The sequence below is a fragment of the Roseivivax sediminis genome, assembly GCF_900112685.1.
Lineage (GTDB): Bacteria > Pseudomonadota > Alphaproteobacteria > Rhodobacterales > Rhodobacteraceae > Roseivivax > Roseivivax sediminis.
Map to the genome: position 1 here is coordinate 1 of NZ_FOMS01000015.1, position 57,671 is coordinate 57,671.

Annotated in this window: 42 protein-coding genes (1 of these 42 running past the window's edge); 26 read left to right on the plus strand and 16 right to left on the minus strand. The window is 67.5% G+C overall.

What is annotated here, in order from left to right:
- The 7 genes from F3H57_RS18955 to F3H57_RS18985 form a co-directional block, all read left to right on the plus strand.
- Positions 1-318: AMP-binding enzyme (locus tag F3H57_RS18955; RefSeq protein ID WP_449421243.1), on the plus strand; the 318-nt coding region annotated here is incomplete at its 5' end.
- Between the two features lie 4 nt (positions 319-322).
- A complete protein-coding gene (locus tag F3H57_RS18960) occupies positions 323-1,009 on the plus strand; it encodes an adenylate kinase (protein ID WP_149757982.1) in 687 nt (228 codons plus the stop codon).
- A 94-nt stretch (positions 1,010-1,103) separates the two neighbouring features.
- A complete protein-coding gene (locus F3H57_RS18965; protein ID WP_149757984.1) occupies positions 1,104-1,388 on the plus strand; it encodes a DUF4212 domain-containing protein in 285 nt (94 codons plus the stop codon).
- Between the two features lie 6 nt (positions 1,389-1,394).
- Positions 1,395-3,179, plus strand: coding sequence for a sodium:solute symporter family protein (locus F3H57_RS18970; protein ID WP_149757986.1), 1,785 nt, complete (start codon positions 1,395-1,397; stop codon positions 3,177-3,179).
- 99 nt (positions 3,180-3,278) lie between these two features.
- Positions 3,279-5,102 carry a DUF294 nucleotidyltransferase-like domain-containing protein gene (locus tag F3H57_RS18975; RefSeq protein ID WP_149757988.1) on the plus strand — a complete coding sequence of 608 codons (1,824 nt, stop codon included), beginning with the start codon at positions 3,279-3,281 and terminating at the stop codon, positions 5,100-5,102.
- Between the two features lie 28 nt (positions 5,103-5,130).
- Complete coding sequence (locus tag F3H57_RS18980; protein WP_149757990.1) at positions 5,131-5,631, plus strand: hypothetical protein; 501 nt, start codon at positions 5,131-5,133, stop codon at positions 5,629-5,631.
- Between the two features lie 5 nt (positions 5,632-5,636).
- The gene (locus tag F3H57_RS18985; protein ID WP_149757992.1) at positions 5,637-7,028 is read left to right on the plus strand and encodes a 3'-5' exonuclease; all 1,392 of its coding nucleotides are present in this window, start codon (positions 5,637-5,639) and stop codon (positions 7,026-7,028) included.
- On the opposite strand, the gene F3H57_RS18990 is transcribed toward F3H57_RS18985, so the two are convergent.
- From F3H57_RS18990 to F3H57_RS22345, 3 genes are read right to left on the minus strand one after another with little or no spacing between them, the layout of a single operon-like run.
- Positions 7,025-7,963, minus strand: coding sequence for a LacI family DNA-binding transcriptional regulator (locus F3H57_RS18990; protein WP_223163151.1), 939 nt, complete (start codon positions 7,961-7,963; stop codon positions 7,025-7,027). The two genes, F3H57_RS18985 and F3H57_RS18990, sit on opposite strands and share 4 nt — an antisense overlap.
- A gap of 55 nt (positions 7,964-8,018) precedes the next feature.
- Positions 8,019-10,883 (minus strand): excinuclease ABC subunit UvrA, encoded by a 2,865-nt coding sequence (gene uvrA / locus F3H57_RS18995; RefSeq protein WP_149757994.1) that lies wholly within the window; start codon positions 10,881-10,883, stop codon positions 8,019-8,021.
- A gap of 8 nt (positions 10,884-10,891) precedes the next feature.
- On the minus strand, positions 10,892-11,161 hold the full coding sequence (locus tag F3H57_RS22345) for a hypothetical protein (protein WP_188129750.1): 270 nt from the start codon (positions 11,159-11,161) through the stop codon (positions 10,892-10,894).
- On the opposite strand from F3H57_RS22345, the gene F3H57_RS19000 reads away from it, so the two are divergent.
- The gene (locus F3H57_RS19000; RefSeq protein ID WP_188129751.1) at positions 11,160-13,343 is read left to right on the plus strand and encodes a vWA domain-containing protein; all 2,184 of its coding nucleotides are present in this window, start codon (positions 11,160-11,162) and stop codon (positions 13,341-13,343) included. The two genes, F3H57_RS22345 and F3H57_RS19000, sit on opposite strands and share 2 nt — an antisense overlap.
- A gap of 10 nt (positions 13,344-13,353) precedes the next feature.
- Here F3H57_RS19000 and F3H57_RS19005 read toward each other — a convergent pair whose 3' ends face one another.
- The 5 genes from F3H57_RS19005 to F3H57_RS19025 all read right to left on the minus strand — a co-directional run bounded on the left by F3H57_RS19005 (position 13,354) and on the right by F3H57_RS19025 (position 19,924).
- Positions 13,354-14,439 (minus strand): ABC transporter ATP-binding protein, encoded by a 1,086-nt coding sequence (locus F3H57_RS19005; RefSeq protein WP_149757998.1) that lies wholly within the window; start codon positions 14,437-14,439, stop codon positions 13,354-13,356.
- Positions 14,440-14,464: 25 nt separating this feature from the next.
- On the minus strand, positions 14,465-16,117 hold the full coding sequence (locus tag F3H57_RS19010) for an alpha-glucosidase (protein ID WP_149758000.1): 1,653 nt from the start codon (positions 16,115-16,117) through the stop codon (positions 14,465-14,467).
- Between the two features lie 112 nt (positions 16,118-16,229).
- A complete protein-coding gene (locus tag F3H57_RS19015; protein WP_149758002.1) occupies positions 16,230-17,492 on the minus strand; it encodes a carbohydrate ABC transporter permease in 1,263 nt (420 codons plus the stop codon).
- 13 nt (positions 17,493-17,505) lie between these two features.
- On the minus strand, positions 17,506-18,483 hold the full coding sequence (locus F3H57_RS19020) for a carbohydrate ABC transporter permease (protein WP_149758004.1): 978 nt from the start codon (positions 18,481-18,483) through the stop codon (positions 17,506-17,508).
- 88 nt (positions 18,484-18,571) lie between these two features.
- Positions 18,572-19,924: an ABC transporter substrate-binding protein gene (locus F3H57_RS19025; RefSeq protein ID WP_149758006.1), complete on the minus strand. Its 1,353-nt coding sequence runs from the start codon at positions 19,922-19,924 to the stop codon at positions 18,572-18,574.
- A gap of 247 nt (positions 19,925-20,171) precedes the next feature.
- On the opposite strand from F3H57_RS19025, the gene F3H57_RS19030 reads away from it, so the two are divergent.
- The 5 genes from F3H57_RS19030 to glgB all read left to right on the plus strand — a co-directional run bounded on the left by F3H57_RS19030 (position 20,172) and on the right by glgB (position 28,389).
- Positions 20,172-21,197 carry a LacI family DNA-binding transcriptional regulator gene (locus tag F3H57_RS19030; protein ID WP_149758008.1) on the plus strand — a complete coding sequence of 342 codons (1,026 nt, stop codon included), beginning with the start codon at positions 20,172-20,174 and terminating at the stop codon, positions 21,195-21,197.
- 15 nt (positions 21,198-21,212) lie between these two features.
- Positions 21,213-22,544, plus strand: coding sequence for a GH1 family beta-glucosidase (locus F3H57_RS19035; RefSeq protein ID WP_149758010.1), 1,332 nt, complete (start codon positions 21,213-21,215; stop codon positions 22,542-22,544).
- The gene (locus F3H57_RS19040; protein ID WP_149758012.1) at positions 22,537-23,484 is read left to right on the plus strand and encodes a glucokinase; all 948 of its coding nucleotides are present in this window, start codon (positions 22,537-22,539) and stop codon (positions 23,482-23,484) included. Before F3H57_RS19035 ends, F3H57_RS19040 begins: the two co-directional genes overlap by 8 nt.
- A 150-nt stretch (positions 23,485-23,634) precedes the next feature.
- Positions 23,635-26,028: a glycogen/starch/alpha-glucan phosphorylase gene (locus F3H57_RS19045; RefSeq protein ID WP_149758014.1), complete on the plus strand. Its 2,394-nt coding sequence runs from the start codon at positions 23,635-23,637 to the stop codon at positions 26,026-26,028.
- A gap of 177 nt (positions 26,029-26,205) precedes the next feature.
- Positions 26,206-28,389 carry a 1,4-alpha-glucan branching protein GlgB gene (gene glgB / locus F3H57_RS19050; RefSeq protein ID WP_149758016.1) on the plus strand — a complete coding sequence of 728 codons (2,184 nt, stop codon included), beginning with the start codon at positions 26,206-26,208 and terminating at the stop codon, positions 28,387-28,389.
- A gap of 98 nt (positions 28,390-28,487) precedes the next feature.
- Here the strand turns inward: glgB and F3H57_RS19055 are convergent, their stop codons facing one another.
- Positions 28,488-30,554, minus strand: coding sequence for a methyl-accepting chemotaxis protein (locus F3H57_RS19055; protein ID WP_149758017.1), 2,067 nt, complete (start codon positions 30,552-30,554; stop codon positions 28,488-28,490).
- Between the two features lie 173 nt (positions 30,555-30,727).
- On the opposite strand from F3H57_RS19055, the gene glgC reads away from it, so the two are divergent.
- The 6 genes from glgC to gghA all read left to right on the plus strand — a co-directional run bounded on the left by glgC (position 30,728) and on the right by gghA (position 41,951).
- Complete coding sequence (gene glgC / locus F3H57_RS19060) at positions 30,728-31,987, plus strand: glucose-1-phosphate adenylyltransferase (protein ID WP_149758019.1); 1,260 nt, start codon at positions 30,728-30,730, stop codon at positions 31,985-31,987.
- Entirely contained in the window at positions 31,984-33,390 is a 1,407-nt protein-coding gene (glgA, locus tag F3H57_RS19065) for a glycogen synthase GlgA (RefSeq protein ID WP_149758111.1), read from the plus strand. Before glgC ends, glgA begins: the two co-directional genes overlap by 4 nt.
- Entirely contained in the window at positions 33,387-35,480 is a 2,094-nt protein-coding gene (gene glgX, locus F3H57_RS19070; protein ID WP_149758021.1) for a glycogen debranching protein GlgX, read from the plus strand. Before glgA ends, glgX begins: the two co-directional genes overlap by 4 nt.
- Positions 35,473-37,356, plus strand: a complete 1,884-nt coding sequence (gene malQ, locus F3H57_RS19075) for a 4-alpha-glucanotransferase (protein ID WP_149758023.1) — start codon at positions 35,473-35,475, stop codon at positions 37,354-37,356. Before glgX ends, malQ begins: the two co-directional genes overlap by 8 nt.
- Positions 37,357-37,365: 9 nt before the next feature.
- Positions 37,366-38,997: an alpha-D-glucose phosphate-specific phosphoglucomutase gene (locus F3H57_RS19080; RefSeq protein WP_149758025.1), complete on the plus strand. Its 1,632-nt coding sequence runs from the start codon at positions 37,366-37,368 to the stop codon at positions 38,995-38,997.
- A gap of 584 nt (positions 38,998-39,581) precedes the next feature.
- Positions 39,582-41,951: a glucosylglycerol hydrolase gene (gene gghA, locus F3H57_RS19085; protein WP_149758028.1), complete on the plus strand. Its 2,370-nt coding sequence runs from the start codon at positions 39,582-39,584 to the stop codon at positions 41,949-41,951.
- A 292-nt stretch (positions 41,952-42,243) separates the two neighbouring features.
- Here the strand turns inward: gghA and F3H57_RS19090 are convergent, their stop codons facing one another.
- From F3H57_RS19090 to F3H57_RS19120, 7 genes are all read right to left on the minus strand, one after another.
- Positions 42,244-43,506 (minus strand): NAD(P)/FAD-dependent oxidoreductase, encoded by a 1,263-nt coding sequence (locus tag F3H57_RS19090; RefSeq protein WP_149758030.1) that lies wholly within the window; start codon positions 43,504-43,506, stop codon positions 42,244-42,246.
- Positions 43,507-43,553: 47 nt separating this feature from the next.
- Positions 43,554-43,883, minus strand: coding sequence for a thiosulfate oxidation carrier complex protein SoxZ (soxZ, locus tag F3H57_RS19095; protein ID WP_149758032.1), 330 nt, complete (start codon positions 43,881-43,883; stop codon positions 43,554-43,556).
- A gap of 16 nt (positions 43,884-43,899) precedes the next feature.
- Positions 43,900-44,325: a thiosulfate oxidation carrier protein SoxY gene (locus F3H57_RS19100; protein WP_149758034.1), complete on the minus strand. Its 426-nt coding sequence runs from the start codon at positions 44,323-44,325 to the stop codon at positions 43,900-43,902.
- A gap of 346 nt (positions 44,326-44,671) precedes the next feature.
- Positions 44,672-45,454, minus strand: a complete 783-nt coding sequence (locus tag F3H57_RS19105) for a heme ABC transporter ATP-binding protein (protein ID WP_149758036.1) — start codon at positions 45,452-45,454, stop codon at positions 44,672-44,674.
- Positions 45,454-46,488 (minus strand): FecCD family ABC transporter permease, encoded by a 1,035-nt coding sequence (locus tag F3H57_RS19110; protein ID WP_149758113.1) that lies wholly within the window; start codon positions 46,486-46,488, stop codon positions 45,454-45,456. Before F3H57_RS19110 ends, F3H57_RS19105 begins: the two co-directional genes overlap by 1 nt.
- 35 nt (positions 46,489-46,523) lie before the next feature.
- Positions 46,524-47,432 carry a heme/hemin ABC transporter substrate-binding protein gene (locus F3H57_RS19115; protein WP_223163152.1) on the minus strand — a complete coding sequence of 303 codons (909 nt, stop codon included), beginning with the start codon at positions 47,430-47,432 and terminating at the stop codon, positions 46,524-46,526.
- A gap of 35 nt (positions 47,433-47,467) precedes the next feature.
- Positions 47,468-48,520, minus strand: a complete 1,053-nt coding sequence (locus tag F3H57_RS19120; protein ID WP_149758037.1) for a hemin-degrading factor — start codon at positions 48,518-48,520, stop codon at positions 47,468-47,470.
- A gap of 197 nt (positions 48,521-48,717) precedes the next feature.
- On the opposite strand from F3H57_RS19120, the gene F3H57_RS19125 reads away from it, so the two are divergent.
- The 7 genes from F3H57_RS19125 to F3H57_RS19155 form a co-directional block, all read left to right on the plus strand.
- Positions 48,718-50,763 carry a TonB-dependent receptor domain-containing protein gene (locus F3H57_RS19125; RefSeq protein WP_149758039.1) on the plus strand — a complete coding sequence of 682 codons (2,046 nt, stop codon included), beginning with the start codon at positions 48,718-48,720 and terminating at the stop codon, positions 50,761-50,763.
- 167 nt (positions 50,764-50,930) lie between these two features.
- The gene (locus F3H57_RS19130; protein WP_149758041.1) at positions 50,931-51,959 is read left to right on the plus strand and encodes a LacI family DNA-binding transcriptional regulator; all 1,029 of its coding nucleotides are present in this window, start codon (positions 50,931-50,933) and stop codon (positions 51,957-51,959) included.
- Positions 51,960-52,073: 114 nt separating this feature from the next.
- Positions 52,074-53,333 carry an ABC transporter substrate-binding protein gene (locus tag F3H57_RS19135; RefSeq protein ID WP_149758042.1) on the plus strand — a complete coding sequence of 420 codons (1,260 nt, stop codon included), beginning with the start codon at positions 52,074-52,076 and terminating at the stop codon, positions 53,331-53,333.
- A 70-nt stretch (positions 53,334-53,403) separates the two neighbouring features.
- The gene (locus tag F3H57_RS19140) at positions 53,404-54,327 is read left to right on the plus strand and encodes a carbohydrate ABC transporter permease (protein WP_149758044.1); all 924 of its coding nucleotides are present in this window, start codon (positions 53,404-53,406) and stop codon (positions 54,325-54,327) included.
- On the plus strand, positions 54,324-55,154 hold the full coding sequence (locus F3H57_RS19145) for a carbohydrate ABC transporter permease (protein ID WP_149758046.1): 831 nt from the start codon (positions 54,324-54,326) through the stop codon (positions 55,152-55,154). Before F3H57_RS19140 ends, F3H57_RS19145 begins: the two co-directional genes overlap by 4 nt.
- 2 nt (positions 55,155-55,156) lie before the next feature.
- Positions 55,157-56,794, plus strand: coding sequence for a glycoside hydrolase family 43 protein (locus F3H57_RS19150; RefSeq protein ID WP_149758048.1), 1,638 nt, complete (start codon positions 55,157-55,159; stop codon positions 56,792-56,794).
- A 21-nt stretch (positions 56,795-56,815) separates the two neighbouring features.
- Positions 56,816-57,671 carry the 5' portion of an ABC transporter ATP-binding protein gene (locus F3H57_RS19155; protein WP_149758049.1) on the plus strand. The gene runs 152 nt beyond the window's last position, so 856 of the gene's 1,008 nt are visible here — the first part of the coding sequence; it begins with the start codon at positions 56,816-56,818; its stop codon lies beyond the right edge, outside the window.

A 57,671-nucleotide genomic window follows, 5' to 3' on the forward strand; every position in this document is an offset into this window, starting at 1 on the left:
GCCGCCGTCGTCGGCTACCCGCACGAGGTCAAGGGCCAGGGCATCTACTGCTACGTGACGCTGATGAACGGGGTCGAGCCCTCCGACGAGCTCAAGGCCGAATTGCAGGCCTGGGTGCGCCAGGAAATCGGCCCGATCGCCAAGCCCGACCTCATCCAGTGGGCCCCCGGCCTGCCCAAGACCCGCTCGGGCAAGATCATGCGCCGCATCCTGCGCAAGATCGCCGAGAACGACCACGGATCCCTCGGCGACACATCCACCCTCGCCGACCCCTCCGTCGTCGACAACCTCATCGAACACCGCGAAAACAGGGGCTGAGGGGATGCACGGCGACACCACCGTGACCACCGCGCCCGTGTTCATCCTGCTCGGCCCACCGGGGGCCGGCAAGGGCACGCAGGCGCGGCTCCTGCAGGACCGCTTCGGCCTTCTGCAGCTTTCCACCGGCGACCTTCTGCGCAAGGCGGTCAAGGACGGCACTCCGGCTGGCCGCACCGCGAAGGAGGTCATGGACCGCGGCGATCTCGTTTCCGACGATATCGTGGTGGCCATCCTGCGCGAGCGTCTGGCCGAGCCCGACACCCGGACGGGTGTCATCCTCGACGGTTTCCCACGCACCGCGGCGCAGGCCGAGGCGCTCGACGGGCTGCTCTCCGAGGGCGGGCAGAAGATCGACGCCGCGATCAGCCTCGAGGTCGACGACGCGGAGATGGTCGAGCGCATCTCGGGCCGCTTCACCTGCGCGAAATGCGGCGAGGGCTACCACGACACGTTCAAGCCCACCGCCAAGCCCGACACCTGCGACAAGTGCGGCGGCACGGAGATGACCCGCCGCGCCGACGACAAGGCGGAAACCGTGGCCACACGGCTCGAGGCCTACCACGCCCAGACCGCCCCCCTCATCGCCCATTACGAGGCGCAGGGGGCGCTCGTCCGCGTCGGCGCGATGGGAGAGATCGGCGATATCGCCGACCGGATCGGCGCGGTGATCCGCGCCGCGCGCCACTGAAACGACCGGCAGAGCGCGCCCCGCGCGCCCTGCCCCAGCCGGGCCCGCGCCAGACGCGGACCCGATCATTGACCAGGAGGAGGACCCGCACACAATGTCGGATCAATCGCACGGCACGCCCCGCAGGGCGTCCGACGGAGTGGCCTACTGGAAGGCCAACATCCGTCTCATCATCGGCTCCCTCATCGTCTGGGCGCTGGTATCCTTCGGCTTCGGCATCCTGCTGCGGCCGCTGCTCTCGGGCATTTCCGTCGGCGGGACGGATCTGGGCTTCTGGTTCGCCCAGCAGGGATCGATCATCGTCTTTCTCTGCCTGATCTTCTTCTACGCCTGGCGGATGAACAAGCTCGACCGTGATTTCGGCGTGGACGAGGAGTAACGCGTCATGGATCAGACGATCATCAACATCATCTTCGTGGGGCTCAGCTTCGCGATCTATATCGGCATCGCCATCTGGGCGCGTGCGGGCACCACGAGCGAATTCTACGCCGCGGGGCGCGGCGTGCATCCCGTCACCAACGGCATGGCCACGGCGGCGGACTGGATGTCGGCGGCCTCGTTCATCTCCATGGCCGGGCTGATCGCCTTCACCGGCTACGACAACTCCACCTACCTCATGGGCTGGACCGGCGGCTACGTGCTCTTGGCGCTGCTGCTCGCGCCCTACCTGCGGAAGTTCGGTAAGTACACGGTCAGCGAGTTCATCGGCGACCGGTTCTACAGCCCGACGGCGCGGCTCGTCGCGGTGATCTGCCTCATCGTCGCCTCGGTGACCTACGTGATCGGGCAGATGACCGGCGTCGGCGTGGCCTTCGGCCGCTTCCTCGAGGTCGACGCGACCACCGGCCTTCTTCTCGGCGCGGTGATCGTGTTCGCCTACGCGGTGTTCGGCGGCATGAAGGGCGTGACCTACACGCAGGTGGCGCAATACGTCGTGCTGATCTTCGCCTACACGATCCCGGCGATCTTCATCTCGCTGCAGCTCACCGGCAACCCGATCCCCGCGCTCGGCCTCTTCGGCGAACACCAGGCATCGGGCGAACCGCTGCTGGCGCGTCTGGACCAGGTGGTGACGGATCTCGGCTTCAGCGAATACACCGCGCACAATGGCGACACGTTCAACATGGTGCTGTTCACGCTGTCGCTGATGATCGGCACGGCGGGTCTGCCGCACGTCATCATGCGCTTCTTCACCGTCCCGAAGGTGAGCGACGCGCGCTGGTCGGCCGGCTGGGCACTCGTCTTCATCGCACTGCTGTATTTCACCGCCCCCGCGGTGGGCGCGATGGCGCGGCTGAACATCACGGAGCTCTTCTGGCCCAACGGCACGGACGGCGAAGCGGTGGCGATCGAGACCATCGAGACCGATCCGGCCTATGACTGGATGCCGACCTGGCAGCAGACCGGCCTTCTGGGCTGGGAAGACAAGAACGGCGACGGCCGGATCCAGTATTACAACGACGGCGACGCAGACATGCAGGCGCGGGCCGAGGAGGCCGGCTGGGAAGGCAACGAGCTGACCAACTTCAACAACGACATCCTCGTTCTCGCCAACCCCGAGATCGCCAACCTGCCCGGCTGGGTCATCGGCCTCGTCGCAGCAGGCGGTATCGCGGCGGCTCTGTCGACGGCGGCGGGCCTTCTGCTCGCCATCTCCTCGGCGGTTAGCCACGATCTCGTGAAAGGCGCGATCAACCCGAGCATCTCGGAGAAGGGCGAGCTTCTGACCGCCCGGATCGCGATGGCGGTGTCGATCGCGATCGCAACGTGGCTGGGGCTCAATCCGCCGGGCTTCGCGGCGCAGACGGTGGCACTGGCCTTCGGCCTCGCGGCATCTTCGATCTTCCCGGCGCTGATGATGGGCATCTTCTCGACCCGCATCAACAATACCGGCGCCGTGGCGGGGATGCTCGCAGGGCTCGGCACGACCCTGCTCTACATCTTCCTGCACAAGGGCTGGTTCTTCATCCCCGATACCAACATGTTTACCGACGCGGAGCCGATGATCGGCACGATCAAGTCGACCTCCTTCGGCGCGGTCGGGGCGGCGATCAACTTCACGGTGGCCTTCATCGTGGCGTCGATGACCAAGCCGGTGCCGGACGACATCAAGGAACTGGTCGAGAGCGTCCGCGTACCGCGCGGCGCGGGCACGGCCCAGTCGCATTGATGCGACCGGGGGGCGGCAGCACCCCGCTGCCCCCTTTGCAACGGTCCCGTCCGCGCGGCATAACGCGGGCGGGACCACCTGTTTCTGATGGAGCGCGCGATGCCGCTCGATGACGACGCCCTGCTCGATTTTCTGTCCACTTTCGACCCGTACGCGGCGCTGCCGCTGCCGGCGCGGCGAGACCTCGTGCAGCAGTTCCGGCAGCAGCAGGTGCCGGCCGGGGCGACCGTCTACACCTTCGGAGACCGGCTCGACGGGCTCTACGTCGTGGCCTCCGGCGAGATCGAGGTGCGCGACCAACATGGCGCGCAGATCTCGCAACTCGGACCGCGAAATTCCTTTGGCGAACGCGGACTTGGCCGCGACGGCGTTGCCGCGACGACCGCGACGGCCCGCACGGATGCCACGCTGCTGTTGCTGCCCGCCGAGTCCTACCACGCCCTCCGCGCGGCGCATGACAACGTTCGCCGCTTCTTCGACCGGCGCCGGCGCGACCGACCCGAGCGCAACGACCTTGCCACCAGCCGGGTCGAGACGCTGATGAACCGCACCCTCCTGACCCGCTCCCCCGACGCTACCGCACAGGAGGCGGCGGAGGCGATGCGGGCGGCGCGCGTCTCCTCGCTTTGCGTGACCACGAAGGAGCGGCTTGAGGGGATCGTCACGCTGCGCGACATCTCGGGCAAGATCGTCGCGGCGGCGCGTCCCATAGACACGCCGCTCCGCGAGATCATGACACCCGATCCGATCACGCTGCCGCCCTCGGCGCTCGGTTCCGATGTGCTGCACGCGATGATGGAGCACCGCATCGGCCACCTGCCGATCTGCGACGGTGTGCGGCTTGTCGGGATGGTCACGCAAACCGACCTGACGCGATACCAGGCGGTCACCTCGGCCGACCTCGTCGGGCAGATCGCGGACGCCGAGAGCGCCGGGGCGATGGCAGCCGTTACCGCACGCATCCCGCAGCTCCTGGCGCAGCTCGTGGCCTCGGGCAACCGCCACGAGGTCACGACGCGGCTCATCACGGATATCGCCGACGCCGCGACGCGCCGGCTGCTGGCGCTGGCGGAGGCCGAACTCGGCCCGCCGCCGGTCCCGTATCTCTGGCTCGCCTGCGGTAGTCAGGGCCGGCAGGAACAGACCGGCGTGTCCGATCAGGACAATTGCCTGATCCTCGACGACTCGGTGACCGACGGCGACAAGCCCTATTTCGAACGGCTCGCACGCCGGGTGAGCGACGGCCTGCACGCCTGCGGCTACGTCTACTGCCCGGGCGACATGATGGCGACGAACCCGCGCTGGCGGCAACCGCTGCGTGTCTGGCGCGACTATTTCCAGCGCTGGATCGACCGGCCCGACCCCGAGGCGCAGATGCTCGCCTCGGTCATGTTCGACCTGCGCGCCATCGGCGGAACGCGGTCGCTGTTCGACAGCCTTCGTGAAGACACGCTCGCAAGCGCACAGAAAAACTCGATTTTCGTGTCGCACATGGTGTCGAATTCGCTCAAGCACACGCCACCGCTCGGGCTTATCCGCGGCTTCGCCCTGATCCGTTCAGGCGAGCACAAGAACACGCTCGATCTCAAGCATTCCGGTGTGGTGCCGGTCACCGATCTCGCCCGCATTTACGCGCTGCAGGGGCGGCTTTTGCCGGTGAACACCCGCGCTCGGCTCTCCGCGGCGCGGGCCGCCGGAGTGATATCCGAGCGCGGCGGCCAGGACCTGATCGACGCCTACGACCATATAGCGGAGACGCGCCTTGCCCACCAGGCGCGGCAGGTCCGGCGCGGCGCGGCGCCGGACAATTTCCTTGCGCCGGCGGAGTTGTCGGATTTTGATCGGGCGCATCTGCGTGACGCTTTCGTGGTGGTCAAGGGGATGCAATCGGCGGCAGGCCACGGGCGCGGCATGCTGAGCTGACGACGCGGCATCGCGAAGGGGAGGAACGATGATCTTCGAATTGATCGCGGTGGTCGTGGCAGGTTTCGCCGGCGCCGGCATCATGCTGCTGATCGCCCGGCTGGCCGGCGACCGGGTGCCGCGCTGGCTCGTGCCGGTGGCGGCCGGCGCCGCCATGCTCGCCGCGGCGGTATCCAGCGAATACGCGTGGTACCAACGCACGAGCAGCGCGCTGCCCGAAGAGATGGTCGTCGCGGAGGCGGCCCGGGGCACGAGCTGGTGGCGCCCCTGGACCTACGCGGTGCCGATGGTGGAGCGCTTCGTCGCGCTCGATACCGGCAACCTGCGCGCTAACCGCGAAGCCGAGGGACATTACCTCGCCGACCTTTACTTTTTCGGCCGGTGGCGCGCGACGCAGGCGGTGCAGATCATGGTCGATTGCCCCGGCGCCCGACGCGCCGATCCGTTCCGCGGCGATGGAGGTGAGCCGGTCTGGCGCGAGGTCGGCCCCGACGATCCGATCGTCGCCTCGGTCTGCCGGGCGGTCTGAGGCCGATGCGCGCGTCGTTCCGCCTCCGCGTCTTCGCGATGTTCGCCGCGCTGGCGGCCGGCGCGATCGCAGTCGTCGGCGGGGCCATCGCGCTCGGCGCAGGGCGCGACAGCGGCGGCTACCTGTTCGCCTTCGTTGTGTCGGGCTTCCTTCTGCTTGGACTCTGCACCCTCTTCTGGTGGCTGTTCGATACCAATGTCGCGAAACCGTTGGAGAAACTGGCGGCGGATCTGCGGGTGCGCGCGCATTCCGGCAGCACACGGGCGCTGGATCTCGGTGCCAGTCGCCACCTCGGCGATCTGGCGCCCGCGGCCGATGCGATCACGCGTGCGCTCGGCGAGTCGGCCTTCGCGACCGCGGAGGCGGTGGCCACCGAGACCGCGAAGATCGAGGCGGAACGCGCGCGGCTCACCGCGCTGCTCACGGAGATCCCGGTGGCCACGATACTGGTCAATGCCGAGGATCGCATCGTGCTCTACGACGGGCAGGCGGCGGAAGTTCTGGCCCAGGTGGCGCCGCCCCGGCTCGGCGCCCGGATGTCGGATTACTTCGAAGCGGCTGCGCTGCGCAGGATTCGCAGGACGCTCGGACGCACCGGCCTGGCGAGCGAGATCCGGCTGCCCTCCCGCGACTGCGCTCAGGACTTCGCGGCTCAGGTCAAGCCTATGGACGGTGACGGGTACCTTCTGATCATCGACGCGGCCGAGACACGGCTCGATCCGAACGCCGCGCGGCCCATCGTCTACGATTTCGGGCTGGACGGCGGCACGCCCGAGACCGATGATATCGCACAGGCACCTCTCTCTGCGCTGACCTATTGCGTCTTCGACACCGAGACGACCGGACTCCTGCCGCATCGCGACGACGTGGTGCAGATCGGCGCGGTGCGCGTTGTGAACGGGCGCATCGTGCCGGGCGAACGGTTCGAGACGCTGGTCGATCCCGGCCGGCCGATCCCCGAGGCAGCGACCCGTGTACACGGGATCTCGGATCACATGGTCGCCGGCGCGCCGGACATGCTGCGCGCCTCCCGGGACTTTCACGGCTTTGCCACGGGGGCGGTGATCGTGGCCCACAACGCGCCGTTCGACATGGCCTTCCTGCACCGGCATGCGCCGGCGGCAGGCGTAACCTGGGACCACCCGATCCTCGATACCGTGCTCCTCTCCGCCATCCTGTTCGGCACGACCGAGACACATACGCTCGACGCGCTGGCCGAGCGACTCGGTATCGACGTGCCCGCGGCGGGGCGCCACACGGCCATGGGGGACGCCGCGGTGACCGCGCAGGTATTCCTGCGCATGCGCGCGATGCTCGAAGGGCGTGGCGTCACGACCTTCGGTGCGCTTCTGGCAGAGACCCGGCGTCACGGACGCCTGCTCGAGGATCTCAACTAGCCGTCACATCGCGGCGTTGTGAGCCAAACCGGTGCAACGATATCTTCCGCTCCGGGCGGGCCGCCAGACATCCGGTCGAGAAGCCTGCGCCCGATCGTCTGCCCCAGCGCCCGACCATCAAAGCAGAGTGCGGCGCAATCGCCAGTCCGTTCGGCGTCGCCGAGTACTACGAGCCGAGCGCGCGGTACACCTACGGCACGGCAGAGCCGCCCGATTGCCGGATCGGTACAGATTATCCCGTCCGCCGGCGTGGCTGTTTGACCAAGCCGCTCCATGAATTCCGTGGCGCCCGGATGATCGAGACGCAGATGGACGGGGTCCTGACCCGCTCCCGGGACGAGAATCTCCGGCCTTCCTGCCAAAACGAAGCGCGTCGCCCCCTGCTGCTCCAGGTACTCCGTCGCGAGCCGTAGGGCCTGCGCGCCATCGAGCTGCGCGGACATCATCCCCGGCGGCGTTCCGAACAGCGCCATCGTCGGCACACCGCCGGGCGTGGTTCCGAACGGGCCGTCCCGCGCGTCGATCAGCATCGCGGACGCTCCTTCGGCATGCAGGAGGAAAGCCGTGTCTCCGCCCGCGCCCCGACGTCCCCCGAAACAGACCAGGAGCGCCTGACCCGCCTTCCCGGCCACTTCCGACAAGCCGGACAGGACCCCTGCGGAAAGCGGATCGCCGGCACCGCGCAGGGCCACCCCGAGCGGACCCGGGCGCCCCTGCCGGAACCTCACCGCGCGCGGATCGTACACGTAGTTCATCCGCGCCATGGCTGCGCGAACGGTCTCGGCTGTCTGCGGCCGGACAGAGGCCGATTCGCGCAGGACCAGCGAGACGGTCAATTTCGACACGCCGGCCAGCCGCGCCACATCGCGAATGGTGGGCCGGGCCGCACTTTCCCCGGCATTCAGAACTGCGCCGTTGCCCATCGCCGTCTCCATCGCGCTCGTTGCCAAGAAAACGACGAAGATGCTGATATTCGATTAACGGCGGCCCCTATTCCGCCGCCACCTTGCGTGGGTCCAGCATCGTGCGCAGGTAACGTCCTGTATGGGATCGTTCCTCTTGGGCGACGGTCTCCGGGGTGCCCTCGGCGACGATCTCGCCGCCGCCATCACCGCCCTCGGGACCGATGTCGATGATCCAGTCGGCGGTCTTGATGACGTCGAGATTGTGCTCGATCACCACCACGGTATTGCCGGCATCGACAAGGGAATGAAGGACTTCGAGCAGTTTCCTCACGTCCTCGAAATGCAGGCCGGTGGTCGGTTCATCGAGGATGTAGAGCGTCCGCCCGGTCGATCGCTTGGCCAGCTCCTTCGACAACTTGACGCGCTGCGCCTCCCCGCCCGACAGCGTCGTGGCCTGCTGTCCGACCCGGATATATCCTAGGCCGACCTGCACGAGCGCGTCCATCTTCTCGCGGATCGAGGGCACCGCCTGGAAGAAGTCCTGGGCATCTTCCACCGTCATATCAAGTACATCGGCGATGCTCTTGCCCTTGAACTTGATCTCCAGCGTCTCGCGGTTGTAGCGCGCGCCGTTACAGGTCTCGCAAGTGACGTAGACATCCGGCAGGAAGTGCATCTCGATCCGGATGACGCCGTCGCCCTGGCAAGCCTCGCAGCGCCCGCCCTTCACGTTGAAGGAGAAGCGGCCCGGTTTGTACCCCCGTGCCTTGGCCTCCGGCAGGCCGGCGAACCAGTCCCGGATCGGCGTGAAGGCCCCCGTGTAAGTGGCTGGATTCGAACGCGGAGTCCGACCGATGGGCCGCTGGTCGATATCGATCACCTTGTCGAGATGCTCGAACCCCTTGATTGTCTCGCAAGGCGCCGGCGTCTCGCGCGCGCCATTCAGACGCGTCGCCGCTGTCTTGTACAACGTCTCGATCGTCAGCGTCGACTTGCCGCCGCCCGACACGCCGGTCACGCAGACGAACTTGCCGAGCGGAAACTCCGTCGTCACGTCCTTGAGGTTGTTGCCGGCGGCCTTGACGATCTTCAGCTTCTTGCGGTTGCCCTTGCGCCGGGTTTTCGGCACGGGAATCTCGCGCACACCCGCAAGGTACTGACCCGTCAGGGATGTTTCGTTTGCCGCGACTTCGTCCGGAGTACCGTGCGCGATCACCTGGCCGCCATGCACGCCGGCGCCCGGCCCGATGTCGAAGACGTAGTCGGCCTCGCGGATCGCCTCCTCGTCGTGTTCCACCACGATCACCGTGTTGCCCTGGTCCCGCAGGTTCTTCAGCGTTCCGAGCAGCCGGTCGTTGTCACGCTGATGCAGTCCGATCGAGGGTTCGTCGAGCACATAGAGCACCCCCGTCAGGCCCGACCCGATCTGCGAGGCCAGGCGGATCCGTTGACTCTCTCCGCCCGACAACGTGCCGGCCGAGCGCGAGAGCGTCAGGTAGTCGAGCCCGACATTGTTCAGGAATCCAAGGCGTTCACGGATTTCCTTCAGGATCGCGCGGGCGATCTCGTTCTTTTGATGTCCGAGGCTTTCGGGCACGCCTTCGCACCAGTCATGGGCGCCGCGGATCGCCATCTCGACCACTTCGCCCACATGCAATCCGGCGATCTTCACGGCAAGCGCTTCCGGCCGCAGGCGGTATCCCCCACATGAAGAACATGGCTTATTATTCTGATATCTCTCGAATTCCTCGCGGATCCAGCTCGAGTCCGTCTCGCGGTAACGGCGCTCCATGTTGGGGATGACCCCCTCGAAAACCCGGGTGACGTTGTAGACCCGCCCGCCCTCGTCGTAGCGGAACGGGATCTCTTCCTCGCCCGACCCGAACAGGAAGACCTGCTTCACGACATCCGGCAGATCCTTCCACTTGGTCGCGGCATCGAATTCATAGTGTCTCGCAAGCGCTTGGATCGTCTGGGTAAAGTACGGAGACTTGCCCTTCCGCCAAGGCGCGATGGCGCCGTTGCCGATGGACAGGTTGGCATCCGGCACCACCAGCCGTTCGTCGAAGAAAAGCTCCACCCCCAGACCGTCGCAATCCGGGCAGGCGCCGAAGGGCGCGTTGAACGAAAACAGCCGCGGCTCGATCTCGGGGATGGTGAAGCCACTGACGGGACAGGCGAAATTCTCCGAGAAGGTGATGCGCTCGGGCTCGCCTTCCCCCTCGCGGGGCGCGGTCTCCAGCACGGCAATGCCGTCGGCGAGGTCGAGCGCGGTGCGGAAGGAATCGGCCAGCCGCGTATCCATGCCCTCGCGCACAACGATGCGGTCGACCACGACGTCGATGTCGTGGCGGTACTTCTTGTCGAGCACCGGCGGATCGTCGAGTTCGTGAAAGGTCCCGTCGACCTTCACGCGCTGGAAGCCCTGCTTACGCAACTCCAGGAATTCCTTGCGGTATTCGCCCTTTCGGTCGCGGATCATCGGGGCGAGGAGGTAGCCGCGAGTGCCCTCTTCCATCGCCATGACGCGATCGACCATGTCCTGCACCTGCTGCGCCTCGATGGGCAGGCCGGTGGCCGGCGAATAGGGCGTGCCGACGCGCGCGAACAAAAGCCGCAGGTAGTCGTAGATCTCGGTCACCGTGCCGACGGTCGAGCGCGGGTTCTTCGATGTGGTTTTCTGTTCGATCGAGATCGCCGGAGAGAGGCCGGAGATATGATCGACATCCGGCTTCTGCATCATGTCGAGGAACTGCCGCGCATAGGCCGACAGGCTTTCGACATAGCGGCGCTGCCCCTCGGCATAGATCGTGTCGAAGGCGAGGCTCGACTTGCCGGATCCCGACAGGCCGGTGATAACGACCAGCCGGTCGCGGGGGATATCGACATCGATGCCTTTGAGGTTGTGCTCGCGCGCGCCGCGCACCTCGATATGCTTCAGCTCGGGCATGTCCGCTCTCATTCCTGGGGCAATGCCGGCATGTAGGCGCGTTTTGCCGACATGCCAATCGCACTTTGGAACGATTCGGGAACATTTACCATCAATTTACTTTTCCGTGCCAAAGATGCGGTCGATCCCATGCGCTGTACCTGCTCACCATTGCCGCGGCCCGCGGCAATGGCGGACGCCGGTGGGATTCCGGACTTGGCCTCTTCGCCGGGCCTTGGCAGAACCGGGGCGCGCTGTAGTCTCGGCGCTGCCATTCCGATGACGGAGCCTTCTGCCATGCGCCGCCTTGCCGCTCTCGCCCTTACCGCCTTCTGCCTCGCTCGGACCGCTCAGGCGCAGGAGCAGGAGCAGACGATCCTCGTGCTCGATGGCTCCGGGTCCATGTGGGGGCAGATCGACGGAACCGCGAAGATCACCATCGCGCAGGACGTCGTGGGCGATCTGATGGAGAGCCTGCCAGAGGGCCGGGCATTGGGACTCGCCGCCTACGGGCACCGTGAGCGCGGCGACTGCACCGATATCGAAACGATGGTGCCGCCGGGGCGCGAGACGCGGGGCGCCATCTCTGCGGCGGTGGGTTCGATCCAGCCGAAAGGCAAGACGCCGATGACCGACGCGGTCATCGCGGCCGCGGAGGCGCTGCGCTACACGCAGGAGAAGGCGACCGTGATCCTGGTGTCCGACGGCATCGAGACCTGCCATCCCGATCCCTGCGCCGCCGCCCGTACCCTGGAAGAAACCGGACTCGACTTCACCGCCCACGTGATCGGTTTCGACGTGGAGGACAGCGACGCCATCGGCCAGATGCGCTGCCTCGCCGAAGAGACAGGCGGCCGGTTCCTCGCAGCCGCGGATGCCTCGGAACTTGGCGCGGCGCTCCAGCAAGTCGCGGCGGCAGAGCCGCAGACGACCGAGGTCACCTTTCGCGCGACGCTGGGCGAGAACGGGCCCGAGGTGACCGATCCGCTGATCTGGGACATCACCGGCGAGGGCGAGTTGCCGGATCCGGCCGAGGGCGCGATGCTCACCCTGCCCCTGCCTCCGGGTGAGTACCGCGCCACCGCGACACGCGCCTCGGACGAGGAAAGCGCCGGTGCGGATTTCACAGTGGAGGCGGGGGCCGAGGCGACCGTGACCGTGGTGCTGCCGGCGCCGCTGCCCGGCGCCACGCTCGCGGCGGCAGAAGACGCCGTTGCGGGCGCGACGATCCCGGTCACCTGGACCGGTCCGGACGCGGCGTCGGACTACATCGCCGTCTCGCAGCCGGACGACGCGGGCTACGTCAACTACACCTACACGCGCGACGGCTCCCCCCTGAACCTGACGATGCCGCCGCATTCGGGGACATATGAGCTGCGCTACATCCTGGCCGACGGCGACGCCGTGCTGGCGACCCGCGCCATCACCGTGACGCCGGTCGAAGCGGAGCTCGAGGCGGACGAGATCGCCGACGCCGGCGCGACGATCCCGGTGGTCTGGCTCGGCCCGGATTACCGCAACGATTACGTGGCCGTGGCCGTACCGGGAGAGGACGGCTATGTGAACTACACCTACACCCGGGACGGCTCCCCCCTGCGGCTGCAGATGCCCGCCGAGCCGGGTGACTACGAGTTGCGCTACGTGATGGCCCAGGACAGCACCGTCCTGACCACACGCGCGGTCCGGGTGGACCCGGTGACGGCGCGGCTCTACGCCGACGCGCGCGCCAATGCCGGCGCGACCCTGTCGGTAGACTGGGACGGCCCGGACTATGGCAACGACTATATCGCCATCGCGCGGCCCGAGGATACAGGCTACGAGACCTACAGCTACACCCGCGACGGCGCCCCGCTCGACGTGACCGTGCCACTGGAGCCGGGCCGCTACGAGCTGCGCTACGTCATGGCGCAGGAGAAGACGGTCCTCGCCGCGCAGCCGCTGGAGGTGGTGGATGTCACCGCCACGCTGAACGCGCCCGAGACCGCGCGCGCCGGCGCCCCGGTGCTGGTGACCTGGGAGGGGCCGGGCTATGACAAGGACTATGTGAGCGTGTCCTTCCCGGGCGATCCGGGTTACGCGGCATTCCGCTATACCCGCGACGGCTCCCCGCTCGTGCTCGACATGCCGACCGCGGCAGGAGAGTACGAACTGCGCTATGTCGCCGCCAGTGTGGGCGAACAGGTGCTCGCCCGCCGCGCCATCACGCTTGAGCCTGTTTCCGCAGCCATCGACGCGCCTGACACCGTAGCTCCAGCCGCCAACATCCCCGTCACCTGGGAGGGGCCGGATTATCGCCGCGACTTCGTCGGCATCGTCGGGGCCGGTGCACCGGACGGCGAGTACATCCGCTACGTCTACACCAGCGAGGACAGCCCCGTGGTTCTGGCAGCGCCGGACGCGCCGGGCGACTACGAGCTGCGCTACCACCTCGGGCGCGACAGCTCGGTCATCGCCCGCACACCGATAACGGTGGCGGAGTGAACGTCGTCCCCTAGCGATAGAGCATCGAGCGTCCCTCGTGGAAGAGGTGTACATTCTGCGGCGCCGCGGACAGCTTCACACTGCGCCCGCGCAGTTCGGCATGCACACCCGGCAGCTTGCCGATCACCGGCTGGTCCGAGCCGGTCTCGAAATAGAGCAGCGTCACCTCGCCCAGCGCCTCGGTGATGTCGACTTTGCCCTCGTAGATGTAATCGCCGTCCGTCTCCTCGAAATCCTCGGGCCGGACGCCGACATTGACCCGCTTGCCCTGATCGCCCGCCTCCGTCGCGACGGAGGATGCCGCGGTGCCGCCCCCCTCCATCTTCACGACCGTCTCAGCCCCGGTTTCGACGATCTCGCCCGGCAATAGGTTCATCGCGGGCGAGCCGATGAACTGCGCCACGAACTCGCTGTTCGGGGTCTGGTAGAGCTCCAGCGGCGTGCCCACCTGGGCGATGCCCTTGTTGGCGAGCACCACGATGCGGCTCGCCAGCGTCATCGCCTCGATCTGGTCGTGGGTGACGTAGATCATCGTGGAGTCGGGCATCTTCTCCTTGAGTTGCGCGATCTCGATCCGGGTCGCCACGCGCAAGGCGGCGTCGAGGTTCGACAGCGGCTCGTCGAAGAGGTAGACCTTGGGATCGCGGACGATCGACCGGCCGATGGCGACGCGCTGGCGCTGCCCGCCCGAGAGCGCCTTGGGCAGACGGTCGAGATAGGGTTCGAGCTGCAGCATCCTGGCGGCATTGGCGACGGCGTCGTCGATCTCCGTCTTCGACTTCTTGGCGATCTTGAGGGCGAAGCTCATGTTGTCGCGCACGGTCATGTGCGGGTAGAGCGCGTAGGACTGGAACACCATGGCGATCCCGCGCTGCGCCGGGGGCACATCGTTGACCTTCTGGCCGTCGATCTCGAGCGTGCCCGAGGAGATCTTTTCCAGCCCCGCGATCATCCGCAACAGCGTGGACTTGCCGCACCCCGACGGGCCGACGAAGACCACAAGCTCCCCCTGCCGGATGTCGAGGTCGATGTTCTTCAGAACCTCCACCGTGCCGCCGTATGTCTTGCCGACATCGGTGAGTTTCAGGTTCGCCATGGCCGGTCTCCTCCCGTTTTCCTCGTCACGCGGCCTTCATCAGCAGCGCCGGCTGCCACGGGCCGAGGTGAAGCCGTCCGTCCGGCGCCGGGCCGGCCGAGCCCAGCTCGATGCCGATCTGGCGCCACTCACCCTCGGGCATCGCCAGGAGCCCCGGCTCCGGCGACAGGTTGAAGGCGCAGAAGATCGTCTCCTCCCCCTCGGACCGCGTGAACGTCAGCACGTCGCCCTCGGCCTGCATCCCGGTCTGCTCCCCGGTCATCAGCGCACGGTGCGCGTGCCGGAAGGCGATGGCGCGGCGGTAGTGATGCAGGATTGCCGCCGGATCCTGTTCCTGCGTGGACACCGCGCGGTTGAGGTGCTCGTGGCTGACCGGCAGCCACGGGTGACCCGCGGAAAAGCCGCCGTTCTGGTTCGAGGGTTCCCACACCATCGGCGTGCGGCAGCCGTCGCGGCCCTTGAAGGCGGGCCAGAACTTCTTGCCATACGGGTCCTGCAGGTCATCGAAGGCGATCTCCGCTTCAGGCAGGGCCAGCTCCTCGCCTTGGTAGATGCAGCACGATCCGCGCAGGCACATCATCAGCGTGTTGAAGCAGCGCGCGCCGGCCTCCGACATCTTCCAGCGCGACAGGTGCCGCGGCACGTCGTGGTTGGAGAACGCCCAGCAGGCCCAGCCCTGGGCGGCCACTGCCTCCACCTGTTCGAAGACGCCGGCGATATAGGCGGCCGTCGGCATCTTGTCGGACAAAAGCTCGAAGGCGTAGCTCATCTGGATCTTGTCGTCGCCGCCGGTATATTCGCCCAGCACCTCGAGCCCGCGCAGATCCTCGCCGACCTCGCCCACGGCGGCGGCGTTGTATTCGTTCATCAGCACCCGCAGCTTCTTGAGGAATTCCAGGTTCTCGGGCTGCGTCTTGTCGTAGAGGTGGTTCTGCCAGGTATAGGGGTTCACCGCCGGCGCGGTGATCGGGTTGCGCTCGCCCTCCGGCAGGGGCGGGTTGTCGCGCAATTCCTTGTCGTGGACGTAGAAGTTGATCGTGTCGAGGCGGAAGCCGTCGACCCCGCGCCCCAGCCAGAAGCGCGCGATCTTCAGAAGCGCCTCCTGCACATCCATGCAGTGGAAGTTCAGGTCCGGCTGCTCCACGAGGAAGTTGTGCATGTAGTACTGCATCCGCGTGCCGTCCCATTGCCACGCGGAGCCGCCGAAAATCGACAGCCAGTTGTTGGGCGGCGTGCCGTCCGGCTTGGGATCGGCCCAGACATACCAGTCGGCCTTCTCGTTGTCGCGCGAGGTCCGCGAGAGCTTGAACCAGGGATGCTCCTCGGAGGTGTGCGACAGCACCAGGTCGATGAACACCTTGAGCCCCAGCCGGTGCGCAGTGGAAATCAGGATGTCGAAATCGGCGAGACTGCCGAACATCGGGTCGACGTCGCAGTAATCGCTGACGTCGTAGCCGAAATCCTTCATCGGAGAGGTGAAGAAGGGCGAGATCCACACCGCGTCGACACCCAGCGAGGCGACATGCGGCAGCCGCTGCGCGATCCCCAGAAGATCCCCGATCCCGTCGCCGTTGGAATCCTGGAACGAGCGCGGGTAGATCTGGTAGATCACCGCCCCGCGCCACCATTCGGTGTTCGTGTCGTCGCGGGTGGGCTGAACCGCCGAAGCCACATTCATCCGCGTATTCCTTTTTGCTTGGCGCGTCCCGCGCGCCTTATGGTCAGGTCTCGCCGCCTCCACGCGCACCGGGCGCGCCTCCCTTCCGGCGTCGAGTGCACCGTCCTCCCGGTTACTTCACGGACCCGGCAAGCAGGCCGCGCACAAGATACTTCTGCATCGCGAAGAACACCGCGAGCGGCACCGCGATCGACACGAAGGCCGCCGCCGCGAGGATCCCCCAATCGCCGCCCCGCGATCCCAGCAGGTCGTCTGCGATCTTCACCGTCATCACCCAGTAGTCGGATTGCGACGGCAGGAAGACCTTCGCCACGAGCAGGTCGTTCCACGTCCAGAGGAACTGGAAGATGGCGAAACTGGCAAGGGCCGGGAACGACAGCGGCAGCACAATCTTGGTGAAGATCTGGAAATCGGTCGCCCCGTCCACCTTCGCGCATTCGATGATGTCGCGCGGCAGGCCGATCATGTAGTTTCGCAAGAGATATATCGCGAGCGGCATCCCGAAGGCGGTGTGCGCCAGCCATACACCGAGGAAGCTCTGCCCGATCCCGACCGCGTTGTGCAGCGTCAGAAGCGGCACAAGCGCGATCTGCAAGGGCACCACCAGCAGCCCCACGACCATCGCGATCATGAAACCGCGGGCGGCGAAATCCATCCATGCCAGCGCATAGGCTGCGAACGCCGCCACCACGATGGGGATGATCGTTGCCGGAATCGCCACGGTCAGCGTGTTGATGAAGGCCTGGTCCATGTTGTCGGAGGTCAGGATCTGCTCGTAATTGTCGAGCGTGAACTCCGGCGGCTGCGGTGCGGTGATGTAGACCGAAGGCGCGCGGTCTATCTCGTCCACGTCGACGTAACGGAAATCGCCGTTCTCCTGCACCATGAGAGAGCGATCGAAGACCGGCGCGGGATCGGACAGGATCTCGTTGCCGTCCTCGTCGGTCTCGGGAAATTCCGGCTCGCCATCCGCAGGATAGGCGATCTCGAGATTGGTGTCGTCCTGCTCTCCGTCCTCCATGATGAAGACTTCGTAGCGCGCGTAGGTCTGGCCGGGATCGGCCGCCCCGGGATCGCGCGACGTGAGGCCGAAACCCGACACGGAGCCGGACCCTTCCTTGTCGCCGAAGAGGTTGCCCTCCAGCACCCAAAGGTCGCCCTCCTGCACCGCCCCCTCGGCCGAAGGCGAGACGCGGTAGGCCTGGCTCACGCTGAAGGCCGCGCGCCACCAGCCGGACTCGGAGATCTGTTCGCGTTCCCGGAACGACGAGACCAGAAGCCCCACTGTCGGGATCAGCCAGATCAGCACCAGCGCGATCACGCTGAGGTTGGTGGCGATGGACAGGCCCGATCTTTTTCCTGCGATATTGTCCATGTCCCTGCCCCTCTCAGCGCATCTCGCGGCGGGCCTGGACGATGTTCCAGACCATGACCGGGGTGACGATGACCATGATGACGAAGGCGACCGCGGTCGCGCGCCCGTCGTCGCGGAACATGTAATCCATCATGTAGGACGGCAGGATCTCGGTATCGAAGTTGCCGCCGGTCATCGCGTAGACGATGTCGAAGACCTTCAGCACCAGGATCGTGATCGTCGTCCAGACGACCAGGATCGTCGGCGTGATCTGCGGCACCTTGATCTTGAAGAAGATCTGGAACGGGTTCGCGCCGTCGATGATCGCCGCCTCGATGGTTTCCTCGGGAATGCCGCGAAGCGCCGCCGACAGGATCACCATGGCGAAGCCGGTCTGCATCCAGACCATGATGAACATGATGAAGAAGTTGTTCCAGAACGCGATCTGCAGCACGTCGATGGGCTGCATCCCGAAGAAATCCCGCACCGCGTTGATGATGCCGATGTCGGGGTCGTTGGCGTAGACGAACTTCCAGATCAGCGAAGCGCCGACGAAGCTTATCGCCATCGGCATGAAGATCAGCGACTTGGCGATGTTGCCCCATTTCAGCCGGTCGGTGAGCTGCGCCACCAGCAGCCCCATGAAGGTCGCCGCCGCGGGCACGAAGATCACCCACAGGATGTTGTTGAAGAAGGCCACGCGGAACCCTTCCTCCGCGAACATCTGCGCGTAGTTGCCGAGGCCGACGAACTGCTCGCCCGAGCGGTTGAAGAGCGAGCGCCAGAACGAGCCGACAACCGGGTAGATCAGGTAGAGCGACAGGAAGAACGCCGCCGGGAAGATGAAAAGCCACGGCCGCACCATCGTCGCGCGCGAGATGTTGCGCCCCTGGTCGTCTGTCCGCGGCGGAAAGACCAGCCGGTCGAGCACCCAGTTGGAGGCGTAGAAATATCCCGCGCAGCCGGCGACGGCGATCACGATGGTGATCAGTCCCTGGAACAACGGTGGCATGAGGGGCCTCCTCCGATGCTGGTACCGCCGTGTCGCCGGGCGGTCGCGGCGCGCGGCCCGCGTGCGGGGCCGCGCGTCTGTCAGGCGCTCAGTTGAGCGTATCCCAGCGGCTCTGGATGTCGGCGGCGACATCCGCGGCCTCGGCCCCGGTCACGTAGTCGACCATGCCGGTCCAGAACGCGCCCGCGCCGATCTCTGCCGGCATCAGGTCCGAAGCATCGAAGCGGAAGGTCGTCGCCTCCTGCAGGATCTCCGCCTGCTGCTTCAGCGCGTCGTTGGCGTAAAGATCGTTGTTCACACCCAGATGCGCGGTCAGGAAGGCGTCCTGCGCCATCCAGATCTCGTGCGCGATGGGCAACTTGAGGAACTCGATCATCGCCGAGGCGCCCTCGGACGGGTTGGTGATCGCGAACAGCGTGCCGGCGCCCAGAAGCGGCTGGCCGAGGTCGGCCTCCTCGAAGGACGGCAGGTAGAAGAAATCCACGTTCTCGCCCTGCTCGGCGTCATCGGGGAAGAACGCAGGGATGAACGAAGCCTGCCGGTGCATCGCGCATTCCGGCGGAATGGTGAACAGGCCCGCCGGGCTGTCGCGGAAGTCGGTCGTCGCCGCGTTCTCGGCGCCGCCGGCAACGAAATCGTCGTTCTTGGCGTACCAGCCGAATTCCTCGATCGCCTCGACCACCTGCGGGTCGTCGAACGGGATCTCGTTGGCCACCCACTGGTCGTAGACCTCCGGCTCATGCAGGCGCAGCATCATGTCCTCGACCCAGTCGGTCGCCGGCCAGCCGGTCGCCGCGCCGGAGCCGAGGCCGATGCACCAGGGCGTCAGCCCCTCGTCGGCCATGTCCTCGGTCAGCTCCTTCAGCTCTTCCATGCTCTCGGGCACGTCGAAACCGAACTCGTCGAAGGTGATCGGATTGTACCAGACGAGGCTCTTCACATCGATCCTGTAGAACATGCCGTAGAGGTCTTCCTCGCCGTCCTCACCCTCGTATGTGCCGAGACTCACGAGGCTGTCGCCCGCGGCGTAGTTTTCGGCCACCCAGTCACCGAGCCCGTCGGGGAGCGGCTCCAGGTGACCCTGACTGGCCATGTCGGCGGCGAGCCCCGGCTGCGGGAAGACCGCGAGGTTCGGCGCGGAGCCCGAGCGCGCCGAGATCACGATGTCCTGTTCGAAGCTGTCGGAGCCGGAGTAGTTCACGCTCGCGCCGGTCGCTTCCTCGAAATAGCGGAAGACCTCGTCGACCTTGGCTTTCTCGTTGCCTGTCCAGGGGCCGGTGATGGTCACCGTCTCGCCCGACAGGTCGGTGGCGTCGGCAAAGTCCTGATACCCGTCCCAGGTGTAGTCGCCTTCGCCGATCGGGGTGTAGAGGTCCTGCGCGTGCGCCGCGCCGGCCAGAAGCCCCAGCGTCGTCGCGCTCGCGGTCAGTGCTCGTTTCATGTGTCCAGATCCTCCCGTGATCCATGGCGCCGATGTTCCGGATACCGACGCTGACAACGCCTTCTCCAAAGCGCTTTGACGAGGTTACGCTCCCGCGTTTGTTCCACCGTGTCAACGGGAACAGAGGCGGAAAAGGGCGAAATCCCTTGCCGCGCCGCGGCATTACCGGATCGCGACGCCCCCTTTTCCCGCTCGGTGTTTTGCGGCTATCCTTCCGGCCAATTGAAAGCGCTTTGGATGGCCGGAGATGAACCTCAAGGAGCTTGCGGACCACTTGGGTCTGAGCCCGACCACGGTCAGCCGGGCGCTGAACGGCTATCCCGAGGTTAAGGAGGCGACGCGCCTTCGGGTGCAGGCGGCGGCGCGAGCGCACAACTATACGCCGAACGCCTGGGCCAAGGGGCTGGCCACCGGGCGGGCTATGTCGATCGGCCACGTGATCCCGGTGTCGAAGACGCACGAGATGGTCAATCCGGTTTTCGGCGACTTCATCACCGGCGCGTCCGAAGCCTACGTAAAGACCGGCTATGATCTCAAGCTCACGCTGGTCAGCGACGCCGACGAAGCCGAACGCTACCGTTCGCTCTCGGCGCGCGGCAATATCGACGGAATCATCCTGCACGGCCCGCATCTCAGCGACCGTCGCATCGAGCTCTTGCGCACCCTCGACCTGCCCTTCGTTGTGCATGGTCGCGCCTCCGAGATGAAGATGGATTATTCCTGGATCGACATGAACAACACGCGCGCGTTCGAGCGCGCGACCGAGCTGCTGATCGAGCTCGGGCATCGTCGCATCGCGCTGGTGAACGGGCAGGAGCACATGGATTTCGCCTTCCGCCGACGCGAGGGCTTCGTCGCGGCGCTGATACGTGCCGGAATAGACCCCGATCCCGGGCTGATGCGCGCTGGCGAGATGACCGAGGAACTAGGCTACCGCGCCGCCAGCGACATGCTGCAGCGTCCCTACCCGCCCACGGCCTTCCTTGCCTCCTCCATGGTCACCGCGCTCGGCATCCGCCGGGCGCTGGAGGGGCGCGGGCTGCGGCTTGGCACCGACGTGTCGGTCATCACCCATGACGACGATCTGGGCTATCTCCGGAACGGCACGGACGTTCCGATCTTTACCGCCACCCGCGCCTCCGTCCGCGACGCGGGGCGGCAGGCGGCCGAGATGCTGCTGCAGATGATCCGCGATCCGTCTTGCGCCCCGCTGCAAACCCTGATCGAAGCTGAACTCATCCTCGGACAATCGACCGGCCCGGCGCCGGGTTAAGGAACGGAGACGGGCATGCGCCATACCCGCCAGGATTTCCCGAAAGGCTTCCTTTTCGGGACAGCCACGTCGAGCTACCAGATCGAGGGTCACGCCTACGGCGGCGCCGGCCCGACCCACTGGGACACCTTTGCCGCCACGCCCGGCAACGTCGTCCGGGCCGAGAATGGCGATGTCGCCTGCGACCATTACCACCGCTACGAGGAAGACCTCGACCTTGTCGCCGGCGCGGGCTTCGACGCCTACCGCTTCTCGACCTCCTGGGCGCGCGTGCTGCCCGAGGGGACCGGCACTCCGAACCAGGATGGACTCGATTTCTACGACCGGCTCGTCGACGCGATGCTGGAGCGGAACCTCAAACCCTGCGCGACTCTCTACCATTGGGAACTGCCCTCGGCGCTGGCCGACCGCGGCGGCTGGACCAATCGCGACGTCGCCGGCTGGTTCGCCGATTTCACCGAAGTCATCATGTCTCGCATCGGCGACCGCGTCTTTTCGGTCGCGCCGATCAACGAGCCGTGGTGCGTCGGCTGGATGTCCCATTTCCTCGGCCTGCACGCGCCGGGCCTGCGCGACATCCGCGCCACCGCCCGCGCGATGCACCACGTCCTTCTGGCGCACGGGAGGTCGATCGAGGCGATGCGCGCCATGGGCATGGGCAACCTCGGCGGCGTGTTCAACATGGAATGGCCCGAGCCCGTCGATGACAGCCCCGAGGCCGCCCGCGCCGCCGCGACCTATGACGGCTATTACAACCGCTTCTTCCTCGACGGGATCTTCAAGGGCGCCTATCCCGACACGGTGCTGACAGGCTTCGCGCCGCACCTGCCGACCAATTACCAGGACGATTTTCCGATCATTGGCCAGAAGCTCGACTGGTGCGGGATCAACTACTACACGCGCAAGGTTCTGGCGCCCAACGATGGGCCGTGGCCCTCGCTCGACGAGGTCGGGGGGCCGCTGCCCAAGACCTTCATGGACTGGGAGATTTATCCGGAGGGGCTCTATCGCTTCCTCAAGCGCACGGCAGAGGACTATACCGGCGATCTGCCCCTATTCGTGACCGAGAACGGCATGGCCGCCCCTGACGTGATCGACGGCGGCGGCGTGGACGATCCGAACCGCATCGCCTTCCTCGACGATCACATGGACGCCATCCGCCGCGCGCAGGCCGAGGGCGTGCCTGTCGCCGGCTATTTCATCTGGTCGTGCTTCGACAATTACGAATGGGCGCTCGGCTACGAGAAGCGCTTCGGGCTCGTCCATGTCGATTTCGAGACGCTTGAACGCACGCCAAAAGCCTCCTGGCACGCGCTCCGCGCCGCGCTCGGGGGTGCCGATGGCTAAGCTTGCCGTCGTCGCCGATATCGGCGGGACCAATACGCGCGTGGCGCTGGCCCGGGGGCCGGAGGTCGATCCCAACTCCGTCGCACGGTTCCGCAACGCCGACCATTCCGGCCTGACCGAGGTGCTGCGCCACTACCTGTCGGACCGGAACGCACGCCCCGCCGCCGCCTGCGTCGCCATGGCCGGCCCGGTGCGCGATGGGGTCGGCACGCTGACCAACCTCGACTGGACGGTGGACCGTGCCGTGGTGGCCGAGGCGACGGGCGCCACCACCGTCGCCGTCCTGAACGATCTGCAGGCGCAGGGCCACGCGGTCGACCATCTTGCGCCGGAGCACCTCACGCGCATCCTGCCGGGCGCGCCCGGCAACGAGCACGCGGCGAAACTGGTGATCGGCGTCGGCACCGGGCTCAACGCGGCGCCGGTCTTCCGACTCGGCGGACAGACGCTGGTGCCGCCGTCGGAATCGGGCCACGTCTCTCTCCCGGCGCAAAGCGCCGAGGACCTCGCCCTGCGCGACTGGCTGGTCGAAGCCCACGGCTCCGCCGGCGCCGAAGAGGCGCTCTCGGGTCGCGGGTTCGAGCGCATCCACGCCTGGCTCTGCGACCGCGACGGCGGCACGCCCCTCGAGGCCGAGGCGATCATGGCCGCCCATGCCGCCGGCGACCCTCGCGCCACGCACGCCATGCGGGTCTTCGCGACGCTGCTCGGCCGCGTCGCGGGCAACCTAGCGCTGACCCTCCTGCCCTTCGGCGGCATTTACCTCTGCGGCGGCGTCGCGCGGCATTTCGGCCCGCATCTGACGGCGCTGGGCTTTGACGCCGGGTTCCGCGACAAAGGCCGGTTTACCGAGTTCATGGACCAGTTCGGGGTCCAGCTCGTCACCGACGACTACGCTGCGCTCACCGGCTCGGCCGCGCATCTGGCAGAGTTGACCTGACCCACGGCCCCAATTCTGCGCAGCCCACGGCCGACCGGGCCGTCCGGCCATCACGATCGGGCTTTTTCATGGTCTCTGTCTTGCAATGCGCACCGGTCTGCGCTTGATCACCGAAAAGCGGAGGAGCCCTTTCTCCCCGAGGAGACCGACATGAACATCGCAACGCTGCCGACCGTCTCGAGCGACAACCTCCGCGACGCGATCCTGAACCATCTCGCCTACAGCTTCGGCAAGACGCCCGAGGCCGCGCAGACCGAGGACTGGCGCATGGCGCTCAGCTTCGCGATCCGCGACCGCATGGTCGAAGCGTGGTTCGCCGCCACCCGCCGCACCTACGAGGCCGGCGCGAAACGGGTCTACTACCTGTCGATGGAATTCCTGATCGGCCGCCTTCTGGAGGACGGTATCGTCAACCTGCGCCTCGCCGACCAGGCGCGCGCGGCGCTGACCGATCTGGGCCTCGACTACGACGCGGTTCTGGCCGACGAGCCGGACGCGGCGCTCGGCAATGGCGGGCTCGGTCGGCTCGCCGCCTGTTTCCTGGAATCGCTGTCGACGCTGTCCTGCCCCGCGATGGGCTATGGCATCCGCTACGAACACGGCCTGTTCCGCCAGTCCTTCCAGGGCGGCCGGCAGGTCGAAAGCCCCGAAACCTGGCTCCTTCAGCGTCACGCCTGGGAATTCGAACGGCCCGAGGCGCGCTACCGCATCGGTTTCGGCGGCGAGGTGCGCGAGGACAGGGGCCGCTCCGTCTGGACCCCCTCCGAACAGGTCGACGCGGAGGCTTTCGACACGCCCATCGCCGGCTGGCAGGGCAAGTGGGTGAACACGCTGCGCCTGTGGTCGGCCAAGGCGGTCGCGCCGTTCGACCTCGACAGCTTCAACCGCGGCGATTTCGCCGCCGCCGCCGCGCCCGAGGCGCTGGCGCGCACGATCTCCCGCGTGCTCTACCCCGACGACACCACCGAACAAGGCAAGGAGCTGCGGCTCAAGCAGGAGTTCTTCTTCACCGCCGCCGCGCTGCGCGACATCCTGCGCCGCTTCGACAGCGAATACGACGACCTGTCGCAACTGCCCGCGAAGGTGGCGATCCAGCTCAACGACACCCACCCGGCCATCGCCGGGCCGGAGCTTGTCCGGCTGCTGCACGACGAACGCGGCCTGCCCTTCGACCGGGCGATGGAGATCGCGCAGGGCTGCCTCAACTACACCAACCACACGCTCCTGCCGGAAGCGCTGGAGTCCTGGCACGAAGGCGTCTTCGGCAAGCTCCTGCCTCGCCACCTGCAGATCGTCGACCGGATCGACGACGCGCACGGCAAGGCGCACCCGTCACGCAGCTTCTCCATGCGCGCCGACAGCCAGGTGAAAATGGGCGAGCTCAGCTTCGTCATGGCCAACCGCGTGAACGGCGTCTCCGCCCTCCACACCGGCCTGATGAAAGAGACAGTATTCGCGGAGCTTCACGCCCTCCACCCCGACAAGATCGTCAACGAAACGAACGGCGTCACCCCGCGCCGGTGGCTTCTTTCGTGCAATCCGCGCCTGTCGAACCTCGTCACCGACACGATCGGCGACGGCTGGGTCGACGACCTCGAACGGCTGAAGGAACTCGAATCCCACGTGGACGATGCCGGCTGGCGCGACCGCTTCGCCGCCGCCAAGCGCGACAACAAGGCCGACCTGTCGAACTGGCTGGCCGAGACGCAGGGCGTGAGTGTCGATCCCGAGGCGATGTTCGACATCCAGATCAAGCGCATGCACGAATACAAGCGCCAGCATCTCAACATACTCGAAGCCATCGCCCATTGGCAGGAAATCAAGGACGACCCGAACGCCGGGTGGACACCGCGGATCAAGATTTTCGCGGGCAAGGCCGCGCCCGGCTACTTTTTCGCCAAGGACATCATCCGCCTGATCAACGACGTCGCCCGCGTGGTGAACGCCGATACCGCGACCCGCGACAAGCTGCAGGTCGCCTTCCTGCCCAACTACAACGTCACCCTGGCCGAGCGCCTGATCCCGGCCGCCGACCTCTCGGAACAGATCTCCACCGCCGGCAAGGAAGCCTCCGGCACCGGCAACATGAAGTTCGCCCTGAACGGTGCGCCAACCGTCGGCACGCTCGATGGCGCCAACGTGGAAATCCGCGAGCATGTCGGCGCCGACAACTTCTTCCTTTTCGGCATGACGGCACCGGAGGTCACCGAACGCCGCATGCTGGACGGCCACGCCCGCGCCGCCATCGAGGCCGATCCGCGCCTCGCCCGCGCGCTCGACGCGATTCGCGACGGCACCTTCTCGCCCGATGACCCCGACCGCTATGCCGGCATCATCGAGAACCTGGCCGGCCACGACTATTTCCTCGTGTGCTCGGACTTCACCGACTACTGGCGGGCGCAGCGCGAGGTCGACGCGGCCTACGCCGATCCCGCGCGCTGGGCAGGCATGGCCGCCCTGAATACCGCCCGCTCCGGCTGGTTCTCCTCCGACCGCACGATCCGCGGCTACATGTCGGACATCTGGGGGGCCGCCAGCCTCTGACGGCGGCCCGCCCGCCCTTCATCTGGCCAGGCAACCCCTGGGGAGCGCAAAGGGCTAGCCCCTCGCTCCCCCGCGCGGTGCCGGACGCGCCCGAATAAACCGCACATCCCGTGCCGCGAGCGCTCGCAAGGAAACGGCGCTATTGAACCGGCGCGCGGCCTGCCTACTCTGCCTGACATGGCAGCCGCATCCCTCCCCCCGCTCGAACTTCTGCAACGCATCCCAGCAGGGCAATGCGATGATCCCTTCGCAGCGCTCGGCCCGCACACGGAGGACGGCAGCCGCCACGTCGCCGCCTTCGATCCGCATGCCGCGCAGGTCTTCGCGGTGATCGGCGCGGACGAACATCCGCTCACCCCCGTGGACCGCGCGCCAGGCGTGTTCCGCGGGCCGGTGCCCGGAGATGCGCCCTACGGTCTGCGCGGCGTTGCCGCAGACGGCACGACCTGGGACATGGAGGATCCCTACCGCTTCGCCCCGGTCCTGGGCGAGATCGACGAATACTTGCTCGGCGAAGGCACGCATCACCGGCTATGGTCCGCGCTCGGCGCGCACGTGATGCACCATGAGGGCGTCTACGGCACGCATTTCGCCGTCTGGGCGCCGAATGCCCGCCGCGTGTCGGTCGTCGGCCCGTTCAACGCCTGGGACGGGCGGCGCCACGTGATGCGCCGCCGCGGCGCCACCGGCGTGTGGGAGCTTTTCCTGCCCGGCCTCGCCGAAGGCGCCGTCTACAAGTACGAGATCCTCGGCGCGCATGGCGAGATCCTGCCGCTCAAGGCCGATCCGGTCGGCTTCGGCTCCCAGCACCCGCCCGAGAACGCCTCGGTGGTTCGTGACATCGCTGGATATGGCTGGCACGATTCGGACTGGATGCAGACCCGCGCGGAGCGCAATGCGCGCTCGGCGCCGGTCTCGGTCTACGAGGTCCACCTCGGCAGCTGGACCCGCAAGGCGCGCAACCGCCGCATCTCCTACGTCGAGGCGGCCGAGGAGCTGGTGGCCTATGTCCGCGACATGGGCTTCACCCATATCGAGCTCATGCCGATCTCCGAGTTTCCCTTCGACGGCTCTTGGGGCTACCAGCCGGTCGGGCTCTATGCCCCGACGGTCCGGCACGGGCCGCCGCACGAATTCCGCGATCTCATCGACGCCGCGCACCGCGCCGGGATCGGCATCATCCTCGACTGGGTGCCGGGGCACTTCCCCGTCGACCCGCACGGACTGGGCCAGTTCGACGGCACCGCGCTCTATGAACATGCCGACCCGCGCGAAGGCTTCCACCAGGACTGGAACACGCTGATCTACAATTACGGGCGTCGCGAGGTGCTCAATTACCTCACTGCCAACGCCCTTTACTGGCTGGAGGAATACCATGCCGACGGGCTGCGCGTGGATGCCGTCGCCTCGATGCTCTACCGCGATTATTCCCGCCAGGACGGCGAGTGGGTGCCGAACAAGGACGGCGGGCGCGAGAATTACGAGGCGATCGCCATGCTGCGCGAGATGAACGCGCTGACCTACGGCGAATGCCCCGGCATAATGACGGTGGCCGAGGAGTCCACGTCCTATCCGCAGGTCTCGCGCCCGGTGCACGAAGGCGGGCTCGGCTTCGGTTACAAGTGGAACATGGGCTGGATGAACGACACGCTCGAATACATCAAGCTCGACCCGATCCACCGCAAGCACCATCATCACAAGCTCACCTTCGGGTTGTCCTACGCCTTCTCGGAGAACTTCGTACTGCCGATCAGCCACGACGAGGTCGTGCACGGCAAAGGGTCCATGCTCGGGCGTATGCCCGGGTCCGACTGGGAAAGGTTCGCGAATCTACGGGCCTATTACGGCTTCATGTGGGGCCATCCGGGCAAGAAGCTGTTGTTCATGGGGCAGGAATTCGCACAAGCGCACGAATGGAACTTTGAGACATCCCTGGATTGGGAGATGGCAAAGCGGCCTGCGCATGCCGGAATGCAGTCGCTCGTGCGAGATCTCAACCGGCTTTACGCTGCGCAGCCGGCGCTCCATGCCAAGGATTGCGAGCCCGAGGGGTTCCAGTGGATCGAGGCGGACGATGCCGACAGATCCGTAGTCGCCTGGATCCGTCGCGGCGCCCCCGGCGATCCCGAAGTGGTGGTGCTGGTCAACTTCACTCCGGTGGCGCAAGACGCCTACAGGATGGGTCTGCCCTCCGCCGGCAGGTGGCGCGAGGCGCTCAATACCGATGCCGCGCTCTATGGCGGCGGCGACCGCGGCAACATGGGCGCGGTCGATGCGGCAGCAGAGCCGAGCCACGGGCAGGCGGCGTCCGCCACGGTCGTCATCCCACCGCTTTCGGCCGTCTTCCTCGTGAAGGATTGACCTCCCCTTCCTCGTGAAAGACCGATCCCACCGTGGGCGCCGCTTGTGCACCGCATGCGGGCGCAAGGCGGACCCTCCGGCCGGCGTGCCCGGCCGCCTCAGGCGCGGGCGCGATATGCACCCTGCTTGGCGCGCGGGTGCGAATCGCCGTCATCCACGACGTCGAAATAGGAAAGCTCCTGATGGACCTGCTTGACGAGCCGTTCGAGAGTCTCGATCCCGGCCGACGTCTCTTCGGCCATTGCGGCGTTCTGTTGGGTCGCGCGGTCGAGCGTGCTGACGGAGGCGTTCATGTCCCGGATCTTTCCGGACTGACCCTGGGCGGTCTGCGCGATCTTCTCGATGCTGTCGGAAATTTCTTTGACGCGCGTGTCGATCTGCGTCAGCGCACTGCCCGTGTCGCCGACGAGGCTCACGCCGGAACGCACCTGTTCGGTCGATTCCGTGATCAGGGTGGCGATCTCGCGAGCGGCGTCCGAGGATCGTTGCGCCAGCGCCCGAACCTCGGAGGCAACAACCGCGAAGCCACGGCCGGCATCCCCCGCCCGCGCCGCCTCCACCCCGGCGTTGAGGGCGAGCAGATTGGTCTGGAAAGCGATGTCGTCGATCACGGAGGTGATTGAGGAGATCTTGTTGGAGGACTCGGAGATCGCATCCATCGCTGCCATCGCCTTCTCGACGATGCGACGGGAGCGACCGGTCTCGTCGATGGATTCGCTCGCCTGCTCGCGCGCCTGCATGGCGGACTGGGCCGTACTCTCGACGGATGTCGTGATCTCCTGCAGCGCCGCCGCGCTTTCCTCCAGCGTCGCCGCCTGGTGCTGCGTGCGCTGCGCGAGCTGGTGGGTGGCCGAGGTGATCGCGCCCGCCTCGGCCGTCACGTCCGACGATTGCTGAACGACCTGCAGGATCACGTTGCGTATCTTGCTCGCGGCGGAGTTGAAATTCGTACGAATCTCGTCGAGTTCGCCCAGGTTCTGCGTCAGTTCGACGCTCAGTCGGCCCGCGGCAAGGTCTGCCAGCCCTTGTCGCATGACCTCGGCCGTGCGCTCGAACGTGGTGGTGTCCATGGCGAATTTGACGATCTTCGTCACGCGACCCGAGGCATCGTAGACGGGGTTGTAGCTGGCCCGAATGTGGACACGCTTGCCGTTCTTGCCGATCCGAAGGTAATCTCCGCTCGCCTCCTTGCCGGCCGCGAGGTCGCGCCAGAAAGTCTCATATCCGTCGCCGGACATCTCCTGCTCGCTCAGGAATATGCGGTGATGGCGCCCGACGATCTCGGACAGCTCGTAGCCAAGAACGCTGCAGAACAGATCGTTCGCCCGCAAGATCCTGCCGTCCGGATCGAACTCGATGACCGCCTGCACCTTCTGGATCGCGTCGATCTGGCTCTGCGCTTCGGAGGCCGCGTTCTTGGCGGCGGTGATGTCGAAGGCGTATTTCACCACCTTGAATGGCCGTCCATCGCCATCGCGCAGGGTCTCGTACGTCGCTTCGAGCCACAGCGGCTCCCCCGATTTGGAGATCCGCCGCACCTGGCCGTTTTCCGACGCACCTGAGGACAGGCGCTCCCAGAAGGCGAGATAGGCGCTGGACTGCGCTTCTTCGGGCGGCATGAAGATCCGGTGGTGCTTGCCGACGATTTCGTCGAGGCGATAACCGGTCGCGCGGCAGAAATTGTCATTCGCATCAAGAATGTGTCCGTCGAGGTCGAACTCGATCACCGCCATGCTGAGCTTGGTGGCATCGACATGTCCGCGATTGTCGCGGTTGCGCAGGTGGTGGTCGGTAACGTCACGGCCGACGACCAGGCATTCCCCCTCCTCGCCCGGCATGCGGCAAAAGCTGAGGGACAGCCACCGCTCCTCCCGCGAATGAGAGAGTACCGGAGTGATGCGGAACGTATCCTCGCCGCGGCGAACCCGACTGACGATCTGTTCCAGCCACGGCGCCCGCCGATCGTCGGGCCGCAACAGGTCGGTGAACTTCAGGCCCTCGAGCCCGCCTTCCGCGTAGCCGAGCGCATCATGGGCGGCGGCGTTGGCCGCAACGATGGTTCCCCCCGCATCGAGGCGCATGAGCACATGCGTGCGGTCCACCGCCTCCATCTGCTCTGCGCGCCCATCCGGCGCGGGAACGGTCTTTGGCCAAAAACGACCCATTTCACAATCTCCATTGAGGCCCGGAAGGACTTTCCGGCGGGATATGGCACAGGAGGAATTAACGCCCGTCTAACGCCGACTGCCGTGGGGACGCGCGCGGCCTCTAGCCTAGGGCGGTGCGGCCTGCCAAACTTCCCGCACGACCGGGCCCGGAGACCCAAGGGAGGAGTCACATGCCGTCCACCACGCGCCTTGCGCACAGATCCATGGCCTTCGTGCTGGCCGGCGGGCGCGGATCGCGCCTGCGCGAGCTGACCGACCGACGGGTGAAACCGGCCGTCTATTTCGGCGGCAAGACGCGGATCATCGACTTCGCGCTGTCGAACGCATTGAATTCCGGCATCCGCAAGATCTCGGTCGCCACGCAGTACAAGGCGCACAGCCTGATCCGCCACTGTCAGCGCGGCTGGAACTTCTTCCGGGCCGAGCGCAACGAATTTCTCGACATCCTGCCCGCCTCACAGCGCTACGACGAGAGCATGTGGTACCGCGGCACCGCCGACGCGGTGGCGCAGAACATCGACATCGTCGACAGCTACGGCGTCGATTACGTGCTCATCCTCGCCGGGGATCACATCTACAAGATGGATTACGAGCGGATGATCGAGCATCACGTGGACTCGGGCGCAGACGTCACCATCGGCTGCCTGACAGTGCCGCGGGCCGAGGCGTCGGCCTTCGGCGTGATGGCGATCGACGAGAATGACGTGATCACCTCGTTTCTGGAGAAACCCAAGGACCCGCCGGGTACGCCGGACGATCCCGACGTCACGCTCGCTTCCATGGGCATCTACGTCTTCAAGTGGGACTTTCTGCGCGACCTTCTCGTGCGCGACATGGAGGATGCGACCTCCTCCCACGATTTCGGAAACGACCTGATCCCCCAGATCGTCAAGAACGGGAGGGCGCAGGCACACCGGTTCACCGACAGCTGCGTGCGCGCCTCGTCCGAGGCGCCGGCCTACTGGCGCGACGTCGGCACCGTCGATGCGTTCTGGAAGGCCAATCTGGACCTGACGAACTTCGCGCCGGATCTCGACCTCTGGGACAACGACTGGCCGATCTGGACCTATTCGGAGAGCGTGCCGCCGGCCAAGTTCATCCATGACGAAGAGAACCGACGGGGCCTTGCGATTTCCAGCCTGATCTCGGGCGGCTGCATCATCTCGGGCACCGAGATCCGCGAGTCGCTTCTGTTCACCATGGTGCACACCAATTCGTATTCCAGCCTGGAGCGGGCGGTGGTGCTGCCGCGCGCCTACATCTCGCGCAATGCGCGGCTGAAGAACGTGGTGATCGACCGCGGCGTCTGCATACCCGAAGGGCTCGTCGTCGGAGAGGACCCCGAAGAGGATGCCAAATGGTTCCGCGTGACCGACGGAGGCGTCACGCTGATCACCCAGGACATGCTCGACCGGCGGGCGGAGGGCTGATGCGCGTCCTCTCGGTCGCTTCGGAATGCGTGCCGCTGGTCAAGACCGGCGGCCTGGCGGACGTGGCCGGCGCGCTTCCGGGTGCGCTGGCCCACGCGGGGGTGGAGATGCGCACGCTCCTTCCGGGTTACCCTTCGGTGATGGCGGCGGCGGATGGCGCGGTGCACGAGCTGGGCGATCTCTTCGGCGGCCCGGCGCGGATCGTCGAGGGGCGGCTGGGCGACACGGTGCTCTACGCGCTTGACGCCCCGCACCTCTACGACCGGGCCGGGTCGATCTACCTCGGCCCGGACGGGCGCGACTGGCCGGACAACCCGCAGCGCTTCGCGGCGCTGTCGATGGCAGCGGCGCGTCTCGGGGCCGAGGGTATCGGCGGCTGGCATCCGCAGCTTCTGCACTTGCACGACTGGCAGGCCGGGTGGACGCCGATATACCTCCGCGCGCTCGGCGCGGCGGACCGGGTGGCAACGCTGGTCACCGTGCACAACGTCGCCTTCCAGGGTGTCGCGGACGCCGACATGATCGGCCCGCTGAAGTTGCCGCCCGAGGGGTTCACGCCCGACGGTTACGAATATTGGGGCCGGATCAGCGCGCTCAAGGCCGCGCTGATCCATGTGGACGCGATCAATACCGTCAGCCCGACCTACGCCAGCGAGCTTCTGACGCCGGAGTTCGGCATGGGCCTCGATGGCGTGCTGCGGGCGCGACGCGGCGATCTGTGCGGGATCCTCAACGGCATCGACGAGGCGATCTGGACGCCGCCCTACAAGGCGCCGCGCGGCAAGGGCAAGCACACCCGTGCCCTGCGCGAGGAGCTTGGGCTGCCGCAGAAGGACGGCCCGCTCGCCATCGTCATATCGCGCCTGACCGAGCAGAAGGGTCTCGACCTCCTCCTCGCCGCGTTGCCGGCGCTGATCGACACCGGCGGGCAGCTGGCGCTCCTCGGTTCGGGCGATCCCAAGCTCGAGGCCGCCTTCCGCGATGCCGCGGCCGCCCTGCCCGACGTGTCGGTGCGCATCGGCTACGACGAGGCGCTGTCGCGGCGGATGATGGCCGGAGGCGACGCGATCCTCGTGCCATCGCGGTTCGAACCCTGCGGGCTGACCCAGCTTTACGGGCTGCGCTACGGCACGCTGCCGGTGGTGGCGCTGACCGGCGGACTTGCCGACACGGTCATCAACGCCAGCCCCGCGGGCCTTGCCGCCGGGGCCGCCACGGGACTTCAGTTCTATCCGATCAACGCCGACACGCTGGCGCAGGCGCTGGTCAAGCTCACAACGCTCTGGGGCGACCAAGCGGTCTGGCAAAGGATGATGCGCAACGCTATGGCTCATCCGGTGGGCTGGGACGTGTCGGCCCGCGCCTATGCCGACCTCATGAAAAGCCTCGACAAGTCCATATGACCAATCCCCTCAATCCCGGTCCGGGCCGCGCCCGCCCGCTGGGCGCGACCTTCGACGGCGCGGGCGTGAACTTCGCGATCTTCTCTCAGAACGCGACCAAGATGGTGCTGTGCCTCTTCTCGGACGACGGCAAGACGGAGACCGCGCGCATCCCCCTGCCCGAGCGTGACGGCGACGTCTGGCACGGCTACCTGCCCGGCATCCGGCCCGGTCAGCTTTACGGCTACCGTGCCGAAGGGCCTTTCGCGCCGGAAGAGGGACACCGCTTCAACCCGCACAAGCTGCTGATCGACCCCTATGCAAAGCGGCTGACGGGCCATCCTGAATGGAACGACGCGCTCTACGGCTACGAGGTCGGGCACGACGATGCCGATCTCAGCTTCGACACACGCGACAGCGCGCCCTTCATGCCCAAATGCGTGGTGGAGGATCCGTGCTTCGACTGGGGCCGCTCGCGCCGCCCCGAGACCGAGATGCACGACAGCATCGTCTACGAGGCGCATGTGAAGGGCGCCACGCAGCGCTTCGACGGCGCGGGCCCCAAGGGCGGCTTTCTCGCGATGGCCTCCGAGCCGATGCTTGACTACCTGACCGGCCTCGGCGTCACGGCGGTGGAACTTCTGCCGGTCCACGCCTTCGTCAATGACCGCTTTCTGGTCGACAAGGGGCTGACGAACTACTGGGGCTACCAGTCGATCGGCTTCTTCGCGCCCGATCCGCGCTACCTCGATCGCGCGCGGCTGTGGGAATTTCAGTACATGGTGGCGCGCCTCCATGCCGCCGGGATCGAGGTCATCCTCGACGTGGTCTACAACCACACCGGCGAGGGCGACGAGATGGGCCCGACGCTGGCCTTCCGCGGTCTCGACAACGCCGCCTATTACCGGCTGTCCGAGGAGAACCCGCGCCACTGCATCAACGACACCGGTACCGGAAATACGATCAACATGAGCCACCCGATGGTGCTGCGCATGGTGATGGACTCGCTGCGGTACTGGGTAGAGGTGATGGGCGTCGACGGCTTCCGCTTCGATCTCTGCGCCACGCTCGGGCGCACCGACACCGGCTTCGATCCCGGCGCGCCGTTCTTCGACGCGATCCGGCAGGATCCGGTGCTGGCGGACGTCAAGCTGATCGCGGAGCCCTGGGACATCGGCCCCGGCGGCTACCAGGTGGGCGCCTTCCCGCCGCCCTTCTCCGAATGGAACGACAAGTTCCGCGACGACGTGCGCCGCTATTGGCGCGGCGAGGACGGCACCGCGCCGGCGCTGGCCGACCGGATCACCGGCTCGGCGCTGCAATTCGACCATTCCGGGCGTCCGGCGACGTCCTCGGTGAACCTCGTCACCGCCCATGACGGCTACACGCTCGCCGACGTGACCTCCTACGAGGAGCGGCACAACGAGGCGAACGGTGAGGACAACCGTGACGGCCACGGCGCCAACCATTCCGACAATTTCGGCGTGGAGGGGCCGAGCGACGATCCCCTGATCGTCGCCGCCCGCGCGCAAAGGCGGCGCAACATGCTGGCGACGCTCCTCCTCAGTCAGGGCACGCCGATGCTGCTGGCCGGCGACGAGTTCGGCAATTCGCAGGGCGGCAACAACAACGCCTATTGCCAGGACAACGAGATCGGCTGGCTCGACTGGTCCGCGGCGGACGAGGATCTGCAGGACTTCACCCGCCGGCTGATCGCTTTCCGCAAGGCGCATCCGATCCTGCGGCAGAAACGCTTCCTGCACGCGCGCGAGCGCATCGTCGACGGGATCGAGGATCTGTTCTGGTGGCGCGAGGACGGCGCCCAGATGGAGGATGCCGACTGGGAGGATCCCGCCCGACGGCTGGTCTGCGCCGAGATGCGCATGGCCTCGGGCACGCCACCCTACGCGCAGCGCGAAGAGGCGCTGCTCATCGCGTTCAACAGCGGCGCGGCGCTCGACCTGACGCTGCCCGAACTGCCCGAGGGCCGCGTCTGGGTGCGCCATCTCGACACCGCAGATCCCGACGCCGAGCCGGTCCCGGCCGACGCGACCGTCGCGCTGGCCGGCGACAGCGTGCAGGTCTTCGTTCAGGAGCCACGCGATGGCTGAGGCGCTGGACCGCCTCGCCTCCCTCGCCGGGATCCTGCCCGGCTATACCGACGTGACCGGCCAGTATCGGCCGACCGCACCCGAGACGCGCGATGCGCTCCTCGCCGCGATGGGCCTGCCGGCAACGACGACAGAAGCGGCCGAGTGGCTGGCCGCGGAGCCTGCGCGCGATTTGCCGGAATGGACTGTGTCGGTGGACGATACCGCGCCCGACCTGACCCCTCCGGGGCCGTGGCGGCTGACGCGCGAGGACGGACACGAAGCGGAGGGCGCCGGCCCCCTGCCCGTCCTGCCGCTCGGCCGGCACCGGCTGGAGGCGGCGGGCGAGACCTGCTGGATCCTTTCGGCGCCGCCGCGCCTGCCGCTGCCGCCGCGCGGCTGGGGGCTGATGGTGCCGCTCTACGGGCTGAGGTCCGCGGCACGCGGCGGCATCGGCGACTATGCCGACCTCGCGGAGATGGGCAGCGAGCTGGCGCCGCACGGCGCGGGGTTCCTCGGGCTCAACCCGGTCCATGCCGGGTTTCCCACCGATCCGGACGCCGCCTCGCCCTACACGCCCTCGCATCGCCGGCGCCTCGCGACGCTGCACGTGGCCACCGGGCGCGCCGCGCCGCCAGCCGGGGACGGGCCCATCGACTACGCCGCGCTGATCCCGGCGCAGACCGCCGCCCTGCGCGACTCCTTCGAGGCGTTCGAGGCCGCCGGCGGCGATCCGGCCTTCGAGGCATGGCGCGCAGCCGAAGGCGCGGGCCTCGACCGCTTCGCCCTCCATCAGGCGCTGTCCGAGCGGCACGGCCCCTACTGGCACGCCTGGCCTGCACCCTTGCAGGACGCGGCCAGCCCCGAGACGCAAGCCGCCGCCGCAGAGCTCGCGCCCGACATGCGCTTTCATGCCTGGGCGCAGTGGATGGCTGAGACGCAGCTTCGCGCGGCGCAGGAGGCCGCGAAAGCCGCGGGGATGACCGAAGGGCTCTACCTCGATCTCGCCGTCGGCACGCATCCCCACGGCGCCGAGACCTGGGAGGATCCCGCGAGCTTTGCGAGCGGCGCCTCGCTCGGCGCGCCGCCAGACGCCTTCTCGGCCGAGGGGCAGAACTGGAACCTCGCCCCGTTCAACCCGCGCGCCCTGATCGCCGCCGGCTTTGCACCGCTGGCCGAAACGCTGGCGCGGCAGCTCCGTCTTTCCGGCCTTCTCCGGATCGACCATATCCTCGGCTTCGAGCGTGCGTTCTGGGTGCCGAACGGCGCCCCCGGCGGCTACGTGCAGATGCCGCGCGAAGCGATGCTTGCCGTGGCCCGGATCGAAGCGGCGCGCGCCGGCGCGACCATCGTCGGCGAGGATCTCGGCAACATTCCCGACGGGCTCGGCCACGCGCTCGACGCCTCTGGCATCCTCGGGTGCCGGCTGACGATGTTCGAAAGCGGTGCGGACGGCGCCCCGCGCCCGCCCGGCGACTATCCCGAAGCGGTGGTCGCCAGCTTCTCCACCCACGATCTGCCAACCTGGAAAGGCTGGCGCGCGGGCCGCGACATCGACAGCCGCACCGCGCTCGGCCACCTCTCCCCGGATCAGGCCGAGGACGCGCGGCAAGCGCGGACCGAGGCGGTCGCGGCCCTCGACCGCGCGAGCGCAGAGAGCACCTCGCTGCCCGCCGCCACGGCGGAGGCGATGCACGCCCACCTGGCACAGACCCGTGCCCGGCTCGTCGCCGTGCAGGTGGAAAACGTGCTGGGCATGCCAGACCAGCCCAACCTGCCGGGCACCGTGACCGAATATCCCAACTGGCGCCAGCGCCTGCCGGCCGGACCTGCGGAGATCGCCGCCGATCCGCGCCTCGCCGCGACCGCCCGGATCATGCAAGACAACGGACGATAGGACAGCGACATGGACATCATCACCGTCGAAACGCAGCCGATCGAGGGCCAGAAACCCGGCACCTCCGGCCTGCGCAAGAAGACCCGCACCTTCATGGAGCCGCATTTCCTGGAAAATTTCGTCCAGGCGATCTGGATCGGCATCGGCGGGGTGCAGGGCAAGACGCTCGTCCTCGGCGGCGACGGGCGCTACTTCTCGGACCGCGCGGCCCAGGTGATCCTGCGCATGGCCGCCGCCTTCGGCGCGGCCAAGGTGATCGTGGGCCAAAACGCGCTCCTGTCCACGCCCGCCGCCTCGCACCTCATCCGGTCGCGCAAGACCGATGGCGGGATCATCCTGTCGGCCTCGCACAATCCCGGCGGGCCGGACGGCGATTTCGGCGTGAAGTTCAACAACCCCAACGGCGGACCCGCCCCCGAAAGCGTCACCGGCAAGATTTTCGAGGCGTCGCAATCGGTCACCACTTATCGGATCATGGAGGCGCACGACGTCGACCTGTCGACGCTCGGCACCACCTCGCTCGGCCGAACCGAGATCGAGGTCGTCGACCCGGTCGAGGATTACGCGCAGCTGATGTCCGAGATCTTCGATTTCGACAAGCTGCGCGCGCTCTTCGCCGGCGGCTTCCGGATGCGCTTCGACGCGATGCACGCGGTCACCGGCCCCTACGCGAAAACGATCCTCGAGGATCATCTCGGCGCGCCCGCCGGCACCGTGATCAACGGCACGCCCTCGCCCGATTTCGGCAAGGGCCACCCCGATCCCAACCCGATCTGGGCGAAGGAACTGATGGACCTCATGCACGGGCCCGACGCCCCCGATTTCGGCGCCGCCTCGGACGGCGACGGCGACCGCAACATGATCGTCGGGCGAAACACCTATGTCACGCCGTCCGACAGTGTCGCGGTGCTGGCCGCGAACGCAACGCTCGTGCCGCGCTACGCGGACGGGCTCAAGGGTGTCGCGCGATCGATGCCGACCTCGCGCGCGCTCGACCGCGTGGCGCTGCGCCTCGATTGCGGCGCCTACGAGACGCCGACCGGCTGGAAGTTCTTCGGCAACCTGCTCGACGCCGGCATGGCCTCGCTCTGCGGAGAGGAGAGCGCCGGCACCGGCTCGGACCACGTGCGCGAGAAGGACGGGCTCTGGGCCGTGCTCTTCTGGCTCAACATCCTCGCCGAACGGCAAATGTCGGTCGCGGACCTGATGGCGGATCACTGGCGCACCTACGGGCGCAACTACTATTCGCGCCACGATTACGAGGCGGTCGACGCGGATATCGCCACCGCCCTGATCGACGATCTGCGCGGCAAGCTGGAGACCCTTCCGGGCACCACGATCGCCGGGCAGGAGGTCGAATGGGCCGACGAGTTCGCCTATGACGACCCGGTCGACGGCAGCCGTGCCGCGCAGCAGGGCCTGCGTATCGCCACGACGGACGGCGGGCGCATCGTCTTCCGCCTGTCGGGCACCGGGACCGAGGGCGCGACGATCCGCGTCTACCTCGAGAAGGAAGAGACCGACCCCGAGAAGCTCGGCCTCGACCCGCAGGAGGCGCTCTCGGACGTGATCGCCGCCGCCGACGCGGTCTCGGGCTTGTCGCAGCGCACGGGGCGCAGCGGCCCGGACGTGATCACCTGAGGGGCGGCGAACGGGCCCCGGAATCGCAGATGCTGCGAGCGGGCAAAGCCCTGCCCGCACGTTGGCCCATATGCCGGCTGCAACGACGCCGACGAAGTGGTGGCGGTTTGGACCGCGATCACGGCACGGCGCCGCGGTCCTTGCCCGGGAGGGCCCATTGATTACGTTCGATGACGATAGAGCAATGCCCCACCCGCCCGAACAGCACCGCAGATGCCGGGCGCGCGCCGGACCGTCCCCACGGTCTGGCGCGATGTCACCCTCGTGCGACGTTCATATTGCGGAGGGATGTGTCCGGGATAAAGCGATGACCTCGGAAGTCGCAGCGCCAGCCCCCGGTCCGGTGCGCGCCCGGCACCTGCGGTAGCCCTCGCCAATTGTCGCGCATAACACCATCGCGCTGACGAAACCCGCCGAACCCGGCGTGACACCAGCACCACGCCCATCAAATCCGCACTGACCGTCAGCCCCGCGCGATCCGCCCCCTGTCCTCTTGCCGCCCGCGTCCCAGTGACCCACGATCTGGTCCCACGCCGGCCCGCTCTACATCGCACCGACGAACCGAAACGACCCGAGGATCGCCCATGTCGCTCGCCGACCGCATCGTCTTCGATGAAGCCGCCGCCACCGCCCGTGCCGAAGCCTGCGAAAGGATCCTCACCGAAGCGCCCTCGCGCTTCGAAGCCGAGCAGGAGATCGCCCGCGGACTCGGCGGCCAGATCGACGCAGACGGCCTTGCCAGCTTCGGCTTCTGGGTGCCCGAGTTGCAGGATTACCGCGTGCCCTCGGGCGACATCTTCCTGGAGATCCTCAGCCCCACGGAGCCGCTCGACCTCACGCGCGCGCACCAGGATATCCGGTTCGAACGGACCTACGTGCCCGCCATCCGCCTCGAATCGCACGCCTTCGCCTGCGTGCGCGGCATGAAGGCCGGCACGCGCGACGAGGTGGGCGATTTCTACGCGCTGGTCTGGCGCGACGCCGATGATGCGTGGCACCGCATCCTCGACCCCCTGGCGATGTCCCTGCCCTTCGGCGCCATGGCCCCGGCCGAGCTTTACGATGTGGACCGAATGCTCGCAGAGCGCGGCGACAAGGGCTACTGGCAGGCGCTCGCCAGCCCCGAGCCGCACAAGTTCGGCCCGGTCACCAACATCCTGCAGCTGCACATTCCGACCGCCACGGCCGGCGGCACCATCGCCTCGCTCACCCGCCAGTTCGAACGGCTCGCCGCGCGGGTGGAGGCGGGCCTGCCGATGGATCCGGCCGACCAGATCTACCTCGGTTACGACGCCGTGCAGCCCCTGCCGGTGGAGCCGACGACGGTCTACGAGGCCGGCCCGGATTTCTGGCAGGAAAGCGAGTCCTCGGACACCGGCGTGACTGTCTCGCTCCTCAGGCCGGACACGACGAACTGGGGCTACGACAACGTCATTGCAGGCATGGCCACGGTGAACCCCGTGCTGCTGGAATCGGGGCGCCCGGACGAGCTTATCGACCTTGCGACCGTGCTGCACAACTTCCCCGGCAAGCCCAAGCGGCTGATCTTCGACGTGGTCTACGGCCATTCGGACAATCAGGGCCTGCGCGTCCTCAACGGGCACTTCTTCGGCGGGCCGAACATGTACGGCCAGAACCTCGCCTACCAGACGCCCGCCGTCCGCGCGATCCTTCTGGAGATGCAGCGCCGCAAGGTGAATTTCGGCGCCGACGGCGTGCGCGTCGACGGCGCGCAGGACTTCAAGTGGTGGGACGCCGGCGCGCAGGAGCTCAAGCATGACGACGAGTACCTGCAAAGCATGGCCGACGTCGTGCAGGAGGTCGCCGGCACGCGATACCGCCCTTGGTTCATCTTCGAGGACGGCCGCCCCTGGCCCAACGAGGACTGGGAGCTGAGCTCCACCTACCGCTGGGTGACCGAGCACCAGCGCGATCCGGACGTGTTCCAGTGGGGGCCGCTGACCTTCGCGCACAACACGCCGTTCCTCTATACCTTCTGGCTGGGCAAGTACTGGCGGATCCGCGAATGCCTGAACGTGGGCTCCCACTGGATCTCGGGCACGTCGAACCACGACACGCTGCGCCGGGGCACGCAGGTTAGCCCGAAGATGAACATCAACACCCGCCTCGGCCAGACGCGGATGGAGATCCTCGACAAGGCCTACGACAACCCCGCCGCGCACACGCTGACCTATGTCGCGCTGCCCGGCGTGCCAATGGATTTCCTCAACGCCATGGCCCGCGCCTCCTGGGGCTTCGTGCGCAACCAGGACGACAAGTACGGCGTGAAGGTCATGGCCGAGGAGGCGATTTCCCTGCGCTGGCAGGTGGACGAGTATTCCTATTCCATGCCCGCCAACTTCTCGCGGCTGAAGGCGCTGGGGTTCGAAACGCGCGCCGATCTTGCCCGCCTCTGCACCTTCCTGCCCGCGCTGGTGGAGGTCACCGACTACGATCTCGAGGATATCGCGCGGCTGCTGAACACCACCGAGCCGAAGCTTGCCGGCCCGCTCTACACACCCGAGACGCTGAAGGCGGTGGCGCGGGCGTGGATGGACGACATGCACGATTACTGCAACATCGGGCACTCGCTGGGGTCGCTCGACCCGGTGCAATCGTCCTTCGCGCTCGGCCTTCGGGACTTCCGCGCAGCGCGGCCGTGGCTGCGCGACAATTACGGGCCGAAGGACCGTTTCAGCTATCTCGACCCGATCGACGGGCGCTGCGTCTTCACCTCGCTGCGGCATGGGCCGGACGGCGAACAGGTCTTCTCGATCATACACATGGAGGGGAAGGAGACCGAGGATTTCGACCCGCTGCGCCTGAAGATCCCCGGTCTCGAAGGGTTCAACTGGGAATGCGTCCTGCGCGCGCCGGGGATCGGGGAGGATTACGTCTCAGGTCCGCTGGTCCTGCGCGATTCCATGGCGCTGGTGTTCACGCGGAAGGTTTGAGGTCGTTCGGTCGCCGGCGCCAGCGCTCCCTCTGCGGTGGGTCTCATGGTTACTTTCGGTCGGAGCAACCGAAGGTGCCGGGCGCGCGCCGGACCGGGGGCTGGCGCCGCGACCTCCGAGGTCATCGCTTTATCCCGGCCAAGCACCTCCGCAATACGAACTTCGCAAGAGGATGACATCGCGCCAGACCGCCGGGCCGGTCCGGCGCGCGCCCGGCACCTGCGGTGCTGTTCGGGCGGGTGGAGCCTTGGCCCAAGCCTCGCCCTGAGATGAGCGGCCCAGCAGACCACCTTCACCCGAACATGTCCGCCGTGATCTCGTCGTACCAGCCGAGGCTCTCGCGGTAAGTATCGGCGCGCGTCTCGGCATCCTCGCCAAGCTCCGAGATGAACCCGTCCACGCGCGCGATCTTCTCCTCCGTCGCCTCGTAGGACGCGCCGACCTTCACCCCGTCATCGGGCGCGATCAGCGACCAGCAGGTATTGGCGTAGACCGCCGGGAAGACGCGCGCATCCGTGAGCGCGCCCAGCACCGCGCTCGCGCAGACCCGCGCCTGGCTGTTGGCCGAGAACGCCGATTTCGGCATGTCCCCCTGCGCCGCGGCATCCCCCAGAACATGCACCGCCGGATCGAGGCGGGAGGACATGTCGGCGGCGTTCACCGGCGCCCAGTCGCCCTCGGTCAGGCCGGCCTCGTGCGCGACGCGGCCCGCCCGCTGCGCGGGGATGACGTTGCAGACGTCCACGTCCTCCACGATACCGTCGATGTCGATGCGCATGGCGGCGGGGTCCACCGACACCGCCGCGCCGCCGAAGTCCGGGCCGATGCGCTCGATCATGCCGCCGTAGTGCCGCTGCCAGCCCTCCTCGAAAAGCGCCTGCTTGGAGAACCCCTCCTTGGGATCGACGATCAGGATCTTGGCCCTTGGGTTCATCGCCTTGAGCGTCGTCGCGACCATGGAGATCCGCTCATAGGGGCCCGGCGGGCAGCGATAGGGATCGGGCGGCGCGATCATCGCGAATGTGCCGCCCTCGGGCATGGCGAGGATCTGCGACTTCAGGAGCTCCGCCTGCGTGCCGCCGCGATAGGCGTGCGGCATGTCGTCCTGCGCCGTGACATCCCAGCCGGGCACCGCACCGTTCTTGAAGTCGATGCCGGGCGACAGGATCAGCCGGTCATACGGCACCGACGCGCCGGAGGCGAGCGCCACCACGCGCGCATCCCTGTCCACGGCGACGGCCCAGTCGTGCACGACGTTTATGCCGTATTCGGCGGCGAGCGTCCCGTAGCCGTGCCCGAGGCTCTGCATGTCCCGCAGACCACCGATATAGAGGTTGGAGAAGAAGCAGGTGAAATAGCTGCGCGAGGGCTCGATCAGGGTGACCTCGACCGCCCCGCCGGACTCCAGAGCGAGATAGCGCGCCGCCGTGGCACCGCCGGCGCCGCCGCCGACGACCACCACGCGCGGCACCCCTTGCGCCATGACCATCGGCGCCGCGAACGCGGCGCTGCCGGCCGCGAGGCCGCCGAGGACAGTCCGTCTGTGATGGGTCATGCCGCTCCCTCTCCCTGTGTGGAACGCCGTGTCGGCACCGGACCCGGTCATTCCACAACGATCTCGCGTGCCTCTTCGTAGATCGATCCGTCATCGTCGTACCAGGCGAAGGTCATCGTCCCGCTTTCGGGGACGCGCGCATCGAACTCGAAGAACGGATTGGTGGAGATCGCCGGCTCCATCGCCACGTCGATCACCGTCTCTCCGTTGAAGCGCGCGACGAAGCGGTGGATGATCGAGCGCGGCACGCGCCGGCCGGCTTCATCCCTGCGCTCACCCGATTCCATCCGGTGGCTGATCAGCGTCTTGATCGTCACCACCTCTCCGGCGGTGGCGGTCGCGGGCACGCGCACCCGGGGGGTCACGTTCTCGGCCATCGCGGTCCTTTCGCGCTCATGTCGGCGCCCCGCAGCCGCCGAGCGTCACCTCCACCGACCGCCGCGCCTCGATGTACCGGCCGCCGTCCATGCGGGCGATCGCGATCACCTCTTGCGACTGGGCCAGCCGGATGCGGGTCGAGGCGCGCTGCGCGCCGGACAGCGGGCCGAAGGTGAAGGTCGCGACTTCCGGGTTCGGGTTCGCCGGGGCGAGGACGAGAATGGCCTCCGCCCCCGGCGCAGCGACCTCGATCGGCACGGTGAAGCCGTTCTCCGCGATCTCGGGCAGGATCAACGTGACGTCCCCGGGCGCGATGTTCGCGCCGCCCGTGAACGCGGCGATCGCGGCCTCGGCCTTCGTCGCCGCGCCCTCCCCGAACGCCGTCCCGGCCGCTGCGCCGAGCCCGAGCGCCAGGGACGTCCGGCGCGAGATGGGCCTCATGCCGAGACACCGATGCCGCGGCAGACCGGCGCGGGCCGGTCCGGCCCGGACCTCAGCGGGTACGATCCTCGCATCTTGCCTCCTCCCCAGGGCCGTGCAGGTGAGGCAAAGGCTACACGCCCCGGGCGGCCACACGCAACGACGGTGCCGCAAACGTGTGCGCATGTCGGGAAAATCGCGGCAAACGGTACGAGGCCGATCCGGTGAACGTCATCTCTACTGGAACGCCACCGACTCGTGGCGCGAGCCGTCGGGGGTTCGTTGGCTGTTGGACCTGCCCAAGGTGACAAGGTCGGCACGGCGGTTCGTCACGCGCAGGCATCCGCGGCGCCCCCGGGCCCGTGCCTCAGTCGGCCTGCGCCATGTGCGGCAGGATGAAGGAGGCCGCCTCTCCCGGCACCGCGTTCACCCGCACCCGGCAGCGATAGGCGCGCGAAAGCGTGGCGTCGGTCATCACCTCGCCCGGCGCGCCCTCGGCTATGATCCGGCCCTCGGAGAGGCACAGCATCCTGTCGCCGAACATGGCCGACAGGTTCAGATCGTGCATCACGGCGATCACGCCCCCGCCGGCATCGGCGAAATCGCGCGCCACCTGCATCACCTCGATCTGGTGACCGATGTCGAGGCTCGACACCGGCTCGTCGAGGAAGAGCCAGCGCGGCCCATCCTCCGTCACCGGCTCCCACACCTGGGCCAAAACGCGGGCGAGCTGGACGCGCTGCTGCTCTCCGCCCGACAGCTCTTGGTAGGATCGCTCGGCATAGCCCGCGAGGCCGACGCGCCCGAGCGCAGCGGCGGCGATCTCGGCGTGCTCTCCTGCATCGCCCGCGCGCAGGCCGATGCGCACGACCTCGGTCACGGTGAAGGGAAAGGCGAGCGTCGCGGCCTGCGGCAGCACCCCGCGCAGCGCCGCCAGCTCCCATGCGCGCAGGCGCGCGGTGTCGCGGCCGTTGATCGAGACGGTCCCGTCATGCCGCGCGTCCCCCGTCAAGGCGCGCAGCAGCGTCGTCTTGCCCGACCCGTTCGGGCCGACGATGCAGGACAGCGCGCCGGGCGCGGCCCGAAGGTCCACACTGTGAAGGATCTCGCGCCGACCCAGCGCCACCCTTATCCCATGCGCCTCGAGCATCAGAGGTCCACCAGCCCGCGGCGGCGCAGCAGGATCCACAGGAAGACCGGCGCGCCAAGGATCGCGGTCAGGATGCCGATCGGAAGCTCGGCCGGTGCCACGATTACCCGCGCCGCCGTATCCGCGGCCACCAGAAGCGCCGCGCCGCAGAGCGCGGAGTTGACCAGCAGCGCGCGGTGGTCCGGCCCGGTGGCCAGGCGCAGAAGATGCGGCACGACGATGCCGACGAAACCGATCCCGCCCGAGACCGCCACCGCCGCTCCGGTGCCGAGCGCCACCGACAGGATTGCCAGCGTTTTCACCCGCTCGACCTCGAAGCCGACATGCGCCGCCGTCGCCTCCCCCAAGGCCAGCGCGTTCAGCGCCGGGCCAAGCGTGCAGGCCGCGACGATGGCGAGCGCGATGGCCGGGCCGGAGGCGGCAAGCTTGACCCAGCTCGCCCCGGCGAGCGAGCCGAGGTTCCAGAAGGTCAGGTCGCGCAATTGCTGGTCGTCGGCCATGAAGATGAACACCCCCGCCAGCGCTGCGGCGAGCGCGGCCACCGCGATGCCCGCCAGCAGCATGGTGGCGACCGAGGTGCGACCGCCCCGCGTCGACACGCGGTAGAGGCCGAAGGTCACGCCCCAGGCACCGAGGAACGCCGCCACCGGCACCGCGTAGGCGCCGCTCGGGATCAGCGCCACCGACCCGCCCAGCACGATCACCGTGATCGCGCCAAGCCCGGCACCCGCGCTCACCCCGATGATGCCCGGATCGGCGAGTGGATTGCGGAAGAGCCCTTGCAGCAGCGCCCCCGACACCGCGAGCGCCGCGCCCACGGCAATACCGGTCAGAAGCCGCGGCAGGCGGATGTCGTAGAGCACCACGCGCTCGATCTCCTCCAGCGCGTGGGCGCCCGACAGCGCACCCAGGACATCCCCCAGCGTCAGGCCCGTCGCGCCGATGCCGAGGCTCGTCAGCGACACCGCCGCCAGCAGCGCAGCAAAGACCGCGTGCAGCGCCCGCGCGCGCGCCAGCCGGTCGCCGTGCCGCATCCCGCGGCCGAGGTCGGAGGCGACGGCCACCCGCCTCAATCCCCGTAGAGCGCGGTGGAAAGCTCGGCCGCCACCTCGGCCGTGCGCGGACCGAAGCCCAGGAGCTTCAGACCGTCCATGCGGATCACGCGGCCGTCCCGCGCCGCCGGCGTCGTTCGCAGGGCGGGCGAGCCGAACAGCGTTTCGTCCGAAACCGCGTGCTCGCCGCCCCGGTCCATCATCAGCACGGCCTCCGGCGCCGCGGCCGCGACCGCCTCGTCCGAGACCTGCTTGTAGCCCTGAAAGCCCCTCATCGCGTTCTCGGCGCCCGCCATGCGGATGATGCCATCGGCCGCGGTCCCCACGCCCGCCGCCATCAGGCGCCCGCCTTCGGCGCTCATCACGAAGAGGACGCGGCGCGCCGGGCCGTCGTGCGCCGCTGCCCGTTCCGAGGCGTCCCGAAGCGCGGTGCGCGTGCGCTCGGCCAGCTCGGCCGCCCTATCGGGACGGCCAAGGGCCGCGCCCACCGTCTCGATCTTCGTCAGCACCGCTTCGGCGTCGAAGCCGCCGGGCACAGTGACGAATTCGACATTCGCGGCACGCAGGACCTCCACGGCCTCGGGCGGGCCGGCGCCCTCTTCCGCGAGGATGAGGTCGGGGCTCACCGACAACACCCCTTCGGGCGAGAGCGCGCGCACATAACCCACGTCGGGCAACTCCGTCGCGTCCGGCGGCCAGGTGGACGTGCTGTCGCGCCCGACCAGGCGGTCGCCCTCGCCCAGGGCATAGACGATCTCGGTCACCGCGCCGCCGAGCGACAGAACGCGGCTTTCGCCTTCGGCGGCATTTGCCATCGGGAGCGTCGCCACCGCCCAGGCGAACGCCGTGGCGATCCCGGCGGTCATCAGGGAGAGGATCGCAACGAGGCGGCCGTCGGTGCCGCGGGTCTTGCGGGTCCGGAACATGGGAATGTCCTTTCGGTTGGGATGGGCCGGGCCGGTCACTCTGCGGGCTCGACGCCGGCGAGGCCGCCCAGCCCCTCCACGATGCGGCCCCAGGCCGGTCGGCTGTCGCGGCCTTCCTTGCCGACGCCGAAGACCTGGAAGATCAGCGCGCCGTCCGCGTCGAAGGCCTCCACCGACACCGCCGGGCCGCGCTGGGTCGGCTTCTCGACCGCCCAGACCTCGGCCACGTGATCGGCGCGCAGGTGCAGGTTGAACCCCGGATCTAGGATGTTCTGCCAAGGCCCCATCGGCTTCAGCGTATGGACCGGCCCCGAATGGATCTGGATGCAGCCGCGATTTCCGACGAAGAGCATGATCTCGATCCCCTCGTCGCGCACGCGCTCCAGCATCTGCGTCACCGCCGCCGGCGCCAGCGGCCGGACAAAGGGCGCTCCCGCGATGCGATAGGCGCCGAGCCGGTTCATCTTCAGCTTGGAGCACAGCCGCAGGAATTGGTGCGTGTCGGTCAGGCGCCGCCACTCCTTCTGCAGGATCTCCAGCTTCGCGGGGTCGGATTTCGGCGCCTCGGCCGGCACGCGGTCCGCGACGTCGAGCCTGTCGGACGCCTCCCCGGTCGCGAGCTCGCCGACCGCCCGGTCCCAGGCCGAAAGGTCGCTTTCCGGGCGCAGGAACACCTTGTGCACGGCATCGCCCGCGGCATCGAAGACCTGCAGGCTGCGGCGGATCCCGGCCTCCGTCTCCTTCTCCACGGCAAAGGCATGGACCCAGTGCTTGGGAAACATCCGCAGGTCGATCGCCTCTGCCAGCACCATCGCCGCGTGCTCGCCCGGATGGTAGCCGCTGTAGCGGCCCACCTTCTCGTGCACGGCGGAGGGGTTGCGCGTCAGGGCCATGACCTCTCCGCAGGTCTCGGCCGCGGGCATGAGGCGATCGGGATGCGCCGCGATGCGGGTGACGCCGTCGCCGCTGAACGCGGCGATGAGCTGCGCCTCGGCGATGCCGAGCTGCGCCGCGAGGTCGCGCTCGCGCGTTGCGGTCTGCTGCCGGGCCTCGGCACGGATGTCGGAGGGGGTGAGGGACGTGGTCATGCGGCTCCTTCGGCATGCTGAAGTGGAGACTTCGCTGACGCACGGGAGCGGCGCTGGCTTGTTTTATACTTGACCATTTTAGTCAGCTTGAATAGCCAACTCAAGACCGGATCGACAGAAATGTCCGGCCAGATACCAGCCACGCCAGCCCCGATCCGCAAGCACGGCACGAATTCACGCTTGTCAGGGGCAGTCTCATGTCATCATCAGGAATCCTGCGCGGCGGCACCGCGCTTGCACTCGTGCTTGCCGCGGCGCCGGCCCTCGCCCAGTCCGAGGACAGTTTTACGCTCGACCCGCTCGTCATCGAAGGCTCCAAGCGCGAGGTCGCCACCGGCACCGCCGCCCCGGTCACGGTCATCGACGAGACCGAGATCCGCGACCGCCAGGCCGGCACCATCGCGGAGCTGATCGACAGCGTGCCGGGTGTGGCGCTGGTCAACGGGTCGACGCCCACGGGGTCGGGCATCTCGATCCGCGGCTACGGCGCGACCTCCACCTACGGCACCGACCAGAAGGTGCAGGTGATCGTCGACGAGGCCATCACCGGCTCCGAGGAGATTTATCGCCTCGGCACGCAGCTTTTCACCGACCCCGCGCTCTACCGCTCGGTCGAGGTGCTACGCGGCACCGTCGGCAGCTTCGAATACGGCTCCGGCATCGTCGGCGGCGTGGTCAAGGCCGAGACCAAGAACGCCTCGGACTTCACCGGCGGCGTGCCCGGCTTCCGCCTGCGCGAGACGCTGGAATATTCCTCCAACGGCGACGGCTTCGCGACCTCGACGATCCTGGCATGGCAGCCGACCGACCGGGCCGAATTCCTCGCCAACTACACGCTGCGCAAGCAGGATGCGCAGGTCGACGGATCGGGAACCACGATCGGCAACAGCCAGTTCGAAACGCCCTCCTGGCTGCTCAAGGGGCGCGTCTACCTCGACGAGGCAAAGGAACATTCGCTGACGCTGTCCTACACCGACACCAGCACCGCCGAGCGGGACGTGCCCTACGATTCCTTCGACACGAGCGGCGGCATGTTCGGCAACGTGGACCGCGACATCGACAGCCGGACCGCGACGCTGGTCTACAATTTCGCGCCGCAGACCAATCCGCTGATCGATTTCGACGTGATCCTCTCCTATGCCGACCAGCAGATCGATCAGAGCTACATTCCCGGCTCGTCGGACGCGCCCTTCGCCCCGCCGGGCGGCTTTCCCACCGTCAACGCCGATCACCGGTACGAGACGACGCGGCTGGCCTTCAAGAACACGGCGCGGTTCGGGACCGGCATGGTGGACCACGAGCTTCGGACGGGCCTCGAATTCATCCGCAAGGAGCGCGAGAGCGCCGAAAGCGCCCCGGGCGGCACCGACCGGCGCGTCGCGCTCTATGCCATCGACGAGATGCGCTTCGGCAACTGGACCGTGACGCCGGCGCTGCGCTACGAGACGCAGGAGATCGAGGACGGCACCGGTTTCGGCGGTCCGGACACCTACGACAACGACGCCCTGATGGGCGGGATCTCAGCGCGTTACGCCTTCGCCAACGGCGTCAGCCTTTTCGCGAGCGCCGCCTATACCGAGAGCCTGCCGATCCTCGACGATCTTTACGGGACGGATCGCGGCATGTCGGGCCCGGTCGCGCAGCGCGAGCTGATGTCCACCAGCGAGAAATCCCATACCTTCGAGCTGGGCGGCGCCTACGACGCCGCCGTCGTCTTCGGTACCGAGGACGAGCTGGCATTCAAGGCAACGGCCTATGCCACGACACTGTGGGACGTCACCTCCTACACGGTGCCGGACGTGACCGGGGTCCATGTCGACGAGGTCGAGACGCACGGCCTGGAACTGGAAGCCAGCTACAGCATGGAATCGGGCTTCTATTCGGACCTCAACCTCGCCGTGGCGCGGGGTGAGGAGTCCTATCCCGGCGGCCTCGGCGATGCCGACTGGCGCGCCCTGCCCGGCGACAGCGCGCGTCTGACCCTCGGCAAGCGGTTCGGCGACACGCTCGACATGAGCTGGGAAGTGGTCGCCTTCGACGACATCGAGGTGGACGACGACGAGACGCCGGGCTTCTCGGTCCACAACCTGCGCGCCACCTATACGCCGCAGGAAGGCGTGCTAGCGGGCACGGAGATGCGCTTCGGTCTCGAGAACGCCTTCGACCGGGATTACCAGCCCCGCCGCTCCACCCGCCGGGCGCCGGGGCGCAACTTCAAGGTTTCGCTCGCCAAGACGTTCTGAGGCACGGACCGATCCGGGCGAACGGGGGGCGCCGCGGGTAACCGCGGCGCCCTTTCTCATTGCAGGTCGCACCGCGCCTCCCGCCACCTTGCGACCGATAGCATGATGACAATGCCCAGTTTATTGACTAACGATAGTCATACTTTGAACTAAAGCAGGGGAACCGAATGAGCCGCCCGACGATACACGATGTCGCCCGTGTCGCCGGCGTCAGCCTGTCCACGGTCGACCGGGTGCTCAACGGCCGGGTCGGTGTCCGCGAAGGCACCCAGCTGCGTGTCGCCGAGGCCATGCGGACGCTCGGTTACGAACGCAATGTCGCGGCCGCCAACCTCTCGCGCCGCCGGCAATACCGGCTGCGTTTCTTCCTGCCCTCGGGTTCCAACTCCTTCATGCGCGGGCTCGAAGACCGGGTGCGAGAGCGCATGGCCGTGGCGGGTCGCGACTCCACCGTGATCGAGGTGACCACGGTCCCGCCCTTCGACGCCCCCGCGCTCGCTGCCGAGCTGCGCGGCCTCTGTGCGGATGCTGTCGACGGCGTCGCCATCGTCGCTACGGACGCCACCGCCATCCGCGTCGCCGTGCAGGACCTTCGAGCCCGCGGCATCGCGGTCGTCACGCTGGTATCGGACCTGCCCTCTTCGGAGCGCCAGCATTTCGTGGGAATCGACAACGTTCAGGCCGGCCGCACCGCGGCGAGCCTTCTCGGCCGGTTCTGCCGCTGGCGGCCCGGCCGGATCGCGCTCGTGGCCGGGTCCATGCTGGTGCGCGACCACGTCGAACGCCGGCTCGGCTTCGAGCAGGTGCTGCGCGCCGAGTTCCCGGACCAGGCGATCGGCGCCACGATCGAGGGCCTCGACGATCAGGACATCGTGGAGGAGCGTCTTCGCACGATTTTGGCCGAAGACCCCGGGATCACGGGGATCTACAGTTTCGGCGCCGGCAACCGGGGTGTCGCGCGGGCCGTGTCCGGGCTCTCCCCGGACCGTCGCCCTGCTGTGGTCGTCCACGAACTGACACATTATTCGCGCGACGCCCTGCTCGACGGCGTGTTCGACGCCGTCATCCATCAGGACGACGCTCGCGAAGTCGATGTCGCCATTCGCACCCTGCGTGCGCTCGCTGACGGCGAAAGTCCCGACGGGGCCGCCGAGCGCATCGGGGTCGAGGTCTTTCTGCGCGACAACCTGCCCTGACGGTGACTCGCCTTCGGCGGGTCCTTTGAGGTGTGAGCAAAAATGAGGTACGTTAATCATACGATGCGATTCGAGGCGCGGAGGGCGCCTGGAAGACACGGATGGGAGGACTTCATGAGACACAGCGTTGCGACTCTCGCGCTGCTCGCCGGCACGGCTCTTGCCGGCACGGCCGCGGCCCAGACCGAGATCAGCATCCTGCGCGTTGCCGTGAACGACGAGCAGGAACAATATTACGAGGAAATCGCCCAGGCCTTCGAGGCCGAGCACGAGGGCGTCGACGTCAATTTCGAATACATCGCGAACGAGGCCTACAAGTCGAAGCTGCCGACGCTGCTTCAGTCTGACGCCCGCCCCGACGTGTTCTACAGCTGGGGCGGCGAGACGCTGCGCCAGCAATCCGAGGCCGGCTTCCTGAAGGATATCTCGGACCTGCTGCCCGACGGCTTCCGCGAGACGATGCCCGAGGCCGCGCTCAACGCCTACTCGGTCGACGGCACGCTCTACGGGTTGCCGCTCTACGCGACCGAGGTCGTACTCTGGGTCAACACCAACTTGACCGAAGAGGCCGGCGTCGATGTCGACGCGATCGAGACCTGGGAAGATTTCCTCGGCGCGGTGCAGACGCTCAAGGACGCAGGCGTCACGCCCATCGTCGCGGGCGGGCAGGACAAGTGGCCCCTGCACTTCTACTGGAGCTACCTCGCGCTGCGCGAAGGCGGCCCGGACGTCGTGACCCAGGCGATGGGCGGCGAAGGCGACGGGTTCGAGGCCGAGGCCTTCATCGAGGCCGGCCGCGAGTTCCAGAAGCTCACCGAGATGGAGCCGTTCCAGGACGGGTTCATGGGCACCACCTACGAAACCTCCAGCGGCATGTTCGCCGACGGCGCCGGCGCCTTCTACCTGATGGGCGACTGGGATTACCTGCCGATGCGCGAGCGCTCGACCGATGGCGGTCTGTCGGACGAGGAGCTACGGATCATCTCCTTCCCGACCATCGCCGACCCGGTGACCGAGGGCGGCGACGGCGCCACTCTGGGCGGGATCAACGGCTGGGCGGTGTCGTCCACGGCGGAGCCCGAAGCGGTGGAATTCCTCGCCTTCATGCTGAACGAGGAAAACCAGCGCCAGGCGGCCAGCCAGGAGATCTTCATTCCGGTGGCCAAGGGCACCTCGGACGCGCTGCAGAATCCATTCTACCGCCAGGTCGCCGAACATATCGAGGCAAGCAGCTATCACCAGATCTTCCTCGACCAGTTCCTCGGCGCATCGGTCGGGGCGACGGTGAACGACGTCTCGGCGGACCTCGCGCAGGGAGCGATCACGCCCGAGGACGGGGCAGCGCAGGTCCAGGAGGCCTGGGACTTCCGCTGACCCGCAGCGGCCGGCGCGCAACTCCTCCGCGCGCCGGCCGTCGTCCGAATTCCGCTATCGGAGACATCGCATGGCCACCGCCGAGACCCGGCGCCTGACGGCACCGGACCGCCTGCGCCGCAGCCTGTCGAACGGCCGGGTGAGCGCCGCGCTGATCCTGCTGCCGCCCGCACTGATCCTGTTCACCCTGTTCGTGATGCTGCCCCTGGGCGAATCCGTCTGGTATTCGTTCTTCAGCTGGAACGGCTACGGCACGCCGACCGACTATGTCGGCCTTGAGAATTACCAGCGCATCGCGGGGCATTCGGTGTTTCACACGGCGGTGGGCAACACGCTGAAAATCGTCGCGATCTCGATCCTGCTGCAGATGCCGCTGGCGCTGCTTCTGGCGCTGCTGATCTACCGCAAGACGCCGACCAACGCGGTGTTCCGGCTGATCTTCTTCGTGCCCTACATCCTCGCCGAGGTCGCCGCCGGCCTGATCTGGAGCTTCGTCTTCGACGGCAATTACGGCGTCACCGCCTCCATCGCGCAAAGCCTCGGGACAGAGAGCTTCTTCATTCTCGCGGACCGCGACTGGGCCTTCGTCGCGGTGATGACGGTGATCGTCTGGAAGTATTTCGGCTTTCACATGATGATCTACATCGCCGCCCTCCAATCTGTGCCCGAGGACCTGATCGAGGCCGCGCGGATCGAGGGCGCGAAGCGCCGGCAGATCGTCCGCTATGTGCAGATCCCGCACATCAAGCCAGCCATCATTGTCTCGGCCTTCTTCGCCATCATCGGCGCGCTGCAGGTCTTCGACATCATCATCCCGCTGACGAACGGCGGCCCGTCGAACCAGACGCACACCATCGTCACCTACCTCTACACCTTCGGGCTGACCCGGCTGAACATCGGGTTCGGCAGCGCGGTGGGCGTGATCCTCTTCATCGCGGCGATCACGGTAGCGGTCTTCTACCAGCGCTTCTTCATGCAAAGGGGGCAGGCATGACCCGCGGGCATCTCATCCGCAACATCCTGCGCGTGGCCTTCCTGTGCATCGTGGCGAGCTTCGTGCTCGCTCCGATGCTCGCCACCGTTCTCGGCGGATTCAAGACGAACGCGGAGATCCGCACCTCGGCCTTCGCCCTGCCCGAAAGCTGGAACTGGGAGTTCTACGGCTCCATCGCCACCGACCCGATGTTCTGGCGCTATCTCGGCAACTCGCTCCTGATCTCCATCTCGGCGGTGGCTCTGACGCTCATCGTCGGGGCGGCGGCGGCCTACGTCTTCGCGCAGATCCGGTTCTTCGGGTCGCGGATGCTGTTTTCCTACCTGCTGCTGGGGCTGATGTTCCCCTTCGCCACCGCGATCCTGCCGCTCTTCATCAAGGTGCGGGATGTGGGACTGCTCGACACCTACTGGGCGGTGATCCTGCCGCAGGCGGCGTTCAGCCTGTCGCTCGCCATCCTGCTGTTCCGGACGTTCTTCGAACAGCTTCCGAAGGAGCTCTTCGAGGCGGCCTATATCGACGGCTGCGGCTACGTGCGCTTCTTCTGGCGCTTCACCTTGCCGCTCTCGGCGCCGATCCTGGCGACCGTGGGCGTCTTCGTCTTCGTGCAGAGCTGGAACAACTTCCTGCTGCCGCTGGTGGTGCTCAACAGCCGCGAGGTCTTCACCTGGCCGCTCGGCATGATGCAGTTCCGCGGCGAATACGTGACCGAGTGGAACCGCACGCTGGCCTTCGTGACGCTGACCATCGTGCCGGCCATCGTCTTCTTCCTCGCCGCCCAGAAATACATCGTCGCCGGACTGACCGGGGGCGCCGTCAAGGGATGACCATGACCGAGATCCAGAACCCGATCCTGCCCGGCTTCAACCCCGACCCCTCGATCGTGCGGGTGGCCGAGGATTACTACATCGCCACCTCGACCTTCGAATGGTACCCGGGCGTGCAGATCCACCATTCGCGCGACCTCGTGCACTGGCAACTCGTGACCCGGCCGCTCGACCGCGCGGCGCAGCTCGACATGCGGGGCGATCCGGATTCGGGCGGGGTCTGGGCACCCTGCCTGACCTGGGCCGACGACCGGTTCTGGCTGATCTACACCGACATGAAGCGGCGCGACGGCGCGTGGAAGGACAGCCACAACTACCTCGTCACCGCGCCGACGATCGAAGGGCCGTGGTCGGACCCGGTCTACCTAAATTCCTCGGGCTTCGATCCGTCGCTCTTTCACGACGAGGACGGGCGCAAGTGGCTCCTGAACATGATCTGGGACCACAACCAGACCGGCGGCGACCGCTTCGGCGGGATCGTCTGCCAGGAATATTCGGTGGGCGAAAAGCGGCTGGTGGGAGAGGTGCGCAACATCTACCGCGGCACCGACCACAAGCTGACAGAGGGGCCGCACCTCTATCGCCGGGACGGCTGGTATTACCTGCTGACGGCCGAGGGCGGCACGGGCTACGAGCACGCGGTGACGATGGCGCGTTCGCGCGACCTCTTCGGCCCCTACGAGACGGACCCCGCCAAGCACATCCTGACGGCCAAGGACGCGCCCGAGGCCGAGCTGCAACGCGCCGGACACGCCGACATCGTCCAGACGCAGACCGGCGAGGTCTACATGGTGCACCTGTGCTCGCGTCCGCTGGCGGAGACGCGGGGCGCGCCGGTTCAGGAGCGCTACCACATCCACACCGACGACAGCCGCCGCTCGCCGCTCGGGCGCGAGACGGCGATCCAGAAACTCGTCTGGCCCGAGGGGGAGTTTCCCCGCCTCGCCCATGGCGGCTGTGTCCCGGCGGCCCGCGTCGAAGCGCCGAACATGCCGGCCTACCCGGTGACGCCGGTCCCGGCCCTGCGTACCTTCGAGGACGGTCTGCCGCCCGAATTCCAGTGGCTGCGCAATCCGCACCGGGACCGGCTCTTCTCGCTCACCGCGCGGCCCGGCGCGCTGCGCCTCTTCGGTCGGGAATCCCCCGGCTCGCAATTCGAACACGCGCTGGTCGCGCGCAGGCAGGAGCATATCGCCTTCGCCGCGGAAACGGAGATCGACGTCGCCCCCGGCGACTATCAGCACTTCGCCGGGCTCATCTCCTGGTATGGCCGGTTCAAGTTCCACTACCTCGCCGTGACGGCGGACGCCGATGGCGCGCGCGCCCTGACGATCTATTCCTGCCCCGCCGACTGGCCGGACGCGCGCGTCGAGATCCCGGTGGAGCCGATCCCCCTGCCCGCCAGTGGCCCGATCAAGCTTGGTTGCGATATCGACGGCGCGCGGCTGACCTTCCGCTTTTCCACCGGCGGCGACTGGCAGTCGCTGGGCGTCACGCTCGACCAGTCCGCGATCTCGGACGAGGCCGGCAACGGGCCGGGCAACAACTTCACCGGCGCCTTCGTCGGCATGTGCGCGCACGACACATCGGGCCGCGGCCGTCCCGCCGATTTCCTCAGCTTCCGCTACGAGGCCAAGTGATGGACCAAAGGACCAAGACCCATGGCTGAAGTCCGACTGCAGAACGTCGAGAAGGCGTTCGGCAACCTCACCGTCATTCCCGACATGACCCTGACCGTGCCGGACGGCTCGTTCACCGTGCTCGTCGGCCCCTCGGGCTGCGGCAAGTCCACGCTGTTGCGGATCATCTCGGGGCTCGAGATGCCCACCAAAGGCGAGGTGCTGATCGGCGGCCAGGACGTCACGCTGGAGGAGCCGTCGGATCGCGGCATCTCCATGGTGTTCCAGTCCTACGCGCTTTATCCGCACATGACGGTGGCGCAGAACATCGATTTCGGTCTGCGCCTCGCCAAGACCCCGGCGGAGGAGCGCGAGCGCCGGGTGGCCGAGGCCGCGCGCATCCTCGCGCTCGAGGATTTCCTTGACCGCAAGCCGGCGCAACTTTCGGGCGGCCAGCGCCAGCGCGTCGCCATCGGCCGGTCGATCGTGCGCCAGCCGGGCGTGTTTCTCTTCGACGAGCCGCTGTCGAACCTCGACGCCGCCCTGCGCACCCAGATGCGGGTGGAGCTGGCGCAGCTTCACCAGTCGCTCGACGCCACGATGATCTACGTCACCCACGACCAGGTCGAGGCGATGACGCTGGCCGACCAGATCGTCGTGATGAACAAGGGCCGGATCGAGCAGGTGGGCGCCCCGATGGACCTCTACGACCACCCGGAGACGGAGTTCGTCGCCGGTTTCATCGGCTCGCCCAGGATGAACCTCCTGCCCGGATCGGCCATCGGCCGCGAGGATGTGAATACGGTCGGTGTCCGGCCCGAGCATATCCGCGCCGACACCGCAGACGGCGACTGGCCCGCCACCGCGCAAGTGGTGGAGACGCTGGGCGCGGATACGA

Bases quoted from the DNA above. Each gene is read 5' to 3' on its own strand.
- F3H57_RS19090 (WP_149758030.1), bottom strand. From the start codon at position 43,506: ATGACCCATCACAGACGGACTGTCCTCGGCGGCCTCGCGGCCGGCAGC.
- F3H57_RS19010 (WP_149758000.1), bottom strand. From the start codon at position 16,117: ATGAATGTGGCTTCGGCGGTTCAGCCCACCCGCGACGACACGAACACC.
- F3H57_RS19020 (WP_149758004.1), bottom strand. From the start codon at position 18,483: ATGCCACCGTTGTTCCAGGGACTGATCACCATCGTGATCGCCGTCGCC.
- F3H57_RS19015 (WP_149758002.1), bottom strand. From the start codon at position 17,492: ATGGACAATATCGCAGGAAAAAGATCGGGCCTGTCCATCGCCACCAAC.
- F3H57_RS19040 (WP_149758012.1), top strand. From the start codon at position 22,537: ATGGCTAAGCTTGCCGTCGTCGCCGATATCGGCGGGACCAATACGCGC.
- F3H57_RS18965 (WP_149757984.1), top strand. From the start codon at position 1,104: ATGTCGGATCAATCGCACGGCACGCCCCGCAGGGCGTCCGACGGAGTG.
- F3H57_RS19145 (WP_149758046.1), top strand. From the start codon at position 54,324: ATGACCCGCGGGCATCTCATCCGCAACATCCTGCGCGTGGCCTTCCTG.
- F3H57_RS18960 (WP_149757982.1), top strand. From the start codon at position 323: ATGCACGGCGACACCACCGTGACCACCGCGCCCGTGTTCATCCTGCTC.
- F3H57_RS19025 (WP_149758006.1), bottom strand. From the start codon at position 19,924: ATGAAACGAGCACTGACCGCGAGCGCGACGACGCTGGGGCTTCTGGCC.
- glgB (WP_149758016.1), top strand. From the start codon at position 26,206: ATGGCAGCCGCATCCCTCCCCCCGCTCGAACTTCTGCAACGCATCCCA.
- F3H57_RS19125 (WP_149758039.1), top strand. From the start codon at position 48,718: ATGTCATCATCAGGAATCCTGCGCGGCGGCACCGCGCTTGCACTCGTG.
- F3H57_RS22345 (WP_188129750.1), bottom strand. From the start codon at position 11,161: ATGGCAGAAGGCTCCGTCATCGGAATGGCAGCGCCGAGACTACAGCGC.
- F3H57_RS19130 (WP_149758041.1), top strand. From the start codon at position 50,931: ATGAGCCGCCCGACGATACACGATGTCGCCCGTGTCGCCGGCGTCAGC.
- F3H57_RS18980 (WP_149757990.1), top strand. From the start codon at position 5,131: ATGATCTTCGAATTGATCGCGGTGGTCGTGGCAGGTTTCGCCGGCGCC.
- F3H57_RS19135 (WP_149758042.1), top strand. From the start codon at position 52,074: ATGAGACACAGCGTTGCGACTCTCGCGCTGCTCGCCGGCACGGCTCTT.
- F3H57_RS19150 (WP_149758048.1), top strand. From the start codon at position 55,157: ATGACCGAGATCCAGAACCCGATCCTGCCCGGCTTCAACCCCGACCCC.
- glgX (WP_149758021.1), top strand. From the start codon at position 33,387: ATGACCAATCCCCTCAATCCCGGTCCGGGCCGCGCCCGCCCGCTGGGC.
- F3H57_RS19045 (WP_149758014.1), top strand. From the start codon at position 23,635: ATGAACATCGCAACGCTGCCGACCGTCTCGAGCGACAACCTCCGCGAC.
- F3H57_RS18985 (WP_149757992.1), top strand. From the start codon at position 5,637: ATGCGCGCGTCGTTCCGCCTCCGCGTCTTCGCGATGTTCGCCGCGCTG.
- F3H57_RS19140 (WP_149758044.1), top strand. From the start codon at position 53,404: ATGGCCACCGCCGAGACCCGGCGCCTGACGGCACCGGACCGCCTGCGC.
- F3H57_RS19055 (WP_149758017.1), bottom strand. From the start codon at position 30,554: ATGGGTCGTTTTTGGCCAAAGACCGTTCCCGCGCCGGATGGGCGCGCA.
- malQ (WP_149758023.1), top strand. From the start codon at position 35,473: ATGGCTGAGGCGCTGGACCGCCTCGCCTCCCTCGCCGGGATCCTGCCC.
- F3H57_RS18990 (WP_223163151.1), bottom strand. From the start codon at position 7,963: ATGGAGACGGCGATGGGCAACGGCGCAGTTCTGAATGCCGGGGAAAGT.
- F3H57_RS19100 (WP_149758034.1), bottom strand. From the start codon at position 44,325: ATGAGGCCCATCTCGCGCCGGACGTCCCTGGCGCTCGGGCTCGGCGCA.
- F3H57_RS19115 (WP_223163152.1), bottom strand. From the start codon at position 47,432: ATGTTCCGGACCCGCAAGACCCGCGGCACCGACGGCCGCCTCGTTGCG.
- soxZ (WP_149758032.1), bottom strand. From the start codon at position 43,883: ATGGCCGAGAACGTGACCCCCCGGGTGCGCGTGCCCGCGACCGCCACC.
- F3H57_RS18970 (WP_149757986.1), top strand. From the start codon at position 1,395: ATGGATCAGACGATCATCAACATCATCTTCGTGGGGCTCAGCTTCGCG.
- glgC (WP_149758019.1), top strand. From the start codon at position 30,728: ATGCCGTCCACCACGCGCCTTGCGCACAGATCCATGGCCTTCGTGCTG.
- gghA (WP_149758028.1), top strand. From the start codon at position 39,582: ATGTCGCTCGCCGACCGCATCGTCTTCGATGAAGCCGCCGCCACCGCC.
- F3H57_RS19030 (WP_149758008.1), top strand. From the start codon at position 20,172: ATGAACCTCAAGGAGCTTGCGGACCACTTGGGTCTGAGCCCGACCACG.
- F3H57_RS19110 (WP_149758113.1), bottom strand. From the start codon at position 46,488: ATGCGGCACGGCGACCGGCTGGCGCGCGCGCGGGCGCTGCACGCGGTC.
- F3H57_RS19035 (WP_149758010.1), top strand. From the start codon at position 21,213: ATGCGCCATACCCGCCAGGATTTCCCGAAAGGCTTCCTTTTCGGGACA.
- F3H57_RS19080 (WP_149758025.1), top strand. From the start codon at position 37,366: ATGGACATCATCACCGTCGAAACGCAGCCGATCGAGGGCCAGAAACCC.
- F3H57_RS19120 (WP_149758037.1), bottom strand. From the start codon at position 48,520: ATGACCACGTCCCTCACCCCCTCCGACATCCGTGCCGAGGCCCGGCAG.
- F3H57_RS19005 (WP_149757998.1), bottom strand. From the start codon at position 14,439: ATGGCGAACCTGAAACTCACCGATGTCGGCAAGACATACGGCGGCACG.
- F3H57_RS19105 (WP_149758036.1), bottom strand. From the start codon at position 45,454: ATGCTCGAGGCGCATGGGATAAGGGTGGCGCTGGGTCGGCGCGAGATC.
- F3H57_RS19000 (WP_188129751.1), top strand. From the start codon at position 11,160: ATGCGCCGCCTTGCCGCTCTCGCCCTTACCGCCTTCTGCCTCGCTCGG.
- uvrA (WP_149757994.1), bottom strand. From the start codon at position 10,883: ATGCCCGAGCTGAAGCATATCGAGGTGCGCGGCGCGCGCGAGCACAAC.
- F3H57_RS18975 (WP_149757988.1), top strand. From the start codon at position 3,279: ATGCCGCTCGATGACGACGCCCTGCTCGATTTTCTGTCCACTTTCGAC.